Raw genomic sequence first — 53700 nt, forward strand, 5'->3', positions numbered from 1 at the left:
GCCGCCGGCGTCGGCGCCGAACAGCTCGTGGAGGCGGCCCGATGAGCGCCCTGCAACTCCTCTTCGCCCTGCTCCTGGTCCTCGCCAACGGGTTCTTCGTCGGCGCGGAGTTCGCCCTCGTCTCGGTGCGCCGCAGCCAGATCGAACCGCTCGTGTCCGAGGGCTCGGCCCGCGCCAAGCAGGTCATGCACGGGCTGGAGCACCTGCCGCAGATGATGGCGGCGGCCCAGTTCGGCATCACCGTCTGCTCGTTGACGCTGGGCGCGGTGGCGGAGCCGACCGTGGCCCACCTGCTGGAGCCGGTCTTCCACGCGGCCCGGGTGCCGGACGCGCTGGTGCACCCCCTGGGCTATGCGATCGCCCTCGCGGTCGTGGTCGCCCTGCACCTGGTCATCGGCGAGATGGTGCCGAAGAACCTGGCGATGGCCGCCCCGGAGCGGACCGCGCTGTGGTTCAGCCCGGGCCTGGTCGCCTTCGCGCGGCTGTGCCGGCCGGTGACGGCGGCACTGGACTGGTGCGCGCGCATGGTGCTCAAGCTCGTCCGGGTCGAACCCAGGGAGGAGGTCGAGTCCGTCTTCACCAGCGAGCAGCTCAACCGCCTGGTGGAGGACTCGGGCCAGGCGGGCCTGCTGGAGCCGGGCGCGCAGGAGCGCCTGGAGGACGCGCTGGAGCTGGGCAGCCGTCCGGTCACGGACGTGGTGCTGGGCCGGTCCTCGCTGGTGACGGTCGGCCCGTCGGTCACCCCGCGCGAGATCGAGGAGCTGACGGTCCGGACGGGCTACTCGCGCTTCCCGGTCTGCGCGCCCGGCCCGCTCGGGGCCTTCATGGGGTACGTCCACGTGAAGGACGTCCTGGACCTGGACGAGGCGGAACGGGCGGTGCCGCAGCAGGTGTGGCGTCCGCTGCCGACGCTGCGGGCCGAACTCCCGCTGGACGACGCGCTGTCCGTGATGCGCCGGGCGGCGACGCACCTGGCGCAGGTGGCGGACGCCTCGGGGCGGGTGCTGGGGCTGGTGGCGCTGGAGGACGTGCTGGAGAAGCTGGTGGGGGAGGTGCGGGACCCGGCGCACCGGGAGGCCCCGGCGCCGCCCCTGGTCCCGCGGCCGACGGACCTGGTGGAGGCGCGGGTGCCGGAGACGATGGCGGGGTAGGGCCACCGGCCGGGGGGCGGGGCTACAGCCCGCCCCCCGGCGGTTCCGCCGTGCGGGGGCCGCGGCCCGACAGGACCTCTCCGTAGGCCTGCATCAGGTCGGGGAGGCGCAGGGTCGACAAGTCGTCACGGGTCGGCGTCGCCGCGTACCCCGACAGCCGCAGGTCCCGGTACGCACAGCTCTTCTCGTACAGCGTCCGCAGGAACCGCCCGTTGCCCAGCTCGTCGATCCACCCCTGGGCCACGACGTGCCCGGCGATGCTCCGCAGCTCCTCCAGCGCCTCCTCGTCCCACACGTCCCCGTTGTCCCCGGCCAGCACCTCCCCGATGCTGGTCAGCTCCGGCGGCCGGTAGCTCGGGAAGTCGACCCGGGTGGTGAAGCGGGACGACAGGCCGGGGTTGGCGGCCAGCAGCCGGTCCATGCCCTCCGGATACCCGGCGAGGATGACGACCAGGTGGTCCCGGTTGTCCTCGGCCCGCTTCAGCAGCACCTGAAGCGCCTCGTCCCCGTACGCGTCGCCCTTGCTGTAACCGGAGTTGGCCAGGCTGTACGCCTCGTCCACGAAGAGCACGCCCCCCATCGCCGAGTCGATGAGCTCGTTCGCCTTCACGGCCGTCTGCCCGAGGAACTCCCCGACCAGATCGGCCCGTTGCGCCTCCACCAGGTGGTCCCCGCCGAGCAGCCCGAGCGCGTAGAAGACCCGCCCCAGAATCCGGGCCACGGTCGTCTTCCCGGTGCCCGAGGGGCCGGAGAAGACAAAGTGACGTTTCGGCGGCTGCACCGGCAGGCCCTGCCCGGCCCGCAGCCGCGCCATCTCGAGCTGCGCCGACAGCGCCCGCACCTGCCGCTTCACCGGCTCCATGCCGACCATCCGGTCCAGCTCGCCGAGCGCCTGCTCCAGGAGCGCCGGATCGGACGGCCCGGCGGGGAAGGGCGGCAGCCCGGTGGGCCGGGGCGGTCCGGCCTTCTCCCGTACGCCACCGCGCGGACCCGGCGGCACCGCGCCCCCGAACGGCAGGTTCCCGTCACCGCCCAGGCGCAGTTCCCCGCCCCCCTCCAGGATGTCCAGCTCGCCCTGCGACTCCGCGGACTCCTGGCTGCTCAGCGATACGGTCGCCAGCCCGGCCGCCGACTCGTCGCAGCCGTCCAGGCCGTCGCCCTCGGAGATCGCCGCGAGGCGCGCCGCGGTGTCCATGAACGCCGGGTCCACCCTGTGCACCGCCCGGTACAGCGGCAGCGCGGCCGCCGAACGCCCGGTGCCCTCGTGGGCCCGCGCCAGCCAGTAGCGCAGCTCCTTGCGCTGCGGCTGCTCGCTGCGGCAGCGCATCAGCGAGGCGGACAGCAGCGGCTCCGCCTGCCCGAACATCTCCAGCCGCACGCGCGCCATCCCGCCGAAGAGCCCCGACTCGATGCCCAGCAGCGGATCGTCCACCAGCGGGTCGGTGTGCCGGACCAACTGCTCCCAGTCCTTGACCAGATACGCCCGGCAGGCGTGCAGGAAGCGCACCTGGTGGTCGGTGTCCACGGGCGGCAGCCCCGCCAGCGCCCGGTCCAGCTCCGGCACGTGGCGTCCGTCGAGCCAGTGCGAGGCGTGCGCGAGCAGCAGGTCGCGCGGGCTCTCCAGCACCGGCTGCACCCACCAGCCCAGCCAGTACCAGGAGTTGAGCGTCCTGCGGTGCCGAGTGCGCTGCTCGCCGAACCGCTCCCGGTGGCGGTGCATGCGCAACAGCGCCGTCGTCGTGTCGATGCGCAGGGCGTGCAGGCCGAGCCAGCCGTCCGCCATGCCTGGATCCAGTCGTACCGCCGCCCGGAATTCCTCCTCCGCCTGCGGGTACGCCCCCATGGTGTAGGCGTCCACGCCGCGCAGCCAGGCGAGGTCGGCCGGGGCGGGTGTGCCCTGCGAGCCGAAGTCCATCACGTCCCCCACAGACCGTGCCCCCCGTGATGTGCGCCGGACGTGTGCCAGTGACCCATTGTCGTTGGCATATGCCCGAACCGCTGTGTCCCGGACGGGAATTGACCGCACCGAAGGGCATCGTACCTGGGCAGGGGGCACCTGAATAAGGGTGGCGCGAGGGGTGCGAAGACCGTGACCCTGGGTGAGCGAACCGGCTCCGGGAACACCCGAGTCGGGGGAGAGAGGGCAGAACGAAGCCCCCGATCACGGGGGAACAACCGGGGGCTTCGTGTCTGCGGGCGGCTCCGTAAAGCCGCACATTGAGAACGTAAGACCTGTACGGCCCCCGGGTCAAGCGGAGTTGGGGCACTCGCGGGGGCGGTTTTCCGGCCGTTCCGCAGGGCCCGGATGGGCTGTCACGGAGAGTGATGGAACGGTTCGCTCACGCGGTCGCGGGGGACCCCTCGCGCCACTCGTACCCCTCCCGTGTCTGACGTATCAGAGTGTCGGCGAACGGACGCGAGGGGTCCGCCGAGAAATGCCGCGTCTCGGCGCGCGTCCATCCGTCCCAGAAGGCGGACTGTGCCGTTCCGTCCCGTTCGCGCCCGCGCGCCCAGGAGCGCCCGGCGTCCAGATCCATCCACAGGAGGTGCGCCAGGTGCGGGCGCAGTTCCCTGCGCCCCGCGCCCACGCCCTCCAGGACGACGACGGGCGCGGGCGGGAGCTCGTACCGCTCGGGCCCGAAGCGCCGGAGCGTCCAGTCGTACGGCGCGAACCGCGCGTGCGCGCCCCGCGCGAGGGGCGTGAGGACCTGCGACCGCAGCCGTTCCGTCCAGTCGAACAGGGCGTCGTGGCTGGCCAGATCGTCCAGGTGCAGGACGGGAGCGCCGCCGAGCGCGTCGGCCAGACGCCCGGCGAAGGTGCTCTTGCCGGAACCCGCGTGCCCGTCCACGGCGACCAGCCGGACCGGACCGAGGGACGGGGGAAGGGCGCTCAGCCGGGCGGCGAGCGGGGCGATGCTGTTCACCCTGGCCACCCTACGAGTGCCGCCCTCCGCGCGCCGCCACAGGCCACGGGGAGGGCGGTCGCAGTATGGGGGGCGGCCCGTTGGTCCGGAGGGCGCGGCGGGCCGGCCGTGCGGTCCCGGGCGGCCGTACGCGTTCGCGCCCGGAGCACTGCTCGGGGCGGCACGTGCCCGTGCCCGGCCGCGTGGCCGTACCTGTCCGCATCCCGCGTCCGTGCTCGTATCCGCATCCGCACCCGTCCGTCCGACCGGGAGTCCTCGCCCATGACCACACCCGTACCGCGCCCCGAACCCTCCCCGCCGCCGGGACCCGGCGGCGCCTCGCGCCGGGCCGTGCTCGCCGCGGCCCTCGCGGCCGCCGCCACCCCGGCACTGGCCGCTCCCGCCCCGGCGGCCGCACCCCCCGCCGGCGCTTCCGCCGCCCCACCCCCGGGCACCATGAACAGTGTGGACAACCGCTTCTGGACCACCCGCGAGGACTGGCGCTCCGGCACCGGCCCCGGCACCCGCGTCGCGCGGGGCCCCCGTCCCGGGCTGACGATCCGTACGCCGGACGGCGTCACCGCCCACCGCGACCCGCACACCGGACGCACCGACTCCTACGAGTACGCGGTGTGGACCTCGCCGCTGCACCGCGGCCCGGTCCCCGCCACCGAGATCGTCCCCTCCTGGAACGCCGACACCCCGCCCGGCACCTGGCTCGCCGTCGAACTGTGCGGCGCGTACCAGGACGGCTCCCGCACGCCCTGGTACGTCATGGGCCACTGGGCGTCCGGCGAGGGCGAGATCCGGCGCACCTCCGTGGACGGGCAGGGCGACGGGCGCAGCAGCGTCTCCACGGACACCGTGGTGGTCACCGACCCGGCCTCCGGGACCCGGCTGACCGGCCACCGGCTCCGGGTCGTCCTGTACCGGCTGCCCGGCACGGGTGCGACGCCCACCCTGTGGCGGGTCGGCGCGATGTCCTCCGCGCTGCCGGACCGGTTCACGGTGCCGGCGTCGGCGCCCGGGCACGCGGGGGAGCTGGCGGTGCCGTGCCACTCGCAGGAGATCCACGCCGGGCGGTACCCGGAGTACGACAACGGGGGAGAGGCCTGGTGCAGCCCCACCTCCTCCACGATGGTCCTGGAGTACTGGGGGCGGGGCCCCAGCACCGACGACCTGGCCTGGGTGGACCCCGCGTACGCCGACCCCCAGGTGTGCCACGCGGCCCGGTACACCTACGACCACCAGTACCGGGGCTGCGGGAACTGGCCCTTCAACGCCGCGTACGCCGCCTCGTACCGGGACATGAACGCCGTCGTCACCCGGCTGGGATCGTTGAACGACCTGGAGGGGCTGATCCGTGCGGGCATCCCGGTGATCACGTCGCAGTCCTTCCTGGCCACGGAGCTCACCGGCGCCGGTTACGGCACCGCGGGGCACCTGATGGCCGTCGTCGGCTTCACCGGCGCCGGTGACGTGGTCGCCCACGACCCGGCGGCCCCCACGAACGACGCCGTGCGCCGTGTCTACCGCAGGCGCGAGTTCGAGAACGTCTGGCTGCGCACCCGGCGGCACGGCGCGGACGGCAAGGTGGCGTCCGCCACAGGGGGCATCTGTTACCTGTACTGGCCACGGGAGGCGACCGCCGCCCAGCGCAGGGCACTTGAGGCGGTCGGCATCCGCTGAAGCCGCCCCGCCGGCCCCGGGGCGGTGACCTACGTCATCTGTTGCGGGGCCGGTCGGGCTGGCACTGTGGACGGGCGAGGACTCCCTCGCGCATCTGCCCTTTCTCCCGCACTGCGAGTTCCCGATGACTGCAGCCTCTGCCGCCCTCTTCTCCCGTCTGCACACCCGTACCGGCGGTCCCGACGACCTCGACGGACCGAAGCTGCTGGAGCACGTGCTCGGCTGGGTCCTGGTCCTGGTGGTGGCGATGTTCGTCACGGGTGCGGGCCTGCTCTGACCCCGCGGGCCCGCCGGCCGGACGACACGGTCGCGTAACGCCCCGTCGCCCTGCCCGGCCTGCGGCTTTTCGACCCGTGACGGAACGGGGGCGATCCGGCATACTCAGCCGCCACAGTCCCGGACAGTCCGCTTCCGTAACCCGGAGCGGTGCTTCAGGCTGGGACGTGAGTCACCTCGGCGGCGCCGCCACACCCTGCGCGTGCGCCCGCTGCCGCGCCCGACACAGGGCCCGAGATGCAAGGAGAGCGCCGCCATGGCCGATCGCGCCCCGCAGCCGGTGGAACGACAGCTGCCCACCGAGGAGTCCCGCGACCTGCTCGCGCTCGTACGCGACATGATCCAGCGGGAGATCGCCCCGCAGGCGGCCGACGAGGAGGAGGCCGGGCACTTCCCGCGCGAGGTGTTCGCGCTGCTCTCCGAGGCCGGGCTGCTCGGTCTGCCGTACGACTCCGAGCACGGCGGCGGCGACCAGCCGTACGAGGTCTACCTCCAGGTCCTCGAAGAGCTCGCGGCGGCCCGCCTGACCGTCGGCCTCGGCGTCAGCGTGCACAGCCTCGCCTGTCACGGGCTCGCCGGGTACGGCACCAAGGAGCAGCAGGCCGCCCACCTGCCCGCCATGCTCGGCGGCGGACTGCTCGGCGCGTACTGCCTCTCCGAGCCCGCCTCGGGCTCCGACGCGGCCTCCCTGCGCACCCGGGCGGTCCGCGACGGCGACGACTGGGTGATCACCGGCACCAAGGCGTGGATCACGCACGGCGGCGTGGCGGACTTCTACACCGTTCTCGCCCGCACGGGCGGCGAGGGGCCGCGCGGCATCACCGCCTTCCTGGTGCCCGGTGACGCACCGGGCCTGTCGGCGGCCGCCCCCGAGAAGAAGATGGGCATGAAGGGCTCGCCCACCGCCCAGCTCCACTTCGACGGCGTACGGGTCCCCGACGCGCGCCGCATCGGCGACGAGGGCCAGGGCTTCGCCATCGCCCTGTCCGCGCTCGACTCCGGCCGCCTCGGCATCGCCGCCTGCGCGATCGGCGTGGCCCAGGCGGCCCTGTCCGAGGCGCTCTCCTACGCCACGGGGCGCGAGCAGTTCGGCCGCCCGATCGCGGACTTCCAGGGGCTGCGCTTCATGCTGGCCGACATGGCCACCCAGATCGAGGCCGGCCGCGCGCTGTACCTGGCCGCCGCCCGGCTGCGCGACGCGGGCCGCCCGTTCTCCCGCGAGGCGGCGATGGCGAAGCTCTTCTGCACGGACACGGCGATGAGGGTCGCCACGGACGCGGTGCAGGTCCTCGGCGGCTACGGCTACACGGTGGACTTCCCGGTCGAGCGGTACATGCGCGAGGCGAAGGTCCTCCAGATCGTCGAGGGCACGAACCAGATCCAGCGCATGGTCATCGCGCGGCACTTGGTGGGCCCCGAGTCCCGCTGACCGGCCCCGGGGCCGTCTTGCGGAAGCGGCCGCCGAAGGGTTGCCCACCCGGTTCCCCGCGCTCCTGAAAGGGGCGCGGGGAACCGCGCGAGCAACCACAACGCACCCGCACGCGCACCCCGGCCCCGCAGGGCCACGGGAAGAGGCGGGCAGGGGAGAAGCCCGCCCCGCCGCCGGGTGCCGGCAGCCCACTCCCCAGCCAGCTACCCCGCCCCGCGCCCAAGCGGCCCGCCCCCCGACTCTGGCCACCCGCACGCCTCCTGACGTACCGTCAGAGCCCGCCGGAGGGGAGCCCCGGACCCGGACCCACCCCGGCACGCCCCCACCCGCCAGGAGGACCCCGTGCCCCAGGACCGCCCGATCCCCCTCGACGAGTACCCCGTCCACCAGGCCCCCCTCTCGATGAAGCACGTCGTGACCGGCGACCGCAACGCCTACGACCGCTGCATCTTCCACCTCGTCGACCACACCGGCCACGCCCTCCTCGTCGCCGGCCTCGGCGTCTATCCCAACACCGGTGTCATCGACGCCTACGCCACCCTCCGCCTCGGCGACACCCTGTACGCCGTCCGCGCCTCCGACGCCCTCGGCGACGACCGGATGAACATGTCCGTCGGGCCGCTGCGCATCACCGTCGACGAGCCGCTGCGCCGCTTCACGCTGAGCTGCGCCCCGGACCCCGCCGACCCCGACTCCCTCGCGTACGAGATCAGTTGGACCGCCGAGTTCCCGGCCGTCTGGGAGCCCCACCACGTCCAGTACCGCGGCGACCGCCTCCTGCTGGAGGGCCGCCGCTTCGTCCAGGCGGGCGGCTGCACCGGTGAGATCCGCGTCGGCGGCGAGCGCCTCCGCCTCGATCCCGCCCACTGGACCGGCACCCGCGACCGGAGCTGGGGCGTGCGGCCCATCCCGGGGGAGGACGGCGGCCGTGCCGCCGAGGAGCACCGCCCGGAAGGGTTCCACTGGCTCTGGATACCCGCCCGCTTCGACGACCGGTTCGTCATGGTCGTCGTCCAGGAGGACGCCGACGGCCACCGCACCCTCAACGAGGCGCTCCTCGTGCGCCGGGAAGGGCCCGACGTCCAGCTCGGCTGGCCGCACACCGACATCGCCTACCGCTCCGGCACCCGCCACCCCGAGCGCGCCGTCGTCCACCTCACCGATCCCTCCCGCAAACCCCTCGAACTCGGCGTCGAGGTCCTCACCTCCTCCCCGCTCGCCGTCGGCGCCGGCTACCCGCCCGCCGACGACTGGCAGCACGGCACCTGGCAGGGCCGCGGCTGGACCGACCGGCGCTCCTACGACCTCGCCGACCCCGCCGCCCACCCCATGGCCGCGTACGGCGTGACCGACCACGCCGCCCGCTTCACCCTCGACGGGCGGACCGGCCACGGCATCTTCGAGCACGGCACCTTCGGCCGGCACGACCCCAGCGGCTTCACCGGATACGACTCCACCGCGCCCTGACCCCCGCCGCCGGCCCCGCGAGACCCCGTGAGCACCCGCGAGCAGAGGAGTACGGACGATGGCGACCGCACCACGGCCCCGCACCACCACCCGCGACCCCGGGGAACTCGGCCGGCGGCTCACCGCCTGGCTGGCCCGCCGCCTCCCGGGAGCACGTGTCACCGGCGTCCGCGTGCCCGGCTCCAACGGCATGTCCAGCGAGACCCTGCTCTTCGACCTCGACCACCCCGACGCCCCCGTCACCGGCTGCGCGCTGCGACTGGCCGCCGACCCGGCCGCGTACACCGTCTTCCCCGTGTACGACATGGCCCGCCAGCACCGCGTCATGAGCCTGGTCGGCACGCACACCGACCTTCCGGTGCCGCACGTGCTGTGGCTGGAGGAGGACCCGGCCCCGCTCGGCGCGCCCTTCTTCGTCATGGCCCGCGCCGAGGGCCGCGTGCCGCCGGACGTCATGCCTTACACGTACGAGGGGAACTGGCTGCACGCGGCGAGCGACGAGGAGCGCGCCGCGCTGGAGGCGGCGAGCATCGGGGTCATCGCGCGGTTGCACGAGCAATTCCCGGCGGAGCAGGCCGAGTTCCTGCTCCCCGCGGTCGAAGGGAGCCCGCTGCGACGGCATGTGACGGCCCAGCGGACCTACTACGAGTGGGTCGTCGACGGGCTGCCCCGCTCCCCCCTCGTCGAGGAGGCCTTCCGGTGGCTGGAGGACCACTGGCCGGACGAGGAGGGGGAGCCCGTGCTGTGCTGGGGGGACGCCCGCATCGGGAACATCGTCTACGACGGGTTCGAGCCCGCCGCCGTGCTCGACTGGGAGATGGCGGCCCACGGGCCCCGCGAGCTCGACCTCGGGTGGACGGTCTACCTGCACCGCTTCTTCCAGGACCTGACCGTCTCCTTCGGGCAGGCCGGGCTGCCGGACTTCCTGCGCCGCGACGCGATCGAGGAGCGGTACGCGCGCCTCACCGGGCACACCCCGCGGCACATGGAGTTCCACACCCTCTACGCCGCCCTGCGGCACGCCGTGGTGATGCTGCGCATCGCCCACCGGCAGGTGCACTTCGGCGAGGCCCGGGTCCCCGAGGACCCGGACGCGCTCATCCTGCACCGGGCGTCCCTGGACGCGATGGTGCGCGGGACGTACTGGAGGGACGCGGGGTACGCGGGGTGATCAAGCGGCGTGCTGGCGCGGCACCTTCAACGGGCGCGACCCCGGGCCGCCCACGTGGCTGAAGGGCTGCGTGCGCCAGTCGAGGCCCTGGGGGAGGGTGAGCAGCAGGGCGGTGTCCTGCTCCAGCGCCTCCAGGGACTCGTCCGCCGGCTTCGCGTCGGCGGCGGGACGCCCTGTACCGGAGCAGGCGGTCAGGCCGAACGGGTTCCAGGGGGTGGGGCACTTGGCGTGCTCCGGGAGGACGTCCTCGTCGGCGAGCAGCGCGATGGGCTGCGCGCAGTCGGGGCAGATCACCCGGTACATCTCGAAGGTGTCGTACGAATCCGCGTCCGCGTCGGCCCCTTCGGCGTCGTCGAAGGGCAGCGCTGTGAGGTCGGCGGGCTCCGCCGCGGTACGTCCGGTGCGCTTCAGGCTCTGCATGGAGACACTCCCCCTAGAGGTGGGCCGAACAAGCCGCTGCGGCCTCGACCACACGAAGCACTTCCCTGCGCGCCTGCGTGATAACCCCACAAAGAAGAAGGACACGGGGGGAAGGGTGTGGGCTTCGTCACACGACCGTCATGTGCCCGTCGCAGGTGCCCTCGGCGCGTCCCCGCGCGTGCCGTTCCGCGCCCCCCTGCCGAAGTCCGCCGTTCCACCAGGCAAGACGCCGGCCGCTCAGGTGCCACACCGGCCCCGGGCCCTGTAGGTTCTGCGTCCATGGAGGAGTTGGATCGTCAGATCGTGGACCTGCTCGTCAAGGACGGGCGGATGAGCTACACCGACCTGGGCAAGGCCACCGGCCTGTCCACCTCGGCGGTGCACCAGCGCGTCCGCAGGCTGGAGCAGCGCGGAGTGATCCGCGGCTACGCGGCGGTCGTCGACCCCGAGGCGGTCGGGCTGCCGCTCACCGCGTTCATCTCGGTGGCGCCCTTCGACCCCAGCGCCCCGGACGACATCGCCGAACGGCTCGCCGGAGTGCACGAGATCGAGGCCTGCCACAGCGTCGCGGGCGACGAGAACTACATCCTCAAGGTGCGCGTCGCCACCCCGCTGGAGCTGGAGCACCTGCTCACCCGCATCCGCACCCTCGCCGGGGTCTCCACCCGTACCACCGTCGTCCTCTCCACCCCGTACGAGGCGCGCCCGCCCCGCGTCTGACCCCACCCGTGTCACGGGCGGCGCGGGCCCTGCGCGAGACTGGTCCCCATGACCGAGCGCACCGCCCCCTCGTCCCCCGTCGCCCCCCGTGACCGCACCGTGCTGCTGCGCGGCGGCGAGGTCCACAGCCCCGCGGACCCCTTCGCCACCGCGATGGTCGTCGAGCGCGGGCACGTCGCCTGGGTGGGCTCGGAAGGGGCCGCCGACGCCTTCGCCGACGGCGTCGACGAGGTGCTCGACCTCGAAGGCGCACTCGTCACCCCGGCGTTCACCGACGCACACGTGCACACGACGGCCACCGGTCTCGCCCTCACCGGCCTCGACCTGTCCGCCGCCCGCACCCTCGACGAGGCACTCGCTCTCGTACGGTCGTACGCCGCCGGACGCCCGGCCGGCGAGGTCCTGGTGGGCGGCGGCTGGGACGCCTCCCGCTGGCCCGAACGCCGCCACCCCGCGCGCGCCGAACTCGACGCGGCGGCCGGGGGCCGCCCGCTCTACCTGCCGCGCATCGACGTCCACTCGGCCGTCGTCTCCACCGCCCTGCTCGACCTCGTCCCCGGCATCACCGGCCTGACCGGCCACCACCCGGACGGGCCGCTCACCGCGGCCGCCCACCACGCGGTGCGCGCCGCCGCCCACGGGGCGATCAGCCCCGCCCAGCGCGCCGAAGCCCAGCGCGCCGCCCTCGCGCACGCCGCCTCGCTCGGCATCGGCACCGTCCACGAGTGCGCGGGCCCCGAGATCTCCGACGAGGCGGACCTCGTCGGGCTGCTGAAGACGGCCGCCGAGAGGCCGGGCCCCCGCGTCATCGGCTACTGGGCCGAACAGGTCGCGAACGCGAAGGACGCCCGGCGGGTCCGCGAACTCGGCGCCGTCGGCGCGGCCGGAGACCTCTTCGTCGACGGCTCGCTGGGCTCCCACACCGCCTGCCTGCACCAGCCCTACGCCGACGCCCCGCACACCGGCACCGCCCACCTCGACGCCGCCGCGATCGCCGCCCACGTCGCGGCCTGCACCGAGGAGGGCCTCCAGGCGGGCTTCCACGCCATCGGGGACGCCGCGATCGGCGCCGTCGTCGACGGAGTGCGCGCCGCCGCCGAGAAGGTCGGCCTCGCCCGGGTGCGGGCCGCCCGCCACCGCGTCGAGCACGCCGAGGCGATGACCCCCGCCACCATCGCCGCCTTCGCCGAACTCGGCCTCACCGCGTCCGTCCAGCCCGCCTTCGACGCGCTCTGGGGCGGCGAGGCGGGCATGTACGCCCAGCGCCTGGGCGTCGAGCGGGCCCGCACCCTCAACCCGTACGCGGCCCTGCTCAGGGCCGGAGTGCCGCTCGCCTTCGGCTCCGACAGCCCGGTCACCCCGCTCGACCCCTGGGGCACCGTCCGCGCCGCCGCCTTCCACCGCACCCCCGAGCACCGGGTGTCCGTGCGCGCCGCCTTCACCGCCCACACCCGGGGCGGCTGGCGGGCCGTCGGCCGGGACGACGCGGGCGTCCTGGTGCCCGGCGCACCCGCCGACTACGCGATCTGGCGAACCGGCGCGCTCGTCGTGCAGGCCCCCGACGACCGGGTCGCCCGCTGGTCCACCGACCCCCGCTCCGGCACGCCCGGCCTGCCGGACCTGTCGCCGGGCGTCCCGCTGCCGGTCTGCCTGCGCACCGTCGTTTCCGGCGAGACCGTGTACGTACGGCCGAACGCATGACGAAAGCGGGGCGCGTACCGCCGATCGGTGCGGCCCGCCCCGCGCCCCGGTTCTTTCCGCCGTCGGCATTGACCTGCTGATTCGAAGAATCGCCGCAGGTGGCACAGGTGTTGACAGGAAGCGGCCACCGGCGGGTAGGTTCGGCCGGGTCCACCACGAAGAACGTCCGGCCGGAAAACCTCCACGCAGTCGTCGAACGCCGCTGGGTCATGGACGGGTCGCCCCGACGGCGCCCGGCCGGGAGCCAGGTTCAGCGCCCGCGCCTCGGGGGCGAGGGAAGGTTTCTCCGGTCGACGGTGCGACCCGGGTAGGGCCCCGGCGTTCAGTAGACAACGGCGAGGATGTCCGCAGCCGGCGGGCACCTGGCCGGCCCGAAGGACGCCGGGCCCCCATCCGCAGCACCCGCCCGGCCCGTACCGGCCGGTCCACCGGCCTCTTTCCCGTACCCGCTCGCTATGGTGGGTCCTTCGGTGCACGCACATTAAAAGGGGAAGCAGTGAACGACGGCGGTCAGAAGCGTTACGGCCCGCTCGGCAGTGCTTTGGTGATCATCCCGACCTACAACGAGGCCGAGAACATCAAGCCGATCGTCGCGCGGGTCCGGGAGTCCGTTCCCGAAGCGCACGTCCTCGTCGCCGACGACAACAGCCCCGACGGCACCGGAAAGCTCGCCGACGAGCTCGCCGCGGCCGACGACCAGGTGCACGTCCTGCACCGCAGGGGCAAGGAGGGCCTCGGCGCCGCCTACATGGCCGGGTTCCGCTGGGGCATCGACAACGGCTACGGCGTGCTGGTCGAGATGGACGCCGACGGCTCCCACCAGCCCGAGGAACTGCCCCGCCTGCTCACCGCTCTCAAGGGCGCCGACCTGGTGCTCGGCTCCCGCTGGGTGCCCGGCGGGCGGATCGTGAACTGGCCCAAGTCCCGCGAGTTCATCTCCCGCGGCGGCAGCCTCTACTCCCGGATGCTGCTGGGCGTGCCGATCCGCGACGTCACCGGCGGGTTCCGGGCCTTCCGCGCCGAGACCCTCGAAGGCCTCGGCCTCGACGAGGTGGCCTCGCAGGGCTACTGCTTCCAGGTCGACCTGGCGCGCCGCGCCGTCGAGTCCGGCTTCCACGTGGTCGAGGTGCCGATCACGTTCGTGGAGCGGGAGGTCGGCGAGTCCAAGATGAGCAACGACATCCTCATCGAGGCGCTGTGGCGGGTCACCGCCTGGGGCGTCGGCACGCGCGCCAACAAGCTGCTCGGCCGCAAGCCCCTGTAGGGCCCCCGCGCGGGGGCCCTCGCCCCTTAGCGCCTCAGCGGGGACTCACGCCTCCTTTACGCCGATCAGGCGGCCCGCCAGGCACACTGGGGGCATGACGACCGGCACTCCGCCCCCGACCGCGACCACCACCCCGCGCAAGCGCTCCCGCGCCCGCACCCTCGTGCCTCTCGGCATCGCCGTCTGGCTGGTGCTGGAGATCTGGCTGCTGACCCTCGTGGCCGGCTGGGCGGGCGGTCTCACCGTCCTGCTGCTGCTGGTGGGGGCGGTCGTGCTGGGCGGCGCCGTGATCAAGCGGGCCGGCCGCCGCGCCTTCACCAACCTCAGCGAGACGATCCAGCGCCAGCAGCAGTCCGGCGGCGCCCACGACCCGGCCGCCGACGGGCAGGGCAAGAAGGGCTCCGGCAACGGCTTCGTGATGCTCGGCGGCCTGCTGCTGATCCTCCCCGGCCTGATCTCCGACGTGCTGGGACTGCTGGTCCTGGTGCCGCCGGTGCGCAGGGCGCTCGGCCGGTACACGGAGAAGTCCCTCCAGAAGCGCATGGACGCCGTGCGGCAGCCCGGAAGTCTCGGCGACATGTTCCAGCAGGCGCGGATGCACCGCCCCGACGGCAAGGTCGTCCAGGGCGAGGTCGTCCGCGACGACTCCCCGGCGCGGCAGCCCCAGCCGCCGCGCCGCGAGGACGGCCCCCGGGCCCCGCTGACGCCCTGAGCCCGACCGCCCCGAGCCCGACGCGCACCGCGAACGCAGAAAAACGCAGAAAGCCGAGGGGCCCGGCACACCGTGCGGTGTGCCGGGCCCCTCGGCCTGTGCGGGGTGAATCTCCCGTGCCCTTCGTCCGGTGACGGACGTCAGGCGGACTTGCGGCTGTCCCGCGGATGCACCGCGATGTTCATGGCGCCGGAACGCAGTACCGCGAGCCTTTCGGCCAGGACCTCTTCGAGTTCCTCGCGGGTGCGCCGCTCCATGAGCATGTCCCAGTGCGTTCGCGCGGGCTTGCCCTTCTTCTCCTCCGGCCCATCGCCGTCCACCAGGAGTGCCTGGGTCCCGCAGACCTTGCACTCCCACTCCGGCGGAATTTCCGCTTCCACGGAGAAGGGCATCTCAAAGCGATGTCCCTTCTCACATGCGTACTCCACCGCCTGGCGCGGGGCCAGATCGATGCCGCGGTCCGTCTCGTAGCTGGTCACCACGAGCCGCGTACCGCGGAGAGCTCGCTCACTCATGAATCGTGCCTCCCGGGCTTGTCGCCCACAGGACAGTGTGTGTCGCTGTCGTCGTCATCCGGTCAACGTCCGGTCGGCGGTAAAGATTCCCGTTGCGGGTCAGTGCGTCGCCCGTCGTGCCGCCCCTTGTTGTACCCACCAGTGACCGCTTTGTCACATCTGACAGCAGATGTCACCCAGTCTTTTTCCTGCAGAGGTTCGCAGTAACGGTCCGCCTGGCAGGCCAAAGGCGTACACTACCGGCCTTTTACTTCAAGGTCTAAATTCTTTCCGGAACGGGGTTTCCCGCCGCCGCGACCGCCTGCCTCACGGGTACCCGCGCCAGCAGAAGGAATCCCACCGCGAAGAACACCACCAGGGACAGGATCGCGTCCCGGTAGCTGCCCGTGAGCTGAAAGACCAGGCCGAACACCAGGGGCCCCAGCCAGCTTGTCCCGCGGTCGCTGGTCTCGTACGCGGCGAAGTACTCCGCCTCCTTGCCGCGCGGCACCAGGTGCGAGAACAGCGACCGGGACAGGGCCTGGCTGCCGCCGAGCACCAGTCCGATGGCGCCCGCCAGGACGAAGAACCAGACGGGCTCCCCGGCGGGCAGGAAGTACCCCACGCCGATCGTCGCCGTCCACGCGACGAGGGAGCCGAGAATCGTCCGCTTGGCTCCGTGGCTCCGTGGCGCCGGGCCAGCCGCCCCGTCCCCAGCGCGCCGAGGACGGCGAGCACCTGGACCAGCAGGATGGCGGTGATCAGCGTCGTCTGGCTGAGCCCGAGCTCCTGCGAGCCGTAGACGGACGCCTGCGAGATCACCGTCTGCACGCCGTCGTTGTAGACCAGGTACGCCAGCAGGAAGGACAGCGTCAGCGGATGGCGGCGCATGTCCTTCAGCGTGGCGACCAGTTGACGCCACCCCTGCCCCACGGTGAGTCCGCCGCCGTCGGCGGCCACGGCGCGGTCCCGCAGCCGCCGCAGCGGCACGAGGGCGAACGCGCCCCACCAGACCCCCGCGGAGGCGAGACAGATCCGTACCGCCGTCGTCTCGTCCACCCCGAAACGGTCGTGGCCGGTGTACAGCACCAGATTCAGTACGAGGACCAGCGCGCCGGAGGTGTACCCGAAGGCCCACCCCCGCGAGGAGACCCGGTCGCGCTCGTGCGGCTCGGCGATCTGCGGCAGATAGGCGTTGTAGAGCGCCATCGACACCGACAGCGCGGCGTTCGCGACGATCAGCAGCACCGCGCCCAGCGCGTACCGGTCGCCCTCCAGGAAGAACATGCCCGCCGTCGCGCCGGCCCCGAGGTAGGCGGCGACGGCGAGCAGCGGCTTCTTGCGGCCCGTGCGGTCGGCGACCGCCCCCACGAACGGCATCACCACGACGGCCAGGATCACCGAGGCAGACACCGCGTACGCGAACAGGGAACCCGCCCGCACCGGGACGCCCAGGGGATGGACGAAGCCCTCGGCGTCGGCGGCGGCCTCGGCGACCGAGGTCAGATAGGGGCCGAGGAAGACGGAGACGACGCTCGTCGAGTAGACCGAGCACGCGAAGTCGTAGAAGTACCAGCCGCGTTGTTCGCGCTTGCGCTCCGCGTGCGGGGCGGCGGGCCGATCCGTTGGTTCCGTCCCCACGCGCGTTCCCCGTCCTCACCCCGTGCCGACGCGCGTACGGGCGTCGGGTGCGGGTCAGGCCCAGGCCCCCCGCTCGGTCAGCACCGATCGCAGCGCAGCGATCCGGTCCGTCATGATGCCATCCACGCCGAGATCCACAAGGGCTCGCATCCTGGCCGGATCGTTGACGGTCCAGACGTGCACCTGGAGGCCCAGGGAGTGCGCGGTCGTGACGAACCGGCGGTCCACCACCCGCACCCCGTTCTGCGTCTCGGGCACCTGCGCGCACACCGCGCCGCGCCGCAGCGGCACCGGTACGCCCAGCGAGCGCAGCCGCAGCGCGAGGACGCCGCGCACGCCGTACGAGGTCGCCAGGCGCGGACCCGCGAGCCGCTGCGCCCTGGCCACCCGGGCCTCGCTGAAGGAGCCGACGCAGATCCGGTCCCAGGCACCGGTGCGGCGCACGAGGCCCAGGAGCGGCAGCAGGGCGGACTCGGCCTTGGCGTCGACGTTCCAGCGGGCGTCCGGGAACTCCCCCAGGAGCTCCTCGAACAGGGGCAGCGGCTCGGTGCCCGCCACCCGCGCCTCGCGCACCCGGCTCCAGGGCAGCTCCGCGATCCTGCCCCGGGCGTCGGTGACGCGGTCCAGGGTCGGGTCGTGGAAGGCCACCAGCCTGCCGTCGGCGGTGGCGTGGACGTCCGTCTCGAAGTACCGGTAGCCCTCATCGGCGGCCCGGCGGAAGGCCGCCGCGGTGTTCTCCAGGCCGTCGGCGGCGCCCCCGCGGTGGGCGAAGGGGAGCACCGGCCCCGGATGGTCGAGGTAGCCGTGCCGCAGCGCGCCGTTCACGTCGTTCACCCGGGCAGTATCGCCCGGGGCTCCTGCGGGGCCGCGGCCGGCCGCGGGGCCCGGTGCTCCGGTACGGCGAACAGGCGCAGGAAGTACTGTGCGAGCGGCCCGATGGCCAGGGCGTACACGACGGTGCCCACGCCGATGGTGCCGCCGAGCAGGAACCCGGTGCCGACGACCGCGACCTCGATCGCCGTGCGCACCAGGCGCAGGGACCCGCCGGTCACCCGGTGCAGGCCCGTCATCAGGCCGTCGCGCGGTCCCGGGCCGAAGCGCGCGGCGATGTAGAGGCCGGTGGCGACGCCGTTGAGGACGATCCCGCCGAGCATCAGCGCGACGCGCCCGCCCAGGGAGGGCACCTGCGGCACCAGTGCGAGCGTGCCGTCCATGGCGATGCCGACGACCACGACGTTGGAGACCGTGCCGAGGCCCGGACGCTGCCGCATCGGTATCCACAGCAGCAGGACCACCGCCCCGACGACGATCGAGACCACCCCGATGGTCAGCCCCGTGCGCTCCGACAGGCCCTGGTGCAGCACGCCCCAGGGCTCCAGGCCCAGGCCCCCGCGCACCAGCACCGCCGAGCTCACTCCGTACAGCGCCAGGCCGACGTACAGCTGGGTCAGCCGCCGGGGAAGACGGGTGGTGGCCGACCGCGGTGAACCGGACATGGATGCGCCCCCTGGGCTGGTGGTGGTGGACCGATGCATGACACTGTGTGGCCTGTAAGGACAGGCCCTCCAGGGCCAATCCGGGGAAGGTGGACTGATTTCGTGGCGCAGTGGACTTCGGCGGTGGGGGCGGCCCAGCTCGCCCGCCAGCTCAACTCGCAGTCCCGTCCCTCCGGCCCCGGCGTGCGCAAGCCGCCCGCCTACCGGGCCCTCGCCGACGGGGTGCGGCTCCTGGTCCTGGAGGGCCGGGTCCCGGTCGCCGCCCGGCTGCCCGCCGAGCGCGAGCTCGCGGTGGCCCTCGCGGTGAGCCGTACCACCGTCGCCGCCGCCTACGAGGCGCTGCGCGCGGAGGGCTTCCTGGAGTCCCGCAGGGGCGCGGGGAGCTGGACGGCCGTCCCGGCGGGCAATCCGCTGCCCGCGCGCGGCCTGGAGCCCCTGCCGCCGGAGTCGCTCGGCTCCGTCATCGACCTCGGCACGGCCGCCCTGCCCGCACCCGAGCCCTGGCTCACCCGCGCCGTGCAGGGCGCGCTGGAGGAGCTCCCGCCGTACGCGCACACGCACGGCGACTACCCGGCCGGACTGCCCGCCCTGCGCCAGATGCTCGCCGACCGCTACACCGCCCGCGGCATCCCCACCATGCCCGAGCAGATCATGGTCACCACCGGTGCGATGGGCGCCATGGACGCCATCTGCCACCTCTTCGCCGGACGCGGCGAGCGCATCGCCGTCGAGTCGCCCTCGTACGCCAACATCCTCCAGCTCATGCGCGAGGCGGGCGCCCGCCTGGTGCCCGTCGCCATGGCCGAGGGGCTCACCGGGTGGGACCTGACGCGCTGGCGGCAGGTGCTGCGCGACGCCGCGCCCCGCCTCGCGTACGTCGTCGCCGACTTCCACAACCCCACGGGCGCCCTCGCCGACGAGGAGCAGCGTCGCGCCCTGGTGGAGGCGGCCCGCTCGGCGGGCACCGTCCTGGTCGCCGACGAGACCATGACCGAACTCCACCTCGACGACGCGTACGCCATGCCGCGCCCGGTGTGCTCCTTCGACCCGGCGGGCTCCACCGTGCTCACCGTGGGCTCCGCCAGCAAGGCGTTCTGGGCGGGCATGCGCATCGGCTGGGTGCGCGCCGCCCCCGAGGTGATCCGCAGCCTGGTCGCCGCCCGCGCGTACGCCGACCTGGGGACCCCGGTGCTGGAACAGCTCGCGATCAACTGGCTGATGGGCACCGGCGGCTGGGAGCAGGCGGTCTCGGTGCGCCGCGCCCAGGCCAGGGAGAACCGGGACGCCCTGGTGGCGGCCGTGCGCCGCGAGCTGCCGGACTGGGAGTACCACGTGCCCGACGGCGGCCTCACGCTCTGGGTGCGCACCGGCGGGCTCTCCGGGTCGCGGATCGCGGCCGTGGGGGAGCGGGTCGGCGTACGGGTGCCCTCGGGGCCCCGGTTCGGCGTCGACGGGGCCTTCGAGGGGTACGTACGGCTGCCGTTCACGGTGGGCGGCCCGGTGGCGGAGGAGGCCGCCGTCCGCCTGGCCGCGGCGGCGCGCCTGGTGGAGTCCGGGGCGAGTTCGGGGTCCGAGACGCCGCGCACCTCGGTGGCGTGATCCGGCACACGGCAGTGCCCCGCGCACCCCAGGAGGCGCGCGGGGCACTGCCGTCGGGTCCGTCAGCCCTCGGCCGGCACCGGATCGGCGCCGCGGACGTCGTCGACGGGCACGGCGCGTTCGGGCAGCAGCTCCAGCACCGCCTGCCGGTGCGCCTCGCTGGTGGTGTCGTCGTACGGGTCCGGGGTGGCCGGCACCTGGAGGCGCAGCACCTGACCGGAGCCCAGCCGGGCGTAGCCGCGCCCGGCCGGGACGTCGGGGGTGGGCGTGGTGTGCGGGGGAGCGCCCAGGACGCCCTCGATCTCGGCGGGGACGGCGGGACCGAGGACCACGCGGGCGCGGGTGTGCGCGCGCACCGGGTCGCTGAGCGAGTCCAGGGTGTCGAACTGCTCGGCCACCACCACGGTGACGTTCGCCGCCCGGCCGTGCCGCAGCGGCACCTGGAGGAGCTGCTGCGGGTCCGGGCGGCCGTCGGCGGCGGCCAGGTGCGCGAAGACCCCGGGGCGGTCCAGGAGGATCCACAGCGGACGCCGGGTGTCGTCGGGGGCGGGCAGGCCCGCCTGCCGGGCCCGGTTCGCGCAGGTCAGCCGGCGCTCGGTCTCGGCGGCGGCCCACTCCAGCGCGGCCAGCGCGCCGGCCAGCCCGCACTCGACGGCCAGCACCCCTTCGCGCCCGGCCAGGCAGGCGTACTCGCCGGTGCCGCTGCCCTCCGCGATCAGCACGTCGCCGTCCTCCAGCGCCTGGAGGGCGATGGAACGCACCAGGGTGGTGGTGCCGGCGCCGGGCTGGCCGACGACCAGCAGGTGCGGCTCCGTGGAACGCGGACCCGTCCGCCAGATTACCGGGGTGGCGTCGTGGCACGCGTCGCCGCCCTGTACGGGGACGGTGCGGGGCACCGCGCCGGTGTCCGTGAAGCCGAGGACGGTCTCGCCGGGAGCGGTGACGAAGCGCTGGGCGGCGATCGTGGTGGGGAGCGCGTCCAGCACCGTCATGACGAGCTGGTTGCCCTCCTCGTCCCAGTCGAAGCGGTACTCGCGGCCGCGCCCCGACTTGGCGCCGAGCAGGTGCTCGATGCGGGCCCGGGAGGCGGCCTCGCCGTCGGGGAAGTAGGCGGGGTACCGGATCAGCAGCCGGGACGGGCGGCCCCCCTCGTCGAACGCGTATTCACTGAAGGCCCCGTCCCAGTCGCCGCCGTGCGCGAAGAGCGGGTCGGGGTCGTCGGGGACGGAGAAGTACGGCACCAGCGCCTCGTAGAGGGACCGCAGGCGCTCGATCTGCTCGGGGGCGGGGCCGGTCTGCGCGGGGACGCGTTCGCGCCCCTTCCAGGCGGCCGCGGCCATCACCGTGATCAGGGCGAGCAGCGGCCCGTACGGGATGAGCGCGACCACCAGCACGACGGTGCCCGCCAGGAACAGCGCGGGACCACGCCTGTCCTTCGGGGTCGCCGACCAGCGGGCACGGCCCGCCGCGGCGAGCCTGCGCACGCCGCGGCTGATCGTGATGAGCGGATGGAGCACGTCCGTGGCGCTGTCGGCGGCAGTGCGCGCCAGCTCGCGGCTGCGGGCCACCGAGACACTGCTGCTGCTCAGAATGCGGGGGAGGGGACGCCGGGCCACGTCGGACTCCTGGGGTGGGAAGAGTGGGTGGACGCGGGGTCAGAACTTGATCCCGCCCAAGAGGCTGGCGAGGCTCGCCCCTCCGGCCCTGATGCTCGGGGCGATCGCGGTGCCCGCGAGGTAGAACCCGAAGAGGGCGCAGACCAGGGCGTGCGACGCCTTCAGTCCGTCCTTGCGGAAGAACAGGAAGACGATGATGCCGAGCAGCACGACGCCCGAAATGGACAGGATCATGAGGATTCTCCTGAGTGGTGGGGACGGTCACCATGAGTTGTTCCAGGCTCACAGGAAGTATCCATACCGCAAATCGTGCAATCGGGTTATTTTTCGTCTTTTTCACTGGACCGGCCGAGCCTGCCGGCCTCGCAGTGATCTTTGCCGCCCGGAGCCCGGGTCATGTCGCGACGGGAGCAGTACCCTGTCGATTCACTCGTACGGCTCTCCTGCCGTGCGCCCAGGTCACCGCATGTGAAAGGCAGGCAGTCCGCGATGAGCGAAGCTGTGGACCCCGAGGTCGTCGAGCTGGCGGGCAAGATCTTCGACCTCGCGCGGCAGGGCGGCACCGAGGAGCTCGCCGCCTGCGTCGACGCGGGTGTCTCGCCCGACCTCACCAACGAGAACGGCCAGACGCTGGTGATGCTCGCCGCCTACCACGGGCACGCGGAGACGGTGCGGGCCCTCCTGGCGCGCGGCGCCGACGCGAACCGGGCCAACGACCGGGGCCAGACACCGCTCGCCGGGGCCGTCTTCAAGGGCGAGGAGGCCGTGGTGCGGGTACTCGTCGAGGGCGGCGCCGACCCGGCCGCGGGGACGCCCTCCGCGGTCGACACCGCCCGGATGTTCGAGAAGAAGGACCTGCTGGAGCTGTTCGGCGCCCAGTGAGGCGTTCCTGGTGGGGAGTCCCGGGGGGCGTCGTAAATGTGGTCGCGGTGGAGAAATCGCTGGGTCATCATGACGACGGATTCACAAACACCAGGTGCGGGCATCAGTCGCCGCATTACGGATATGTGGAACGGGCCCACTCGGGGCCACCGATCGAGAGGCAGAGGAAGATGGTCTACATCAAGCGGAAGACTGTGACGGGCGGCCGGGCATGTTGGCGCACCGCGTAGGAACGGCACGTTTCCCCGGTTGCGTCGACAGCTTGATGTGAGGCCTTTTCCCATGTTCGAACCAGTCATAGCGCCGAGCGGCACCTTGCTCGGCCTCCTGCAAAGGGGCAGGGGTGACGGCACGCTGCACGCGCTCGCCGCACCCCGCCCGGAAGCCCTCGCGGCCCTCAACCACTGCGTGCTCAACGACCCGCGCCACGACTGGCAGGTCGAGAACCGCTCGCTCTACTACGCCCGTCTCTACCTGGACCTCGACGGCGGCCTGGAGGAGATCGAGCGCCACCTCTTCGACGTCGAGGACGCCCTCGACACCGAGGAGAACCGCACCGGGCTCGCCCTCGCCGTCCTCGGGCACCTCGCCTCGTACGGCAGGGACGACGCGCTGATGCTGCTGCGCGCGTACGCCAGGACCGGCGCCAACTGGACCTGGGCCCTGGACGAGCTCGCGCTGCGCGACGACGACGGCGGGCTGCGCTCGCTGGCGGGACCCGTGCTGTCCCGGTTCGCCGCCACGCCGGAGGGCGACGCCGCACTGGCGGCCGCCGTCCGGGACGCCTTCGAGCCCCGGCCCTGGCGGCTGTGGGCCGAGGATCCGCGGGAGTCCGTCGGCGGCCGGGTGCGCGCGGCACGGGAACAGGGCTCCTTCGACCGATGGCAGCGGCAGATGCGACCCGCCGGGCCCCGCCCGGGGTGGAGCGTCGAGGCCGTCTTCGAGTGGGCCCAGCAGGGTCTGGAGCGCGGTTCCGTCCTGCACGTGCCGGCCGCGCGGTGCCTGACGGCGGTCGCCGGCCCCGACGATCGTTCAACAATCCTCCGGGTGGCACGTGAAGGCGCCGACGGTGCGCGCTGTGCGGCCCTGCACTACCTGGCCGAGTCACGGGACCCGGCCGTTCTCGACCTGATCGAGGCGGCGGCCGACAGCCCGTCACCGGCCGTCGCCGAGGCCGCCGTCGCCGCCTTCGAGCGGATGTGCGGCTCCGAGGCGGTGGACCGGGCCCGCGGCTGGGTGCACCGGCCGGACGCCCTGGGAGCCTGCGCCGCCGGCGTGCTCTCCTGCCGGGGCGGGGCGCAGGACGCGCCCCTGGTCCTCGGCGCGCTGCGCGAGTCCGTCCGGGCCGACGGCCCCGACGCCTCCCTGTTGTGGACCCTGGTCGACGGCGCCGGACGGCTCGGCATCTGTGCCGCGGCCCCCGTACTGCGCCACATCTACCGGGAGACCGCCTCCTCCCACTTGCGGCAGCGCGCGGCAGGCGCCCTGGCCGCCACCGATCCGTCCTTCGCCTCCGGCTTCGCCGTCGAGTGCCTGTGGGACTGCGAGGAGACGACGCGGGAGGTCGCGGCGCGGCACGCCGAGACCGGCGACGCGCGCGTGGCCGACCGCCTGCGGCGGCTGGCCGCCGACCCGGCCGAGGAGGCCGAGGTGCAGACCGCCGTACGCAGCCGGATGGGGCCGGACGCGACGGCCGTGTGAGCGCGGGGGCGGCGGTCCCGGAGGGCATCCGGGACCGCCGCCCCCTTTTCCCTGCGTCGGGGAGCCTCCTGGGCGTACGTACGGGAAGCCTCCTGGGAGCTCGGCACCTGTGTCGGTACGGCTGCCGTCTCAGGCCACCCGGTACTGCTCGTCGCGGGCGTCCGTGACGAACATCCGCCCCGGCGCGTGCGTCAGCGCGAACGGCGGCCGGGACGCCGCCACCACGGCCTGCAACGTCACCCCGCACGCCCAGAACACCGGAATGTCCCCCGGCTCCGCCACCACCGCGTCCCCGAAGTCGGGCCGGGACAGGTCGGCGATGCCCAGCCCGCCCGGCTCCCCGCAGTGCACCGGGCTGCCGTGCACCGAGGGCAGCAGGGCGCTCTCGGAGATGGCCGCGCCGAGCAGCTCGGGCGGCACCGGCCGCATCGACACCACCATCGGCCCGCGCAACCGCCCCGCCGGACGGCAGGGCCGCCGGGTCGTGTACATCGGCACGGTGCGCCCCTGCTCGACATGGCGCATCGGCACGCCCGCGGCCACCAGCGCCGTCTCGAAGGTGAAGCTGCACCCGACCAGGAACGTCACCAGGTCCTCGCGCCAGTGCCGGACGACGTCGCCCGGCTCCTCGACCGGTTCGCCGTGCCGCCAGACCCGGTAACCCGGCAGGTCCGTACGCAGGTCCGCGCCCGGTGCCAGCGGTGTCGTCCACGCCCCGGCGTCGGTGACGTCCAGCACCGGGCACGGCTTCGGGTTGCGCTGGCAGAACAGCAGTACGTCGTACGCCCAGTCCGCCGGCACCGCCAGCAGGTTGGCCTGCACGTACCCGGGCGCCCAGCCCGCCGTCGTGCCCCTGGCACCCGCCCGGCACCGCTCCCGGGCCTCGCGCGGCGCCCGCGCCGTCGCCACGTCCGTCACGGTCACACCAGCTCCCTGCCGCGCGTCTCCGGCAGCCCGAGGAGTGCCACCACGGCCAGGCCGTAGCCGACCGCGCCGAACACCAGCGCCCCGCCGACACCCCAACTGCCCGACAGGAACCCCACCATGGTCGGGAAGAACGCCCCCACGGCACGGCCCGTGTTGTACGTGAACCCCTGGCCCGTGCCGCGCACCGCCGTCGGGTACAGCTCGCTCAGGAAGGAGCCGAAGCCGCTGAAGATGGCCGACATGCAGAACCCCAGCGGAAAACCGAGCACCAGGACCAGGCCGTTCGCACCCGCGGGGATGTTCGTGTACGCCAGGATGCAGATCGCCGAGAGCACCGCGAACAGGGCGATGTTCTTCTTCCGGCCCAGCACGTCGGTGAGGTACCCGCCGCACAGGTAGCCGACGAACGCGCCGGAGATCAGGAATGTCAGGTAGCCGCCCGTGCCGACCACGGTCAGCCCGCGCTCCGTCTTGAGGTACGTCGGGACCCACGTCGCCAGCGTGTAGTAGCCGCCCTGCACTCCGGTCGACAGCAGCACGGCGAACAGGGTGGTGCCCAGCAGGTCCCGCCGGAAGATGGCGGCGAAGGACCCCCTGTGGCCGCTCTCGCGCCGCTGCGCCGCCGCCTGGGGGGCGTCGCTCACATTGCGGCGTACGTACACCAGCAGCAGCGCCGGCAGCGCGCCCGTCCAGAACAGCACCCGCCAGGCGGTGTCCTGGTCGAGGAACTGGAACACCAGCGTGGAGACGACGACGGCGAGCGCCCAGCCCGCCGCCCACGCGCTCTGCACCGCGCCGAGGGTGCGCCCGCGGTTCTTGGCGGTGGCGTACTCGGCGACCAGGATCGCGCCGACCGCCCACTCGCCGCCGAAGCCGAGGCCCTGGAGGGCCCGGAAGACCAGCAGCGTCTCGTAGTCGGGCGCGAAGCCGCACGCCACGGTGAACACCGCGTAGGTGGCCACCGTGATCATCAGGGCCCGCACCCGGCCGATGCGGTCGGCGACGATGCCCGCGATCGCGCCGCCCACCGCCGAGACCACCAGGGTCACCGTGGTCAGCAGGCCCGTCTGCCCGTTGTCCAGGGCGAAGTACGCGGAGATCGCGAACATGCCCAGGGGGAGGGTGAAGAAGTCGTAGGAGTCCAGGGCGTATCCGCCGAACGCCCCGCCGAAGGCCCGCCGCCCCTTCGGCCCCAGCGCGCGGAGCCAGCCGAACGCGCCGCCGTCCTCGGGGAGTTCGCCCTGCTGCTTGTGTGCCTGTGTCGTACTCATCTGCGCCTCGCTCGTCAGGGGAGGGGAGAGCCGTTCAGGGGTCGTGCACCGTCACGGACCGGGTACGTCCACGGACGCTTCCCTTCACGGGCCGTGCACTTCACGGTCCGTGTGCTCCCACGGACCGTGCGCTTTCGTCAACGTAGGGGATTGTTGAACGATCCGACAAGGCTTCTGTTCGTACATTCTTCGTTCCTACGAAGTCTTCTACGATGGAGGAGCCCACCGGAACACGCCGGTGCGGCAGGGGAGTTGGGGGCACTGTCGTGACGACGGACACCGGAGTGGGCAGCCTGGCGGACGACCGCCCGCTGCTGGGCCGCACCAGCACGGCGGAACGCGTCGCCGACGTCCTGCGCACCCGTATCGCCGAGGGGTACTTCCCGCCCGGGGAACGGCTCTCCGAGGACAGCATCGGCAAGGCGCTCGGCGTCTCCCGCAACACCCTGCGCGAGGCCTTCCGGCTGCTCACCCACGAGCGCCTGCTCGTCCACGAACTCAACCGGGGCGTCTTCGTCCGCGTGCTCGCCGTGGCGGACGTCGAGGACATCTACCGCACCCGCCGGCTGGTGGAGTGCGCCGTCGTGCGGGGACTGGGCGAGCCGCCCTACGCCGTCGGCGCCCTCGACGCCGCCGTCACCGAGGGCGAGCGGGCCGCCGCGACCGGTGACTGGAAGCGCGTCTCGACCGCCAACATCCACTTCCACCGCGAACTCGTCGCCCTCGCGGGCAGCCCCCGCACCGACGAGCTCATGCGCGGCGTCCTGGCCGAACTGCGCCTCGCCTTCCACGTCGTGTCCGACCCGCACGGCCTGCACCAGCCCTACCTGGTGCGCAACCGCATGATCGTCGGGGCGCTGGAGCTCGGCGACCGCGCCCGCGCGGAGAAGCTTCTCGCGCGCTACCTGGACGACTCGCGGGCCAACCTCGTGGAGGTGTACACCCGCCACATCGAGAGCGGCGACTGGACGGTCTGAACGGCGCGCCCGGTCCGGGGGCCGTCCCCCTCGAACCGGCGGCGCGAGCGGTCCCATCTGGGCCGTTTCGACCGTTGTCAGTGCGAGGACCTAATCTGTGCCACGTGACTTCGCCTGCCTCGACGGATACCACCACGGAATTCGCCGCACCCCAGCTCAGCGCGGGGCCGCGCCCCGCCCCGGGCCCGGCCGCCGACGAAGGGCTCGCGCGGCGGCTGCGCGCGCTCGCGTGCACCGCGCCGCTGCACGACCTCGACGTGCGCAAGGCCAACCTGGCGGGCGAGTACACGGTCTACGCGATGGCCGAGGTGGCCCTCGCCGCGATCGACCTGATCACGCTCAACATGGACTTCGACACCGGCGCCGACCACGAGCAGATCCTCTCCCGGCTGCTGCCCCGCGTCGCCGCCCAGGCGCCCCGCCGCCCCGCCGCCGAGCACGAGCGCGTCGCCCGCTGGGTGCTGGAGAACCTGATCAACGTCGGCAGCGTCGACCGGGGTTTCCGCGCCGTCTACGGCACCTTCTCCGCCGACGGCGTCTACACCCGCCGCGACTACGACTTCAAACTCGTCGAGGAGGTCGCCGGATACGGCGGCGGAGTCTTCCTGCGCACCACCGACGAAGCCGTCAACGTCCTGGTCGGCGCCCTCGACACGGACGTCACCAGCGCCCAGATCGCCGCCGAGGTCAAGCTGGAGGTCCTGATCAACCGGGGCCGCCTCGCCGACGCCCAGCTCGCCGCCGAACAGGCCCGCTACCGCACGGTCCAGTACGCCGAGACGCTGCGCCGCACCCTGGAGGCCACCCGGCGCAACGTCCGCGCGGTCGACTGGCTCAACGCCGTACCGGACATGATCGCCGAGGCCCTCGACCACGTCGCCGACCGCTACCGCCACGAGAACGCGATCCTCACCAACATCCGCAAGGCCCGCGACGAGTCCGAGGAGCCCGAGCAGAAGCGCCGCGCCGCCGAACTCGTCGACATCGTCAAGGACTGCATCCGCCGCCACACCCAGCTCCAGTCCCGCCTGCTGGAGGCCGGACCGCTGTTCCGCGCCGAGCAGGACCGGCAGGCCTTCGCCCCCCTCTCCGCGCACTCCGGCCTCGACCTGTACGGCCAACTGGTCGCCCCGGCACTGCCGTTGCCCCTGGAGCACGCGATACGCGTCACGGACGCCTTCTTCGCGCACGGGGCCGGGTTCCGCACGCCCACCTCGGTGCGCGTCGGCGACCTCGTCGACATACTTCTCACCCCGCCCGTGGAGCGCGAGCACCTCGGTGCGGAGATGCCCGAGCCCGACCTCGTCGCCACCCCGGACGACAGCCGCTTCAGCGAGGAGCAGCTCGCCGACGCGACGGCCCTGCTCGACCTGCCGCACGACGCGCCCCGCCGCCTCTCGGGCCTCCTGGCCGAGGCCCGCCGCGCGGGCGGCCACGACCTGGCCTACCTGGTCGCCCTGCTCGCGGTGCACGCCGCCAGCCCGCCCGTCGGCACGGCCTACCGCCAGGGCGAGGAGCGCCTGCTCTTCGCCGTCGACGACGGCACCCGGCTCGACGACCCCGACTTCGGCGGCGCCGACCTGATCGTGGGCACGGCCCTCCTCGACTCGGCCGGCATGGCCACCGCCCGCGCGGAGGCGTCATGACCCCCCGCAGCTCCCTAAGCCTCGTCAGCTCCCCGAGTCCCCGCAGCTCCCCGCGCTTCCCCCGTCCCCCCGGGCGGCGGGGCCGCCCCCCGGGGGCGAGGGAGGCACCCCCTGCTCGAGCGAAGCCGAGAGCTTGGGGGAGGGCGGGCAAGGGGGCGGAGCCGCGCCGTCGCGTGCGGGCCGAGACCCCCACCCCCCGGCCCACCCCCATTCCGGCCGCGCGCCACGCCGCCCTCCGCGCCACCGCGGCCGCACGCCACGCCACCGCTCAGCCCGTCCCCGCCATCCCCGCCGCCCCGCACCCCCACCCCGTACCCCCCAAGGAGCCCAGGCCGTGAACGACCCCCACGCAGAGCACCCCCCCGCGTGGAGCGCCGACCCCGTCGACACGGCCCCCGCTCCCGCCCCGGCCCCCCTCACCCCCGCCGACGCCGCCGACGCCGCCCGCCTCGTCTCCTTCGGCCTCCAGCCCAAGCTGCTCCCCGCCCGGGACGCCGAGTACGCCGACCTCCTGCGCCGCTACCGCGAGGAAGCCCCCTTCGCCCGCCTCGCCGACGCCGTCGCCACCGGCCTCGGCCTCGTCGTCCTCGAAGTCTCCACCCGCGCCGGCATGGCCGTCTCCGCCGACGAGGACTCCGTCTTCGCCGTCCGCATGGGCGACTACGCCCGCCGCGCCTCCGCCGAGTCCGCCGACCGCTTCCTGCACGGCCTCGCCCACCTCGCCGTGGCGGCCATGGCCTTCCCGCGCCCCGAGGACCTCGCCGACGACGGCTACGTCGGCCGCCTCACCGTCAACGGCGTCGACGCCTTCGTCCGCCAGGCCTGCCGCCGCCTCGAAGAGCGCGCCGAGGAGGCGGGGGAGAACACCGACCCCACCACCGACGCCCCCGGCCTGGAAGCCGCCTGGCGCGTCTACTCCCGCCGCAGCGCCACCGGCGCCACCAAGGACGCCCGCCGCCTCGCCGGCTCCACCACCGGCATCGTCGGCAAGGCCATGGCCTTCCTCACCGACTCCGGCTTCCTCCAGCGCACCGGCGACGACGCGGGCGGCTCCTACCGCACCACCGCCCGCTACCAGCTCCAGGTCCGCGACCTGGCGGGCAACGCCGCCCTGGCCGAACTCCTGGAACTGGGCATCGTCCCCGTCACCGACGGCACCGCCACCCTCGTGCCGCCCACCGACGCCGACGACCTCGGCCTCCCGGCCGACGCCGGCCTGCCCTTCCACGCGTAGCACCGCCGAGACGACCGAAGACAGACGCAGAAGAGACTGAGCCGCCATGTACGAGTTGTCCCGGGTCCGCCTGTACTCCATCGGCCCCGCCGGAGCGCGCTACGCCGACACCGTCCTCGACCTGCGCGGAGTCGGCGCACCCGTGCCGAATCCCGCGCCCACCCAGGCGGAGTTCTTCGAGGAGGAGCCCGTCGGCCCGCCGCGCCGCCCCGCGCCCGCGGGCGTGCTCTTCCTGGAGAACGGCGGCGGCAAGTCCGTCCTGCTCAAGCTGATCTTCTCGGTGATGCTCCCCGGCCACCGCAACACCCTCGGCGGCGCCAGCTCCGGCGTGCTGCGCAAGTTCCTGCTGGCCGACGACTGCGGGCACGTCGCCCTGGAGTGGCAGCACACCCTCACCGGCGAGTGCGTCGTCGTCGGCAAGGTCAGCGAGTGGCGCGGCCGTCAGGTCTCGGGCGACCCCCGGAAGTTCGCCGAGGCCTGGTACTCCTTCCGCCCCGGCCCCGGCCTCAGCCTGGACTCCCTCCCCGTCGCCGAGTCCACCGCCGTACGCCCTTCCGCCGAGGGCGCGTCCGGCGCGCAGGGCCGCCGCCGCACCATGAAGGGCTTCCGCGACGCGATCACCGAGGCGGGCAAGTCGTACCCCCACCTCGACGTCCACTGGGAGGAGATCCACGACCGCTGGAACGAGCACCTCACCGAGCTCGGCCTCGACCCCGAACTCTTCCGCTACCAGCGCGAGATGAACGCCGACGAGGGCGAGGCCGCCGGCCTCTTCGCGGTCAAGAAGGACTCCGACTTCACCGACCTCCTGCTGCGCGCCGTCACCGACACCCGCGACACCGACGGCCTCGCCGACCTCGTCCACGGCTTCGGCAACAAACTCGGCCGCCGCGCCGAACTGATGGCCGAACGCGACTTCACCGCCGGCTCCGTCGACCTGCTCGGCCGCATCGTCGAGGCCGCCGACACGCGCGCGCGTGCCCGCGACGTCCACAGCGCCGCCGAACGCCGCACCCGCACGCTGGCGCGCCGCCTCTCCGCCCGCGCCGCCGAGGAACGCGGCCGTACGGCGGAACTCGCGCAACAGGTGGCCGCCGCCGCGCACACCGTGACCGAGGCCGAGACGGCGCGCGGCCACGGCGCGCTCATCTCCGCCGAACTCGCCTACCGCCACGCCTCCCTGTCCCTCGCCGCCGCCGAGAAGAGCGCCGCCGCCCAGCGCAAGGAGCTCGCCGACGCGCGCACCCTGCACGCCGCCTGGCAGGCCGCCGAGGCGGTGCTGCGCCACCGCGCCGCCGCCGACCGGTCCGCCCGCGTCGCCGTCGCCATCCGCGACGCCGAGCGCGACGCGGCCCCGGCGCTCGCCGCCCGCGCCACCGCCGCCGTCGATCTCGTACGAGCGCTCCACAGCGCCGCCGAGGACGGCGAGCGCGTCGCCGCCGAGCAGGAGGAACGCTCCGCCGCCCTCCAGGAGGCCGGCGAGGCCGCGCACCGCGACGCCACCGTCGCCGCCACCGAGGCGCAGCGCGCCCGCAGCGAGATCGGCCACCTGCGCCAGCGCCTCGCGGAGGTCGAGCAGGAGACGAGCGAAGCGGTACGGGCCGGCTGGCTCGACGACAGCGCCCCCGACGCCGACCCGGCGCGCGCCGCCCTCGCGGCCTCCGACGCCGAGAAGAGCGCCGTCGCCGCCTGGGACACCGCGCGCGAGGCCGCCCGTACGACAGCGGACCGGGCCCGCGAGGCCGCCGCCGAGGACGCCCGCGCCGAACTCACCGCCGCCCGCGCCGCCGACGCCGCCCGGGCGGCCACGGCCGCGTACGAGGCGGAGCACCGGGCCGCCGCCTCCATCGCGGCCGAGGAGCGCCTCGCGGAGCTGCTCAGCCTGCCCGCCGCCGACTCCGGCGCCGCCTTCCCGCAGCCGCGCAGCGGCGACGGCGAGGCCAGTGACGCGGAGCACGGATCCTCCGGTGCGTCACCCGCGTCCCCCTCCTCGTCCGCGTCGCCCGACGCCGCCGCGCCCGGCGCCCGGCGCCCGGCCACCGCGACCGCGCCCCGCACCCGCCGCCCCGTCGCCGAAGGCCCCCTCACCGTCGAGGAGCTGGACCGCAACGCCGAGGAACTCCTCGCCCTCCTGGACCGGGGCGTCACCGCCGCCGAACGCCAGCTCTTCGAACTGCGCACCGCCGCCGCCGACGACTCCCGCATCCTCGGCGCGCTCGGTGACGGCGGCCTCCTGCCGCCCAGCCCCGACGTCCTGGCCACCGTCGAGTACCTCGGCGAGCACGGCATCCCGGCCCTGCCCGGCTGGCGCTACCTCGCCCAGGCCGTCGACCCCGCCGACCACGCGGCCGTCCTCGCCGCCCGCCCCGAACTCGTCGACGGCGTCGTCATCACCGACCCCGCCTCGCACGCCCGGGCCAGGGAAGCGCTCGTGGGCGCCGCCCTGCTGCCGCGTTCCGCCGTCGCCGTCGGCACGGCCTCCGCGCTGCTCGCGCCGGTGCCGGGCACCAGCGACTCCGCGGACCCGGGGGCGGTCTTCCTGGTACCGCCGAACCCGGCCATGCACGACGAGCACGCCGCCGACGAGGAGCGGCAGGCGCTGCGCGAGCGGGCCGCCGCCCGCGACGAGGAGATCCGCACCCTCGCCGCCCGCCTGACCGGCGACCGCACGCTGGCCGCCCGGCTCGGCTCCTGGCGCGAGGACTGCCCGCCCGGCATGCTCGCCGAGCTGAAGGAGGCTGCCGCCCGCGCCCGGGAGGCCGCCGACGCCGCCGACGCCGTCCTCGCGGAAGCCCGTACGGTACGGGCCGAGGCCGACGAGGCGGCCGCCGACGCCGCCCGCGTACGGGAGGAACGCCAGGAGGCCGCCCAGCGCGCCCGCCGGGCCGCCGACGTCCTGGCCGGTCTCGCCCACCGGCTGCGCGAACGCGCCGGATGGCAGGCCAAGCTGCGCGAACTCGCCGACGAGGCCGCCGAGTCGGAGGCCCGCGCCGCCACCTGCCTGGAGCGCGCCAAGGCCGCCGACGAGGACCGCCGCACCGCCCAGCGCACCGCCGACGACGCCCACCGCACCTCCCGCACCCTGCGCGCCGAGCGCGCCGAGATCGCGGGCGCCCCCGAGACGCTCCCGGAGCCCGACCCGGACGCCCCGCGCGCGGCACTGCCCGCACTGCGCGAGGCCTACCGGGCCGCGTCCCAGCTCTACGAGAAGGTCGGCGTCGGCGCGGACCTGCGCGCCGAACAGGCCCGCGCGGAGAGCGACGAGAGCGCCGCCCTCGCCGAACTCAACCGCCTCAGCAACAAGGTCCGCACCCGGGCCGGCCAGCTCCTGGAGAGCAACGACGGCGCCGACGGCCCGTCCCGCCAGGCCGCCGTCGCCCGCGCCGAGTCCCTGGTCCAGACCCTGGAGAGCCGGGCGTCCACCGCCAGCGAGCAGCTCGGCCGGCTGCGCGGCGAGGCCGAACGGCTGGCCCCCGAGGACGGCGCGTCGCACACCGGGCTGCCCGCGGACCTGGTGCCCTCCGACGCCGAGCACGCGCAGGCCCTGCTGCGCACCGCCACCGCCGAACTCGCCTCCCGCACCGCCGCGCTGGAGACCGCCCGCGCGGCGCACGGCGAACTGCTGCACGCGCACCGCGCCGCCGAGGACGCGGCCGGCGGCTTCGACGAGACGGCGGCCCTCCTGCGCGACCTGCTGCGCGACCACCACCAGGACGAGGAGGGCCAGGAGGACCCCGAGCCCTACCCCGGCACCCTGGAGGAGGCCCGGCACTCCGCCGCCGAGGCGCGCCGCTCCCTGCGCGGCTGCACGGGCGACCTGTCGACCGCCGAGGCCGCCGTCCGCGAGGCGAGCGACGTCCTCGTACGACACGCCAACGCCAGCCGGTACGAGCAGGTGCGCACCCCCGCCCGCCAGCAGATCAGGGAGCTGCCCGCGGCCGCCCTGCCCGAGCACGCGGCGGCGTGGGAGGCGGCCTTCGCGCCCCGACTGCGCGTCCTCACCGACGAGTTGGCCCAGTTGGAGCGCAACCGCGACAGCATCGTGGACCGGCTGCGCGGGCTGGTGGAATCCGCGCTGGCCACCCTGCGCTCGGCACAGCGGCTCTCGCAGTTGCCCGAGGGCCTGGGGGAGTGGTCGGGGCAGGAGTTCCTTCGCATCCGCTTCGAGGAGCCCGATCAGGCCACGCTCGTGGAGCGGCTCGGCGAGGTCGTCGACGAGGCGACCCGGGCGGCGGTGAAGAAGAACTCCGACATGCGACGCGACGGAATGTCGCTGCTGCTGCGCGGTGTCCAGGCGGCGCTGGAGCCCAAGGGCATCGCGGTGGAGATCCTGAAGCCGGACGCGGTGCTGCGCGCCGAGCGGGTGCCGGTCGGGCAGATGGGCGACGTCTTCTCCGGCGGCCAGTTGCTCACCGCCGCCATCGCCCTGTACTGCACGATGGCCGCGCTGCGCAGCAATGACCGGGGGCGCGACAAGCACCGGCACGCCGGCACGCTCTTCCTCGACAACCCGATCGGGCGCGCCAACGCCACGTACCTGCTGGAACTCCAGCGGGCCGTCTCCGACGCGCTCGGCGTGCAGCTCCTCTACACGACCGGCCTGTTCGACACGACGGCGCTCGCGGAGTTCCCGCTGGTCATCCGGCTGCGCAACGACGCGGACCTCAGGGCGGGCCTGAAGTACATCAGCGTCGAGGAGCACCTGCGGCCGGGGCTGCCGCAGCAGAGCACCGAGGGCGAGACCATCCACGGCGAGATCACGGCGACCCGGATGTTCCGCCGCACCCCGGCGGAGGAGCCGCAGGCAGAGTAGCCGGCGGGCCGGGGAAGCGGCGGCCCGCGCCGCTTCCCCGGCCCACCGGACCCCACCCGCGCCCGCCGCTCACCCACCGGCCGGCGGGCCCGTACCGGCAGCGGCCCCTCGGCCCGGTCCGAACGCGAGCCGGGCGCCCCTCACGCCTCCGACAGCCGCCCCGAGCCGCGGTGTCCGCGCGGACCCCGGCTCCGTATGCGCTCGTCCTTGCGTGCCGCGCGCCGTGCGTCGCGCCGCTCCCGCCGCAACTGCCGCGCCGTGCTGCTCGGCACGGACACCACCCCCATGCGCTGGTTCCACACCTGCCGGGTGATCCACACGTCCAGCACCCCCCAGGTCGCCGCCACCGTGCTCGCCACGGTGCTCAGCACCATCGGGAACGCCAGCCAGGACCCCGCCAGCGTGCTCAGGAAGGCGATCATCGCCTGTGTCAGCGTCAGCGCCACGATGATCACCGCGCGTACCGCCGACGTCCGCACCGGGTCCGGCAACCGCCACCGCACCGCGGGCTCCTCGACCCACAACGGCCGTGGCCCTTCCTGCTCCTCCCGCCCCTCGTCCGCCGCACCGGGACGTTCCTGCGTGTTCATGACCGCATACTCCCCACCGTTCAACTCAGGCCCGGAATCCGTGCCTTCAGGAGTGCCTGCCCGGCTTGTGGTGCCTCACGCAGCCACCTCCTGCTCCCGTTCGTCTCCCCGTACACAAGGACGAGCATGCGACCCGAAAGATTCCCGCACACAGGACACGGAACGAACACATCCGGCCATCCCGAGAAGTCCGGAGCAGCGCCTTCCGCCCGGTGTCCTGTGCCACTGGCACGGTATTCAACTCCCGTATTGCCTGGACAAGTCATGATCCCGAGAGGGCCGGGCGGCTGAAAATCGACCGGACGAGTCTTCGAGTTGCCCATGGTGCAGTAGTAGGCTCACGCCGTTTGTTGACGCTGCGCGTTGACGAAGGCAGGGAACGGGCCGCCGCGGAGCGCCCGAACGAGACGGAACACCACCCCGCCGCGCGGGGTTGAGCTGGGGGAGGCCATGCGCTTTCGCGGAAAGTCCATCCGCCGGAAGATCGTGGCGTTGCTGCTGGTGCCGCTCGTCTCCCTCACCGCCCTCTGGGGCTTCGCCACCGTCCTCACCGGACGCGAGGCGAGCGAACTCCTCGAAGTCTCCTACGTCGTGGAGAAGATCGGCTCGCCCGTCGAGGACGCCGTCCAGGTCCTCCAGGCGGAGCGCCGCCAGACCCTCGTCTACCTCGCCGACGAACGCGGCTCCGAGGCGCTCACCGACCTCAGCGCCAAGCGCCGGGCCACCGACACCGCCCTCGCGACCCTGCGCAGGAGCGCCAAGAACCCGGCCATCGTGGGCGAGCTGAACGAACAGTCGGCGAACCGCCTGACCGCCGTCCTCGCCGCGTTCGACACCCTCCCGCCGCTGCGCCGCCTGGTCCAGAACAGCGCGGTCAGCCGCAAGGACGCCCTCACCCGCTACAACATGCTCGTCGACCCCTGCCACACCTTCCTCGCGAACCTGCACGTGGTGCGCGACGTGGAGATGGACAAGCAGGGCCGCGCCCTGGTCGGCGCCACCCGGGCCCGGGAACTCGTCGCCCGCGAGGACGCCCTGATCGCCTCCGCCCTGGTCGCCGGACAGATCACCGCCGACGAGATACGCACCCTCACCGGACTGATCGCGGGCCGCGACATCCTCTACAACACCAGCCTGGAACAGCTCCCCGCGTTCGAGCGCGAGGCCTACGACACCCTGTGGAACGGCCCCGACACCGCCCCCCTGCGCGCCGCCGAGAAGGAACTCCTCGAACAGGGCGCCACCAGGCGGCCCACCGCCGTCAGCGAGCAGACCTGGAAGGACGCCGCCCCGCCCGTCCTGATCAGCCTCGCCCGCCGGGGCACCGAGGCCGGCGACAACTACCAGGACCGCGTCGAACCGGTGGCGTTCAATGTGCTCCTCAAGGCGGGCGCCGCGGGCGTCCTGGGCTTCCTCGCCCTGATCGTCTCCGTCGTGGTCTCCGTCCGCATCGGCCGCTCCCTGGTCCGTGACCTGAACCGGCTCCGCAAGGACGCGCACGAGGCCTCGGGCGTCCGCCTGCCCGCCGTGATGCGCCGCCTCGCGGCGGGCGAGACCGTCGACGTGGAGACCGAGGCGCCGCGCCGGAGTTACGAGAAGGACGAGATGGGCCAGGTCGGCCAGGCCCTCAACACCCTGCAACGGGCCGCCGTCGAGTCCGCGGTGCGCCAGGCCGAGCTGCGCCGCGGCGTCTCCGAGGTCTTCGTCAACCTCGCCCGCCGCAACCAGGTCCTGCTGCACCGGCAGTTGACCCTCCTGGACGCCATGGAGCGCCGCACCGAGGACACCGACGAGCTCGCCGACCTCTTCCGCCTCGACCACCTCACCACCCGCATGCGCCGCCACGCCGAGGGCCTGGTGATCCTCTCCGGTGCCGCCCCGTCCCGGCAGTGGCGCAAGCCCGTCCAGCTGATGGACGTCGTACGGGCGGCCGTCGCCGAGGTCGAGGACTACGAGCGCATCGAGGTCAGGCGGCTGCCGCGGATCGGCGTCGGCGGGCCGGCCGTCGCCGACCTCACGCACCTCATCGCCGAACTCCTGGAGAACGCCACGGTGTTCTCGCCCCCGCACACCGCCGTGCAGGTGCTCGGCGAGCGCGTCGCCAACGGCTTCACCCTGGAGATCCACGACCGGGGGCTGGGCATGGCCACCGACGTCCTCCTGGACGCCAACCTCCGGCTCGCCGAGACGCCCGAGTTCGAGCTCTCCGACACCGACCGCCTCGGCCTCTTCGTGGTCAGCCGCCTCGCCCAGCGGCAGAACGTCCGGGTCTCCCTCCAGCAGTCCCCGTACGGAGGCACCACCGCCGTCGTGTTCATCCCGGCGACCCTCCTGACCGAGGCCCCCGACACGGAGGGCGCCGGCTTCGGCATCGAGCACACCCCCGACCAGGACCGCCACACCCCCGAGCGGGACCGCCACCCCCTCGGCCGGGACCGCCGCACCTCCGACCGCGACCGCGCGGACGAGTCCGCGGGCTCGGGCCGCCGCCAGAACCTCACCGCCGTCGGCCGCACCCCCGCGCCCCGCCCCCGGCTCGACGGCCCCGTCGAACTGGAGGCCCCGCTCGGCAGCCTGGGCCTGGAACCCGCACCCGCCTTCGGCGCCACCGCGCCCGGCGGCCTCCTCGGCGACCTGGACGACACCGAGAGCGAACGCGGCGGCGTCTTCCGCTCCCGCGGCCTGGACAAGCCCCGCCGGGGCCAGGACAAGCCGCGCGGCCGGGGTCCCGCCGACCCGCCCCGGCGCGGCCCCCAGAGCACCGCCCGCCCCCGGATCGCGGACGCGTCCCGCGTGCAGCACCAGCAGGCCCCCGAGCCCGGCCGGGACGGCGCCGAATCGGTCCGCCCGGACGCGCCCGTACCGCTGCCCCGCCGCAAGCCCTCCCTGGTCGCCGAGCACGGCCGCCGGATCGGCCCGCGCACCGAGCAGCCCGCCGCTCCCGCGAGCCCCGAGGAGGCGCCGGCCCCCGGCGCCCTCCCGCGCCGCGTCCGGCAGGCCAGCCTCGCCCCACAGCTCAAGAAGGAGGGGGAGGCGTCCCGCACCGCCGAGGCCCCCCGCCCGGCCGCCGACCCGGAGCCCGAGCGCGACGCCGAGGAAGTGCGCAGCCGGATGGCCTCCCTCCAGCGGGGCTGGCAGCGCGGCCGCCGCGAGAACGAGGCCGAGCCCGCCGCCACCGGACGAGCCGCGACCGTGCCGGCGCCCGACACCGCGCGGGCCGACCGGACCGGGGCGCCCCAGGGCACGCCGGCCGTCGACCGCACCGGGACGACGCCCGGACTCACGCCGGCCGACCGCGCCGGGACCGCGCCCGGCCGCACACCAGCCGACCAGGCCGAGACGGCACCAGGAACGACAGCAGAGGGAGACGGTCGATGACCGCACCGAACGCCGCAGCACACAACGCCTCGGGCCGGGGTTCCGGCGAGCTCAACTGGCTCCTGGACGACCTCGTCGACCGGGTCCGGGCCATCCGCAAGGCCCTGGTCCTGTCCAGCGACGGACTGCCGACCGGCGCCTCCCAGTCCCTGACCAGGGAGGACGGCGAGCACCTCGCCGCCGTCGCCTCCGGCTTCCACAGCCTCGCCAAGGGCGTCGGCAGCCACTTCGAGGCCGGCCGGGTCCGCCAGACCGTCGTCGAGCTGGAGGACGCCTTCCTCTTCGTCACCGCCGCGGGCGACGGCAGTTGCCTCGCCGTCCTGGCCGACGCCGACTCCGACGTGGGCCAGGTCGCGTACGAGATGACGCTCATGGTCAAGCGGGTCGGCGTCCACCTGGGGACCGCCCCCCGGACCGGCCTGCCGGTCAACGGGTGAGCGGAGCCGGGATGAACGATGCAAGCACCCCCAGGAGCGCACGCGCCGACCGGCCCGCCCGCACCGCACGGGACGCAGGCCTCCCCAGGAGCCAGGAGCGCGAGGCCGCCGCCCGCGGACGTCCGGCCCCCGGCGCACGCCGGCCGGACGCGCACTTCTTCGACGCCGACGCGGGGCCCGTCGTACGCCCGTACGCCATGACCCGCGGCCGCACCACCAGCGCGACCCGGCACCGGCTCGACCTGATCGCGGTCGTCATCCCGGAACCCGCGGCCGAGGACCCGGGCGGCGACCACACGCTCGCCCCCGAGCACGTCGAGATCGTGCGGCTGTGCGAGGACAGTCCGCAGTCCATCGCGGAACTGGCCGCCACGCTCGACCTGCCGGTGGGTGTCGTACGCGTCCTGGTGGGCGACCTGGTCGAGGAGCGACTCGTCCACGTCACCAGGCCGGTGGAACCCGCGGAACTGCCGGACGAGAGCCTGCTGCGCGAAGTCATCGACGGGCTGCGCGCGCTCTGAGCACTCGGCGCAGGACACTCCGGACCACCGCAAGCAGGCCACTCCGCACCACAGCAAGATCGGGAGAAAACCCAGACATGGTTTTCGGGCGTTCCAGCCGCAAGCAGCGGCCCGTGGAGCCGGTGACGCTCAAGATTCTCGTCGCCGGCGGCTTCGGGGTGGGCAAGACCACCCTGGTCGGCGCGGTCAGCGAGATCCGCCCCCTGCGCACCGAGGAGACCCTCAGCGAGGCCGGCCGGCCCGTCGACGACACCTATGGCGTGGAGTCCAAGACGACCACCACCGTCGCCATGGACTTCGGCCGCATCACCCTGCGCGAGGACCTCGTGCTGTACCTCTTCGGCACGCCGGGGCAGGACCGCTTCTGGTTCCTGTGGGACGAGCTGGCGCAGGGCGCCCTCGGCGCGGTGGTCCTCGCCGACACCCGCCGCCTCGCGGACTGCTTCGCCGCGGTGGACTACTTCGAGCGCCGCGGGATTCCGTTCACGGTCGCGGTCAACTGCTTCGAGGGCGCGCCCCGGCATCCCGCCGAGTCCGTCGCCGCCGCCCTCGATCTCGACCCCGACGTGCCCGTGATGCTGTGCGACGCCCGTGACCGGGAGTCGGTCAAGGACGTGCTGATCGGCGTCGTGGAGCACGCCCTGGAGGTCTCCGCGAGCCGCCGCCGCGCCACCGCCACCTCGTGACACCGCAGGTCACAGGGGCGTGTGAACTCCGTTCCCGACGGGAACGCGAAGCGGTCCGCACCCCCGCCGACTGGGGTGCGGACCGCGGCCGTCGGCCCCGCCCGCGCGATGCGGTCGAGCGACGGCGTCCACGGTACGACGCGCCGCCCGGTCGATCGTAGTGCCGGTTACTCCTGTCCGTCCTGCTGCCAGCCGAAGCTGCGTTCCACCGCCTTGCGCCAATTCCGGTACTCGCTCTCGCGCTCCGGCGCCGTCATGCGCGGCGTCCACTCCGCGTCGCGTCGCCAGTGCGCCTTCAGCTCGTCCAGGTCCGACCACACCCCGGTCGCCAGTCCGGCCGCGTAGGCGGCGCCCAGGCACGTCGTCTCGGACACCTTCGGCCGGACCACCGGCACGTCCAGCACGTCCGCCTGATGCTGCATCAGGAGGTTGTTGCCGGTCATCCCGCCGTCGGCCTTCAGCGTCGTGATCCGCACCCCCGAGTCCTGGTACATGGCGTCCACGACCTCCCGGGTCTGCCAGCTCGTCGCCTCCAGGACCGCCCGCGCCAGATGGGCCCTGGTGACGTACCGGGTCAGCCCGGTGACCACTCCGCGCGCGTCGGCCCGCCAGTAGGGCGCGTACAGACCGGAGAACGCCGGCACGATGTACGCCCCGCCGTTGTCCGGCACGCTCGCGGCGAGCGGCTCGATCTCCTCCGCGCCGCGGATGATGCCGAGCTGGTCGCGGAACCACTGCACCAGGGCGCCCGTGACGGCGATCGAGCCCTCCAGGCAGTAGACGGGGGCCTCGCTCCCGAGCCGGTAGCCCAGGGTGGTGAGCAGCCCGTTCCTGGAGGGCACCGGTCGGCCGCCGGTGTTCAGGAGCAGGAAGCTGCCCGTTCCGTACGTGTTCTTGGCCGTCCCCGTGTCGTAACAGGCCTGCCCGAAGACCGCCGCCTGCTGGTCGCCCAGCGCCGAGGCGACCGGAACGCCCGCGAGCGGGCCCACGGCCGTGCCGTACACCTCGGCGGACGACCTGATCTCGGGCAGCACGGCTTCGGGGACCCGCATCGCGGAGAGGATCTCCGGGTCCCACTGGAGGGTCTCCAGGTTCATCAGCATCGTGCGGCTCGCGTTGGTGACGTCGGTGACGTGAACGCCGCCCCGGGTGCCGCCGGTGAGGTTCCAGATCAGCCAGGAGTCGATCGTGCCGAAGGCTATTTCACCGCGCTCGGCCCGGTGGCGCAGTCCGGGTACGTGGTCGAGCAGCCAGGCGGCCTTGGGGCCGGAGAAGTAACTCGCCAGCGGCAGGCCCGTCCGGTCGCGGAACCGGTCCTGCCCGTCGGTGCCGCCGAGTTCGGTGCACAGGGCGGAGGTGCGGGTGTCCTGCCAGACGATCGCGTTGTGCACCGGCTTGCCGGTCGCCCGGTCCCAGAGCACCGTCGTCTCGCGCTGGTTGGTGATGCCGAGCGCGCTGAGCCGGTCGGCGCGCAGCCCCGCCCCGGCGAGCGCCCCCGCGACCACCGCCTGCACCTTCGACCAGATCTCGGCGGCGTCGTGCTCCACCCAGCCCGGCTTGGGGAAGATCTGACGGTGTTCGCGCTGGTCGACGGCGACGATCGCGCCGCCGTGGTCGAAGATGATGCAGCGGCTGGACGTGGTGCCCTGGTCGATCGCCGCGACGAACTTCTCGCTGCTGTCGGTCATGAGGTCCCCTCGCTGATTTCGGTTGTCCGGAGCCGGCCCGGAACACCAGGTGGCGGACGAGCCCGCCGGGTGCGCCGCCGGCCGGCGGGCCCGCGATCGGCACTCAGGGGTGACCCCGGTCCGACGTGCCCTTGTCCGGGTCCGGCGGGATCGCGCGCACGAGCCGCGGACCGAGATCGCGCCGGCCGGCACCCCGAACCCCCAGCCGAACGCGATGACGATCCAGCCCGAGGCCCGGGCCGCGGAGAACCTCCCAGTTGCTCTAACCGTCCATGAGCGGCGGCTCCCAGGCGTCGCCCGGGGCGGCCCCCGGTCCGTGAGGGTTTCAGGGCGCGTACCCGGCGGCCGAGTCCCCGGGCCACGGGCAGGAGTTCCCGTTCCCCCACCAGGGCACCGCGACGAGCCTGCTGCCGGGCCGGTCGGGGCCGCCGGCGGGGGAGGGCGCGGCGCGGCGGAACACCGCACGCGTCGGCGCCGGTGGTGCGGTGACACCGACTGACACCGGGAAGTGTTCACCGGCCGTGTGGGAGCGTCAAGGAGCCGAACAGCAAAGGGAGTTCACCGATTCAGCGGTTCTCGGCGAGCCACTTCCGCGCGGTCTCGGCGAGCTCCGCGTCGCGTCCCGTGAGCATCGTCCGGATCATCTGCACGTCGCCGCGCAGCGACCAGGCGGGGTGGCCGAAGGTCGCCGGGTTGTTCTTCTCGATCAGGAAGTGGGCGGGCCAGGCCGCCCCGTACCCGATCAGCGGAAGCGCGAGCGCGTACCGCCCGCGCCCGCGCGCCAGACCGTACGCGCTGACGGCAAGCCCGGTGAGGGTGCCGGTCAGATGCACCCAGCGGGTGGCGGCGCGGGAGTGCATGGCCACGTAGTAGGGCCAGAACTCCTCGTACGAGTCGAAGACGCGCTCTGTGGTCTGCTGCATGACGGCACCGTATGCCGATCCGGGATCGCGGGGAACCGGTGGCGGATACCGAGAACCGGAGACCGCGATTCGGCGTCCGGTAGGAGAGAGAGCGGGTTGCCGGGGCCGACGGGGGTGGTCCTGGCAGCCCGTTCTCGTGCTGTCGGCTCTCGTGCTGTCAGCGCTCGGCCAGGGACCGCTTCGAGACCGGGAAGTCGAAGTACGTGCCGGGGAAGAGCTCCGGCTTGTGCGTGAAGTGCCACCACTCCTCGGGCAGGTTGGTGAAGCCCTGCGCGGCGAGAGTCCTCTTCAGCAGTTGCCGGTTGGCCTTCTGCACGGCGGAGACGCGCGGGTCGTCCGTGTGCGACAGGGTGTCGAAGCAGTCGTAACCGGTGCCCATGTCGACGGAGTTGTCCGGGAAACGTTCCTTCTGGGGAGCGAAACAGGGCACGAGCCGCTCCCCGGGCGTGTACGGCCGAGTGGGCCGGGCCGGCAGCTCCACGATCGTCAGATCGACCGTGCTGCCCCGGCTGTGCCCGGACTTCTCGGCGATGTAACCGTCCGCGAAGAGCCTCGACTTGTCGACCCTCGGATAGAACTCCCGCTTCATCCTGGTGTCGTCCAGGTCCTTCGCCCACCGTACGAAGTGGTCCACGGCGCGCTGCGGGCGGTAGCAGTCGTACACCTTGAGGCTCAGCCCCTGGCGCAGCAGCCTCCGCTGTGCCGTACGCAGTGCTTCCGCGGCGGGCCGGGTGAGCAGGCAGACGGGCTGCCGGTAGCCGGTGACCGGCTCCCCCAGGAAGGTGTGGGCGGTGGCGTACCGCATGTCCTGGAGGATCGTCGGGTCGACGGACCGCAGCGACACGAAGGCCCTTGGCGCCGTGGGCTCCGGCCGGGCGGGGGAGGGGGCGGCGGCCACCGTGAGCAGCGCGAGTGCGCCCGCGCCGAGGCCGCACAGGACAGAACCGAGTCGTCGTCTCATGCGCCCCGTCTACCACCGGGGGTCTGCCGGGGGAACCCCATGACGTCCTACAGTCGCCCCGTGAATCACGCCCACTGCACCCACTGCGGCACCCGGTACACGGACACGTCCACCTGGCCGCGGACCTGTGCCGCCTGCGGCGAGACGGCCTACCGCAACCCGCTGCCGGTGGCGGTCGCCCTCCTTCCCGTACGTTCCGAGGCGGGCACCGGCCTCGTCGTCATCACCCGCACCATCGACCCGGGACGCGGCGGGGTGGCTCTCCCCGGCGGGTTCATCGACCACGGTGAGGACTGGCGCGCGGCGGTGGTCCGCGAACTCCGCGAGGAGACCGGCATCCCGGCCCGCGCCTCGGACGTCCGGCTGGCCGACGCCCTCAGCTCCACCACCGGCCACCTCCTCCTCTTCGGCCTCCTCCCCACCCGCGACCTCACGGAACTCCCGCCCCCCGCCCCGACCCCGGAAACCACCGGCTGGCACGTCCTCCCCGCGCCGGCCCCCCTGGCCTTCCCCCTCCACACCCAAGCCACCCGCGCCTTCTTCTCCGGCCACTACACCCCCCGCCCCTGACCCCCAACACCGCCCTTGCCGCCTCCTCGGGGCGACAGGGCCGCCCCGAGGAGGCGACCCCTCCCGCTCCCGGCCCACCGGGAGCCGCTGCCCCTGCCCAAGCCCCTGTACGGGCCGCGCCCCCGCCCACCCTGGTGCGGAAGTCGATCACATGGCATCGTCCCCCCGGAGTCCCCGCCCACCGCCGACCCGCATCCCACACCCCCAGCCCTCCACCCCACCAGCGCACACCCGCAGAACCCCCCGGGAGCCACCCATGACCTCAGCGACCCCCACCGCCTCCCCGTCCGAGCCCCCCTCCGAGGAACCCCTCTGGCAGCCGGGCCCCGACCGCATCGCCGAGGCGGCGGTCACCCGCTTCCAGGCCTGGGTCGCCGAGCACCACGGAGCCCCCGCCGACGGCGGCTACGACGCCCTCCACCGCTGGTCGGTCACCGAACTCGACACGTTCTGGAAAGCCGTCGCGGCCTGGTTCGACATCCGCTTCGCCACCCCGTACGAGACGGTCCTCGCCGACCGCACCATGCCCGGCGCCCAGTGGTTCCCCGGCGCCACCCTCAACTACGCCGAGCACGCCCTGCGCACCGCCGAGGACCCCGCCCGCGCCGACCGGCCCGCCCTGCTGCACGTCGACGAGACCCAGCACCCCCACCCCGTCACCTGGGCCGAACTCCGCCGCCAGGTCGGGTCCCTGGCAGCCGAACTCCGCGCCCTCGGCGTCCGCCCCGGCGACCGCGTCAGCGGCTACCTCCCCAACATCCCCCAAGCCGTCACCGCCCTCCTCGCCACCGCGGCCGTCGGCGCCGTCTGGACCTCCTGCGCCCCCGACTTCGGCGCCCGCAGCGTCCTGGACCGCTTCCAGCAGGTGGAGCCCGTCGTCCTGTTCGCCGTCGACGGCTACCGCTACGGCGGCAAGACCCACGACCGCGCCGAGACCGTCGCCGAACTCCGCCGCGAACTGCCCACCCTCCGCGCGGTCGTCCACATCCCCCTGCTCGGCACCCCCGCCCCCTCCGGCACCCTCGACTGGTCCTCCCTCACTGAGGGGGACGACGAACCGGTCTTCGAGCACGTTCCCTTCGACCACCCCCTGTGGGTCCTCTACTCGTCCGGCACCACCGGACTCCCCAAGGCGATCGTCCAGTCCCAGGGCGGCATCCTGCTCGAACACTTCAAGCAGCTCGGCCTGCACTGCGACCTCGGCCCCGAGGACCGCTTCTTCTGGTACACCTCCACCGGCTGGATGATGTGGAACTTCCTCGTCTCCGGCCTGCTCACGGGCACCACGGTCGTCCTGTACGACGGCAGCCCCGGCTTCCCGGACACCGGCGCCCAATGGGCGATCGCGGAGAAGACGGCCGCCACCCTCTTCGGCACCTCCGCCGCCTATGTGATGGCCTGCCGCAAGGCCGGCGTCCGTCCCGCCGCGGACCACGACCTCTCCCGCGTCACGTGCGTCGCCACGACCGGCTCCCCGCTCCCGCCCGACGGCTTCCGCTGGCTCCACGACGAGTTCGCGTCCGCCGGCCACGACCTCTGGATCGCCTCCGTCAGCGGCGGCACCGACGTCTGCAGTTGCTTCGCCGGGGCGGTCCCCACCCTCCCCGTCCGCATCGGCGAACTCCAGGCCGCCTGCCTGGGCACCGACCTCCAGGCCTGGGACCCCCAGGGCAAGCCCCTCACCGGCGAGGTCGGCGAACTCGTCGTCACCAACCCCATGCCGTCCATGCCGATCCACTTCTGGAACGACCCCGACGGCACCCGCTACCACGACAGCTACTTCGACACCTACCCCGGCGTCTGGCGCCACGGCGACTGGATCACCATCACCGACCACCACTCGGTGATCATCCACGGCCGCTCCGACTCCACCCTCAACCGAGGGGGCGTCCGCATGGGTTCCGCCGACATCTACGAAGCCGTCGAACGCCTCCCGGAGATCCGCGAGTCCCTCGTCATCGGACTGGAAGAGCCCGACGGCGGCTACTGGATGCCTCTCTTCGTCCACCTCGCCGAAGGCGCCACCCTGGACGACGACCTCCTCACCCGCATCAAGACCACCATCCGCACCTCCCTCTCCCCCCGCCACGTCCCCGACGAGGTCATCGAGGTGCCCGCCATCCCGCACACCCTCACCGGCAAGCGCATCGAGGTCCCCGTCAAACGGCTCCTCGGCGGCACCCCCCTCGCCCAGGCCGTCAACCCCGGCTCGGTCGACAACATCGGCCTCCTCCCCTTCTACGAGGACCTCGCCCGCACCCGCCACCGCTGACCGAGCCCACCGGCACCCCCGCCACTGCTCCGAACCAGCCCCCCCTGGACCTCTGACACGACCCGATCCGGAACCTCCGGCCCCCGATACGGCCCGGCCCGGAGCCCTCGGCCCCGACACGATCCGGCCCGGAACCCCTCGGCTCACCCCCCGTACGTGGCCTCGGACTCGCCCAGCACCTCCGCGAAGTCCGAGGCCAGCCGTACGGTGTCCGCCACGTCCAGCCCCGCCGTCGTGACCCGCACCCCCGGCCCCGCCGCGATCCGGAACCGGGCGCCCGCCGCCACCCACCACCCGTGCGACCGCAGTCCGTTCACCACCGCCGACTCGTCCCGCACCGGCACCCACACACCCAGCCCGCTGTGCCCCTGAGCAGCGATGCCCCGCCGCCCCAACTGCCCCACCAGCTCCTCGCGCCTCTTCGTGTACGTCTCCTCGGCCCGCCGCACCAGTGCCCGCGTCCCGGCATCCCCCATCAGCCTCAGCACGGTCTCCTGCAACACGTGACTCACCCATCCCGAGGTGAGCAGCATCCGGCCGTCGTGCCGCGCCAGCGTCTTCGCGTCGCAGGCCAGCGCGGCCCACCGCAGGTCGATCCCCAAATGCTTGGACACCGTACGGACATGGGCCCACCGGGGAAGCCCCCCGGACGCCAGCGAGTGCAACGGCACCCCGGAGACGTCCGCGTTGTGGTCGTCCTCCACCACCAGCACGTCCGGGAAGTCCCGCAGCACCGCCAGCAGTTCCCCCCGCCGCTCGGCCGAGAAGCACCCGCTCCCCGGGCTCTGCGCCCGAGGACTGCACACCACCGCCCGCGCCCCGGCCCGCAACGCCGCCCGCAACGGCTCCGCCCGCATCCCCCCGGCGTCCACCGCCACGGGCACCATGCGCAGCCCCAGCGCGGGCACCAGGTCCAGCAGGTGATGGAACCCCGGGTCCTCCACCGCCACCGCGTCCCCCGGCCGCAACTCCGTCGACAGCAGCCGCGATACACAGTCCAGTGCCCCGTGCGCGAACGTCACGTGCTCGTCCGGCACCCCGTCCCGCGCACACCACTCCCGCGCCACCGCCTCCAGCTCCGCCAGCCGGGGCGACGCCCGGTGCGACCCGCCGACCGGCTCCACCCGGGCAGGCGGCCGCAGCACCGGCAGGAACGCCGGATCCGGATGGCCGCCCGCCAGGTCCCGCACCCCCGCGGGCACCCGGGGCGGACGTCGCGACCCCACCGCCGGCGCCTGCGCCACCACGGTCCCGCCGCGCCCCCGCGTCACGACGATGCCGCGCCCGCGCAGCTCCTTGTACGCCGTCGCCACCGTCCCGGGGCTGACCCCCAGCTCCTCGGCGAGCCGCCGCACCGGAGGCAGCGCGTCCCCCGGCGCCAACCCGCCCTCCGCCACGCCCCGTTCCACGGACGCGGAAATCCCCTTGGCGGACGTACCACTGATCGAATATTGTGCTGCCACGTAACACACTATGTACCAATACAAAATTGAACGCAAGGGGGAACGGTGCCACAGAAGAGCCGCACCGCTTGGCAGGACCGCATCCCGGGAGGCCGCGACGGACGCCGTCTGCTCGCCGTCTCCCTCGTCGACAAGACGGGATCCGGCCTCTGGGCGGGCACCGCCGCCCTCTACTTCACCTACGTCGCGGGCCTCTCGGTCGCCCAGGTCGGCCTCCTGCTCGCGATATCCGCCGGCGTCGGCATCGCGGGCGCACCCTTGGCGGGCCGCCTGGCGGACCGTTTCCTCGTCACCCACGTCCTCGTCGTCACCCAACTCCTGCGCGGCGCCGGCTCCGCCGCCCTCCTCCTCACCGACGACTTCGCTCTCCTCGTGACGTTCGCCGCCGCCACCAGCCTCGGCGACCGCGCCACCAGCGTCCTCACCAAGCTCTTCGCCGCCCGCGTCTCCGGCCCCCACCGCGTCCGCTTCCAGGCCGTCAACCGCACAGTCGTCAACATCGGCTTCGCCGTCGGAGGCCTCGCCGCCGCGGGCGCCCTGGCCATCGGCAGCACCACCGCCTACCAGGCCCTGGTGGTCGGCAACGCGCTCTCCAGCCTGCTCGCCGCCGCGATCGTCACCCGCTGCACCGAACCGGCCCGCCCCTCCGCCGCCGTCACCGGCCCGGACCCCGGCACATCAGCGGCCGGCCCCCGCTCCACCCCCTGGCGCGACCGCACCTACCTCCTCTACACCGCCACCGAAGCCGTCCTCTTCCTCGACGACGTGATCTTCTCCGTCGGCCTCCCGCTCTGGATCGTCCACGCCACCGACGCCCCGCACGGCCTCGCCCCGCTGCTCCTGGTCCTCAACAACGTGCTGGTCGTCGCCTTCCAGGTGCCCATGGCCAGGCTCGCCCCGACCACGCGGGCCGCCCGCCGGCTCCTCCTCCCGCTCGCCGGAGCCTTCGTCGTCGGCACCGTGGCCCTCGCCGCCTCCGCCTCCGCCGGAACCTGGACCGCGGTGGCCGCCCTGATCGTCGCCGCCACCGCCCTCACCTGCGCCGAGATGCTGCACGCCACCCTGTCCTGGGAACTCTCCGTGGTCCTGGCGGCCGACGACGCCCAGGGCGCCTACCTCGGCGTCCACGGACTGGCCGTATCCGTCCAGCGCAGCGCCGGCCCCCTCGTCGTCTCCGCCGTCATCGCCGCAGGTCCGCTCGGGTGGCTCGGCCTGGGAGCCGTCCTCACCGCCACCGCGCTCGCCCAGCACCGGCTGACCCGCGACCACCTTCCCCGGCCGACGCTGTCAGTGCCCCCGGTTACTGTGAGTGAGCAGTGATCGACCGCACTGAGGGGGAGCAATGGAGCACGCCAAGAACCAGACCCGCACGAACAGCACGACCCGGCACACCCGGTCCACCCGCCGCGCACTGCGCCGCGAAGTCCCCAGCACGGTGGGCCTGTTGGCCGACCGCGAGGACTTCGACGCCATGCGGGCCTACCGCACCTTCACCTTCGACAGCCACGGGACCTACCTCCAGCAGGTCGACGACCTCCTCAAGACCCTGTCCGCCGAGGGCCTCCACACCAGCGTCGCCCTCTTCGACCCCGAGGAATTCGCCGAGTTCTGCACGTCGACGGGCCTCGACCCCGACCGCCCGGAGTCCCGCGCCCGCTTCACCGCGCAGGTCGCAGCCCGCGGCGCCTGCGTCCCGTACACGGGCGAACCGGTCGACCGCATCATCCCGGTGCTGGTGGACACAGCGGTCCGCCGGGCCACCTGGGACTGCGCGACCCTCCTCCTGACCGGCCTGGGCGACTGCGCGAGCTGCGGCGAGGACATCGGCAAGGAGGCCTTCGAGCGTTCGTCCCACCTCCTGGTCGCCCTGCTCAAGGGCGCCGGCCACGGCACCCACCACCTCGTGTGCAGCGTCCCCGCCGAGGGCGAGCAACTGCTCTCCGTCCTGCACGCGGAGGCCGGGACGGACGGCATCCCCGAACTCAGCGAGGACGAGGGAGCCGAGTTCGTGACCGTCCTCGCCGCGGGCATCGCGCTCGAAAGCCCCGGGGGAGTGGTCCTGCGCACCACCCGCGACGGCCGGCCGGACAGGGTCTACGGCTGGAGACTGGACCGCGGCGGCCTGCGCGCCCTCACCGAGGCCGAAGTCTTCAACGCCTACTGCACGGACGCCGAGACGGGCGAACCGGTCTCCCCGGAATCCGGCGTCGACTACTGCGCGGGCTACCCCCTGGAGGAGGACCCAGGCCACCACCACTGACGAAAAAACCCGTGGGGCCACCGGCTCCCACCGGCGGCCCCACGGGCCTCACCTCATCGCTGCGACTGTCGGGTCACTCCCCGGACAGCACCGCCTGCGCGGCCACCCGGGCCTCCTCGGCGGTGTCCACGGCACGCGCCGCGGCAGCCGCCCGCTCACACTGCGCCAGCGTGTACTTCGCCAGCGTCGCGCGCACGTACGGAATGGCCTTCGCGCCCATGGACAGGGAGGTGACACCCAGGCCGGTCAGCACACAGGCCAGCAGCGGGTCGGCCGCGGCCTCACCGCACACACCGCAGCTCTTGCCCTCGGCCTTGGCGGCATCGGCCGAAGCCGCCACCAGGTCCAGCAGCGCCGGCTGCCACGGGTCCTGCAGCCGCGACACGGCACCGACCTGACGGTCCGCCGCGAAGGTGTACTGCGCGAGGTCATTCGTCCCCAACGACAGGAACTCGACCTCCTGCAGGATCGAACGCGCCCGCAGCGCGGCGGACGGGATCTCCACCATCGCGCCGAACTTCGCCTGCAGCCCGGCCTCCCGGCACGCGTCCGCGAACGCCTTGGCGTCCGTACGGTCCGCGACCATCGGCGCCATGACCTCCAGGTACACGGGCAGGCCCTCGGCAGCCTTGGCCAGAGCCGTCAGCTGAGTCCGCAGCACCTCGGGGTGGTCCAGCAGCGACCGCAGCCCACGCACACCGAGCGCCGGGTTCGGCTCCTCGGCCGGCGTCAGGAACTCCAGCGGCTTGTCCGCACCGGCATCGAGCACACGCACCACGACACGGCCCTCGGGGAAGGCCTCCAGCACCTTGCGGTACGCCTCGACCTGCGACTCCTCCGACGGCGCCCGCTTGCTGTCGTCCAGGAACAGGAACTCGGTACGGAACAGGCCGACGCCCTCGGCGCCCGCCTCCACGGCCGCCTCGACGTCCGCCGGCCCGCCGATGTTGGCGAGCAGCGGCACCTTGTGCCCGTCGGACGTCGCACCGGGCCCGGTCGACGCGGCCAGCGCGGCCCTCCGCTCAGCGGCCGCGGCCTCCAGCTCGGCGCGCTTCTCGGCGCTCGGCTCGACGAAAACGTCGCCCGTGCTGCCGTCGACGGCGACGACCGTGCCCTCGACGAGCTCACCGGCACCGGGCAGCGCGACCACCGCAGGCACACCCAGCGCCCGCGCGAGGATCGCGCTGTGGCTGGTCGGCCCGCCCTCTTCGGTCACGAACCCGAGCACCAGCGCCGGGTCGAGCAGCGCCGTGTCGGCGGGCGCGAGGTCCCGCGCGATGAGCACGTACGGCTCGTCGCTGTCCGGCACACCCGGCATCGGGACGCCCAGCAGACGGGCGACGATACGATTCCGCACGTCGTCCAGGTCGGCCACCCGGCCGGCCAGGTACTCGCCCGCACCGGCGAGCAGCGCCCGGTAGGCGGCGAACGCGTCGTACACACCGCGCTCGGCGGTGCTGCCGACGGCGATCCGACGGTCCACGTCGGCCATCAGCTCGGGGTCCTGAGCCATCAGGGCCTGTGCCTCCAGCACGGCCTGCGCCTCGCCGCCCGCCAGATTGCCACGCGCCATCAGGTCGGCCGCCACAGCTTCCACGGCCTGCCGAGCACGCCCCTGCTCGCGCTCGGCGTCCTCCGCCGGAATCTGCTTGGCCGGCGGCTCCAGGACCGCCGTACCCATGTGCCGAACTTCGCCGATCGCCACACCGTGGCTCACGCCGACGCCTCGCAGCGTTGTCTCCATTTCACCGTCTCCGCTAGTTGCGACGGAACCTGCCGCCGCGGTGGATGTACTGCCCGCCGTCGTCACGGACGGCGCCAGACGTTCTACTTCCAGGTGAAGAGGGCGTCGCCGGACTTCACGTCGCCGCTCTCCTGAACGTCCGCGAGGGCGTCCGCGGTGGCTTCGAGCGCCACGACGGGGCAGACGGGCGACTTGCCGGCGGCCTCGACGGCGGCCGGGTTCCACCGCACGACCTCCTGGCCGCGGCTCACGGTGTCGCCCTTGTTCACGAGGAGCTCGAAGCCCTCGCCGTTGAGCTGCACCGTGTCGATGCCGAGGTGGGTCAGCACACCGTGGCCCTCGGAGTCGACGACGACGAAGGCGTGCGGGTGCAGGGAGACGACGACACCGTCCACGGGGGACACGGCCGCGGCGGGCTCGCGCACGGGGTCGATGGCAGTGCCGGGGCCGACCATCGCTCCCGAGAACACGGGGTCGGGGACTGCGGCGAGTCCGATGGCTCGGCCTTCAAGAGGGGACGTCACGCTGGTCATGGGGGCCTCCCAGGGGCGGAGTTGTGCGGCGCCGTCACTACCTGTCCTGGACGGCATACCTGCTTCAGCAGGGTAAGTCATAAGAAGTCCCGGTTCCGCACGAGAGGTGCCACTTGGCAGACTTAGAGGTGCAACGGAAACGATTTGCCTCAAGAACCGGCGCCATGTACTGTCGTACTCCTGCCTGACCCCAACACGTACTCACACTTCCTGTGAACCGTGTGTCGGCAGCGCCTCTAGAACGCAGATCTTATCCCGGATCCTTCTTTCCGCATGCCGCGGAACGGATGGTCAGGACGACGGAAAAGCGCTGATAGAGTCGGAGCCGCCGGAAAGGGAAAACGCGAAAGCGAAGGACCTGGAAAGCATCGAGCGGAAACCGAGGAAATCGGCACTGGAAACAGTCTGGTAGAGTCGGAGACGCAAGAACAACAGAAACACCGAACGAAAACGTCCGGAGGAAAGCCCGCAGGG

General features: G+C 73.6%; 44 protein-coding genes and 1 pseudogene (1 of these 45 running past the window's edge). 26 read left to right on the plus strand and 19 right to left on the minus strand.

Annotated features, from left to right (window positions below):
- Positions 1 to 45, plus strand: the 3' end of a protein-coding gene (locus ACZ56L_RS26090; protein WP_471066637.1) for a hemolysin family protein. Its footprint begins 1314 nt before the window's first position; the window shows 45 of its 1359 coding nt (coding positions 1315-1359); its start codon lies off the left edge, out of view; its stop codon occupies positions 43 to 45.
- Positions 42 to 1151 carry a hemolysin family protein gene (locus tag ACZ56L_RS26095; protein ID WP_401760668.1) on the plus strand — a complete coding sequence of 370 codons (1110 nt, stop codon included), beginning with the start codon at positions 42 to 44 and terminating at the stop codon, positions 1149 to 1151. Before ACZ56L_RS26090 ends, ACZ56L_RS26095 begins: the two co-directional genes overlap by 4 nt.
- A gap of 22 nt (positions 1152 to 1173) precedes the next feature.
- Here ACZ56L_RS26095 and ACZ56L_RS26100 read toward each other — a convergent pair whose 3' ends face one another.
- Together ACZ56L_RS26100 and ACZ56L_RS26105 are read right to left on the minus strand one after the other, a co-directional pair.
- The gene (locus tag ACZ56L_RS26100) at positions 1174 to 3066 is read right to left on the minus strand and encodes an AAA family ATPase (RefSeq protein WP_471066715.1); all 1893 of its coding nucleotides are present in this window, start codon (positions 3064 to 3066) and stop codon (positions 1174 to 1176) included.
- A gap of 424 nt (positions 3067 to 3490) precedes the next feature.
- Positions 3491 to 4075 carry a uridine kinase family protein gene (locus ACZ56L_RS26105; RefSeq protein WP_345225055.1) on the minus strand — a complete coding sequence of 195 codons (585 nt, stop codon included), beginning with the start codon at positions 4073 to 4075 and terminating at the stop codon, positions 3491 to 3493.
- Between the two features lie 261 nt (positions 4076 to 4336).
- Between ACZ56L_RS26105 and ACZ56L_RS26110 the strand changes: the two genes are divergently transcribed.
- The 5 genes from ACZ56L_RS26110 to ACZ56L_RS26130 all read left to right on the plus strand — a co-directional run bounded on the left by ACZ56L_RS26110 (position 4337) and on the right by ACZ56L_RS26130 (position 10086).
- Positions 4337 to 5743 (plus strand): peptidase C39 family protein, encoded by a 1407-nt coding sequence (locus ACZ56L_RS26110; protein WP_471066639.1) that lies wholly within the window; start codon positions 4337 to 4339, stop codon positions 5741 to 5743.
- Positions 5744 to 5867: 124 nt separating this feature from the next.
- Complete coding sequence (locus ACZ56L_RS26115) at positions 5868 to 6020, plus strand: SCO1431 family membrane protein (protein WP_345225059.1); 153 nt, start codon at positions 5868 to 5870, stop codon at positions 6018 to 6020.
- Positions 6021 to 6275: 255 nt separating this feature from the next.
- Positions 6276 to 7448, plus strand: coding sequence for an acyl-CoA dehydrogenase family protein (locus ACZ56L_RS26120; RefSeq protein ID WP_471066641.1), 1173 nt, complete (start codon positions 6276 to 6278; stop codon positions 7446 to 7448).
- Positions 7449 to 7790: 342 nt separating this feature from the next.
- Positions 7791 to 8915 (plus strand): Rv3169 family protein, encoded by a 1125-nt coding sequence (locus ACZ56L_RS26125; RefSeq protein WP_471066643.1) that lies wholly within the window; start codon positions 7791 to 7793, stop codon positions 8913 to 8915.
- Between the two features lie 58 nt (positions 8916 to 8973).
- Positions 8974 to 10086 (plus strand): phosphotransferase family protein, encoded by a 1113-nt coding sequence (locus tag ACZ56L_RS26130; protein ID WP_471066645.1) that lies wholly within the window; start codon positions 8974 to 8976, stop codon positions 10084 to 10086.
- Here the strand turns inward: ACZ56L_RS26130 and ACZ56L_RS26135 are convergent, their stop codons facing one another.
- Positions 10087 to 10506 carry a hypothetical protein gene (locus ACZ56L_RS26135; protein WP_471066647.1) on the minus strand — a complete coding sequence of 140 codons (420 nt, stop codon included), beginning with the start codon at positions 10504 to 10506 and terminating at the stop codon, positions 10087 to 10089.
- Between the two features lie 279 nt (positions 10507 to 10785).
- Here ACZ56L_RS26135 and ACZ56L_RS26140 point away from each other — a divergent pair, with 279 nt between their 5' ends.
- The 4 genes from ACZ56L_RS26140 to fxsA all read left to right on the plus strand — a co-directional run bounded on the left by ACZ56L_RS26140 (position 10786) and on the right by fxsA (position 14903).
- Positions 10786 to 11226, plus strand: coding sequence for an Lrp/AsnC family transcriptional regulator (locus ACZ56L_RS26140; protein WP_345225070.1), 441 nt, complete (start codon positions 10786 to 10788; stop codon positions 11224 to 11226).
- Positions 11227 to 11274: 48 nt separating this feature from the next.
- A complete protein-coding gene (locus ACZ56L_RS26145; protein WP_471066649.1) occupies positions 11275 to 12927 on the plus strand; it encodes an amidohydrolase in 1653 nt (550 codons plus the stop codon).
- Positions 12928 to 13423: 496 nt separating this feature from the next.
- Positions 13424 to 14191 (plus strand): polyprenol monophosphomannose synthase, encoded by a 768-nt coding sequence (locus ACZ56L_RS26150; RefSeq protein ID WP_471066651.1) that lies wholly within the window; start codon positions 13424 to 13426, stop codon positions 14189 to 14191.
- A gap of 94 nt (positions 14192 to 14285) precedes the next feature.
- Positions 14286 to 14903, plus strand: a complete 618-nt coding sequence (gene fxsA, locus ACZ56L_RS26155; protein ID WP_345225077.1) for an FxsA family membrane protein — start codon at positions 14286 to 14288, stop codon at positions 14901 to 14903.
- 140 nt (positions 14904 to 15043) lie between these two features.
- Here fxsA and ACZ56L_RS26160 read toward each other — a convergent pair whose 3' ends face one another.
- From ACZ56L_RS26160 to yczE, 4 genes and pseudogenes are all read right to left on the minus strand, one after another.
- Positions 15044 to 15418, minus strand: coding sequence for an RNA polymerase-binding protein RbpA (locus ACZ56L_RS26160; protein WP_142215978.1), 375 nt, complete (start codon positions 15416 to 15418; stop codon positions 15044 to 15046).
- A gap of 259 nt (positions 15419 to 15677) precedes the next feature.
- Positions 15678 to 17038 (minus strand): annotated as a pseudogene (locus ACZ56L_RS26165) (MFS transporter).
- Between the two features lie 54 nt (positions 17039 to 17092).
- Positions 17093 to 17863 carry a glycerophosphodiester phosphodiesterase gene (locus tag ACZ56L_RS26170; protein ID WP_471066717.1) on the minus strand — a complete coding sequence of 257 codons (771 nt, stop codon included), beginning with the start codon at positions 17861 to 17863 and terminating at the stop codon, positions 17093 to 17095.
- A gap of 5 nt (positions 17864 to 17868) precedes the next feature.
- Positions 17869 to 18534: a membrane protein YczE gene (gene yczE / locus ACZ56L_RS26175; protein WP_401760657.1), complete on the minus strand. Its 666-nt coding sequence runs from the start codon at positions 18532 to 18534 to the stop codon at positions 17869 to 17871.
- Positions 18535 to 18636: 102 nt separating this feature from the next.
- Here yczE and ACZ56L_RS26180 point away from each other — a divergent pair, with 102 nt between their 5' ends.
- On the plus strand, positions 18637 to 20133 hold the full coding sequence (locus tag ACZ56L_RS26180; protein WP_401760655.1) for an SCO1417 family PLP biosynthesis transcription factor: 1497 nt from the start codon (positions 18637 to 18639) through the stop codon (positions 20131 to 20133).
- 62 nt (positions 20134 to 20195) lie between these two features.
- Here ACZ56L_RS26180 and ACZ56L_RS26185 read toward each other — a convergent pair whose 3' ends face one another.
- Positions 20196 to 21749, minus strand: coding sequence for a hypothetical protein (locus ACZ56L_RS26185; protein WP_471066654.1), 1554 nt, complete (start codon positions 21747 to 21749; stop codon positions 20196 to 20198).
- Between the two features lie 39 nt (positions 21750 to 21788).
- On the minus strand, positions 21789 to 21983 hold the full coding sequence (locus tag ACZ56L_RS26190; RefSeq protein WP_345225089.1) for a hypothetical protein: 195 nt from the start codon (positions 21981 to 21983) through the stop codon (positions 21789 to 21791).
- 255 nt (positions 21984 to 22238) lie between these two features.
- Here ACZ56L_RS26190 and ACZ56L_RS26195 point away from each other — a divergent pair, with 255 nt between their 5' ends.
- Together ACZ56L_RS26195 and ACZ56L_RS26200 are read left to right on the plus strand one after the other, a co-directional pair.
- Positions 22239 to 22631, plus strand: coding sequence for an ankyrin repeat domain-containing protein (locus ACZ56L_RS26195; protein WP_345225091.1), 393 nt, complete (start codon positions 22239 to 22241; stop codon positions 22629 to 22631).
- Between the two features lie 282 nt (positions 22632 to 22913).
- Positions 22914 to 24332, plus strand: coding sequence for a HEAT repeat domain-containing protein (locus ACZ56L_RS26200; protein WP_471066656.1), 1419 nt, complete (start codon positions 22914 to 22916; stop codon positions 24330 to 24332).
- Between the two features lie 129 nt (positions 24333 to 24461).
- Here the strand turns inward: ACZ56L_RS26200 and ACZ56L_RS26205 are convergent, their stop codons facing one another.
- Positions 24462 to 25256 (minus strand): putative hydro-lyase, encoded by a 795-nt coding sequence (locus ACZ56L_RS26205; protein WP_401760651.1) that lies wholly within the window; start codon positions 25254 to 25256, stop codon positions 24462 to 24464.
- Positions 25253 to 26530 carry an MFS transporter gene (locus ACZ56L_RS26210; protein WP_468692978.1) on the minus strand — a complete coding sequence of 426 codons (1278 nt, stop codon included), beginning with the start codon at positions 26528 to 26530 and terminating at the stop codon, positions 25253 to 25255. The genes ACZ56L_RS26205 and ACZ56L_RS26210 overlap by 4 nt, the downstream gene beginning before the upstream one ends.
- 266 nt (positions 26531 to 26796) lie before the next feature.
- Here ACZ56L_RS26210 and ACZ56L_RS26215 point away from each other — a divergent pair, with 266 nt between their 5' ends.
- The 4 genes from ACZ56L_RS26215 (at position 26797) to ACZ56L_RS26230 (ending at position 35200) form a co-directional block, all read left to right on the plus strand.
- Positions 26797 to 27507, plus strand: coding sequence for a GntR family transcriptional regulator (locus ACZ56L_RS26215; protein ID WP_345225100.1), 711 nt, complete (start codon positions 26797 to 26799; stop codon positions 27505 to 27507).
- 104 nt (positions 27508 to 27611) lie between these two features.
- On the plus strand, positions 27612 to 29153 hold the full coding sequence (locus ACZ56L_RS26220; protein ID WP_345225102.1) for a hypothetical protein: 1542 nt from the start codon (positions 27612 to 27614) through the stop codon (positions 29151 to 29153).
- A gap of 334 nt (positions 29154 to 29487) precedes the next feature.
- Entirely contained in the window at positions 29488 to 30387 is a 900-nt protein-coding gene (locus ACZ56L_RS26225; RefSeq protein ID WP_380837889.1) for a hypothetical protein, read from the plus strand.
- Between the two features lie 46 nt (positions 30388 to 30433).
- Entirely contained in the window at positions 30434 to 35200 is a 4767-nt protein-coding gene (locus ACZ56L_RS26230) for a hypothetical protein (RefSeq protein WP_468692975.1), read from the plus strand.
- A 140-nt stretch (positions 35201 to 35340) separates the two neighbouring features.
- Here ACZ56L_RS26230 and ACZ56L_RS26235 read toward each other — a convergent pair whose 3' ends face one another.
- Entirely contained in the window at positions 35341 to 35790 is a 450-nt protein-coding gene (locus ACZ56L_RS26235) for a hypothetical protein (protein WP_468692972.1), read from the minus strand.
- 450 nt (positions 35791 to 36240) lie between these two features.
- Between ACZ56L_RS26235 and ACZ56L_RS26240 the strand changes: the two genes are divergently transcribed.
- From ACZ56L_RS26240 to ACZ56L_RS26255, 4 genes are all read left to right on the plus strand, one after another.
- Positions 36241 to 39168 (plus strand): sensor histidine kinase, encoded by a 2928-nt coding sequence (locus ACZ56L_RS26240; RefSeq protein ID WP_345225106.1) that lies wholly within the window; start codon positions 36241 to 36243, stop codon positions 39166 to 39168.
- Positions 39165 to 39605 (plus strand): roadblock/LC7 domain-containing protein, encoded by a 441-nt coding sequence (locus ACZ56L_RS26245; protein WP_345225108.1) that lies wholly within the window; start codon positions 39165 to 39167, stop codon positions 39603 to 39605. The genes ACZ56L_RS26240 and ACZ56L_RS26245 overlap by 4 nt, the downstream gene beginning before the upstream one ends.
- 11 nt (positions 39606 to 39616) lie before the next feature.
- Positions 39617 to 40126 (plus strand): DUF742 domain-containing protein, encoded by a 510-nt coding sequence (locus tag ACZ56L_RS26250; protein ID WP_345225110.1) that lies wholly within the window; start codon positions 39617 to 39619, stop codon positions 40124 to 40126.
- 77 nt (positions 40127 to 40203) lie between these two features.
- A complete protein-coding gene (locus tag ACZ56L_RS26255) occupies positions 40204 to 40812 on the plus strand; it encodes a GTP-binding protein (protein ID WP_471066660.1) in 609 nt (202 codons plus the stop codon).
- A 167-nt stretch (positions 40813 to 40979) separates the two neighbouring features.
- Here the strand turns inward: ACZ56L_RS26255 and glpK are convergent, their stop codons facing one another.
- The 3 genes from glpK to ACZ56L_RS26270 form a co-directional block, all read right to left on the minus strand.
- On the minus strand, positions 40980 to 42500 hold the full coding sequence (gene glpK / locus ACZ56L_RS26260; RefSeq protein WP_471066662.1) for a glycerol kinase GlpK: 1521 nt from the start codon (positions 42498 to 42500) through the stop codon (positions 40980 to 40982).
- 566 nt (positions 42501 to 43066) lie between these two features.
- Positions 43067 to 43423, minus strand: coding sequence for an Mpo1-like protein (locus ACZ56L_RS26265; RefSeq protein ID WP_471066664.1), 357 nt, complete (start codon positions 43421 to 43423; stop codon positions 43067 to 43069).
- Positions 43424 to 43580: 157 nt separating this feature from the next.
- Positions 43581 to 44384 carry a M15 family metallopeptidase gene (locus ACZ56L_RS26270; protein WP_471066666.1) on the minus strand — a complete coding sequence of 268 codons (804 nt, stop codon included), beginning with the start codon at positions 44382 to 44384 and terminating at the stop codon, positions 43581 to 43583.
- Positions 44385 to 44423: 39 nt separating this feature from the next.
- Here ACZ56L_RS26270 and ACZ56L_RS26275 point away from each other — a divergent pair, with 39 nt between their 5' ends.
- On the plus strand, positions 44424 to 44954 hold the full coding sequence (locus tag ACZ56L_RS26275; protein WP_471066668.1) for an NUDIX domain-containing protein: 531 nt from the start codon (positions 44424 to 44426) through the stop codon (positions 44952 to 44954).
- 256 nt (positions 44955 to 45210) lie between these two features.
- Positions 45211 to 47226 (plus strand): acetoacetate--CoA ligase, encoded by a 2016-nt coding sequence (locus tag ACZ56L_RS26280; protein ID WP_471066670.1) that lies wholly within the window; start codon positions 45211 to 45213, stop codon positions 47224 to 47226.
- A 143-nt stretch (positions 47227 to 47369) separates the two neighbouring features.
- On the opposite strand, the gene ACZ56L_RS26285 is transcribed toward ACZ56L_RS26280, so the two are convergent.
- On the minus strand, positions 47370 to 48689 hold the full coding sequence (locus ACZ56L_RS26285; protein ID WP_471066672.1) for an aminotransferase class I/II-fold pyridoxal phosphate-dependent enzyme: 1320 nt from the start codon (positions 48687 to 48689) through the stop codon (positions 47370 to 47372).
- 45 nt (positions 48690 to 48734) lie between these two features.
- Between ACZ56L_RS26285 and ACZ56L_RS26290 the strand changes: the two genes are divergently transcribed.
- Positions 48735 to 50009 (plus strand): MFS transporter, encoded by a 1275-nt coding sequence (locus ACZ56L_RS26290; protein ID WP_471066674.1) that lies wholly within the window; start codon positions 48735 to 48737, stop codon positions 50007 to 50009.
- A gap of 22 nt (positions 50010 to 50031) precedes the next feature.
- Complete coding sequence (locus tag ACZ56L_RS26295) at positions 50032 to 50949, plus strand: hypothetical protein (protein WP_471066676.1); 918 nt, start codon at positions 50032 to 50034, stop codon at positions 50947 to 50949.
- A 73-nt stretch (positions 50950 to 51022) separates the two neighbouring features.
- Here ACZ56L_RS26295 and ptsP read toward each other — a convergent pair whose 3' ends face one another.
- From ptsP to ACZ56L_RS26310, 3 genes are all read right to left on the minus strand, one after another.
- Positions 51023 to 52693 (minus strand): phosphoenolpyruvate--protein phosphotransferase, encoded by a 1671-nt coding sequence (gene ptsP / locus ACZ56L_RS26300; RefSeq protein ID WP_401766957.1) that lies wholly within the window; start codon positions 52691 to 52693, stop codon positions 51023 to 51025.
- Between the two features lie 83 nt (positions 52694 to 52776).
- A complete protein-coding gene (locus ACZ56L_RS26305) occupies positions 52777 to 53226 on the minus strand; it encodes a PTS sugar transporter subunit IIA (protein ID WP_345225127.1) in 450 nt (149 codons plus the stop codon).
- 291 nt (positions 53227 to 53517) lie between these two features.
- A partial coding sequence (locus tag ACZ56L_RS26310) for a hypothetical protein (protein WP_471066678.1) occupies positions 53518 to 53700 on the minus strand: 183 nt, incomplete at its 5' end.

Source organism: Streptomyces sp. NPDC039736 (assembly GCF_055596485.1).

Bases quoted from the DNA above. Each gene is read 5' to 3' on its own strand.
- ACZ56L_RS26305 (WP_345225127.1), bottom strand. From the start codon at position 53,226: ATGACCAGCGTGACGTCCCCTCTTGAAGGCCGAGCCATCGGACTCGCC.
- ACZ56L_RS26240 (WP_345225106.1), top strand. From the start codon at position 36,241: ATGCGCTTTCGCGGAAAGTCCATCCGCCGGAAGATCGTGGCGTTGCTG.
- ACZ56L_RS26280 (WP_471066670.1), top strand. From the start codon at position 45,211: ATGACCTCAGCGACCCCCACCGCCTCCCCGTCCGAGCCCCCCTCCGAG.
- ptsP (WP_401766957.1), bottom strand. From the start codon at position 52,693: ATGGAGACAACGCTGCGAGGCGTCGGCGTGAGCCACGGTGTGGCGATC.
- ACZ56L_RS26145 (WP_471066649.1), top strand. From the start codon at position 11,275: ATGACCGAGCGCACCGCCCCCTCGTCCCCCGTCGCCCCCCGTGACCGC.
- ACZ56L_RS26270 (WP_471066666.1), bottom strand. From the start codon at position 44,384: ATGAGACGACGACTCGGTTCTGTCCTGTGCGGCCTCGGCGCGGGCGCA.
- ACZ56L_RS26195 (WP_345225091.1), top strand. From the start codon at position 22,239: ATGAGCGAAGCTGTGGACCCCGAGGTCGTCGAGCTGGCGGGCAAGATC.
- yczE (WP_401760657.1), bottom strand. From the start codon at position 18,534: ATGTCCGGTTCACCGCGGTCGGCCACCACCCGTCTTCCCCGGCGGCTG.
- ACZ56L_RS26160 (WP_142215978.1), bottom strand. From the start codon at position 15,418: ATGAGTGAGCGAGCTCTCCGCGGTACGCGGCTCGTGGTGACCAGCTAC.
- ACZ56L_RS26245 (WP_345225108.1), top strand. From the start codon at position 39,165: ATGACCGCACCGAACGCCGCAGCACACAACGCCTCGGGCCGGGGTTCC.
- ACZ56L_RS26130 (WP_471066645.1), top strand. From the start codon at position 8,974: ATGGCGACCGCACCACGGCCCCGCACCACCACCCGCGACCCCGGGGAA.
- ACZ56L_RS26275 (WP_471066668.1), top strand. From the start codon at position 44,424: ATGACGTCCTACAGTCGCCCCGTGAATCACGCCCACTGCACCCACTGC.
- ACZ56L_RS26110 (WP_471066639.1), top strand. From the start codon at position 4,337: ATGACCACACCCGTACCGCGCCCCGAACCCTCCCCGCCGCCGGGACCC.
- ACZ56L_RS26095 (WP_401760668.1), top strand. From the start codon at position 42: ATGAGCGCCCTGCAACTCCTCTTCGCCCTGCTCCTGGTCCTCGCCAAC.
- ACZ56L_RS26140 (WP_345225070.1), top strand. From the start codon at position 10,786: ATGGAGGAGTTGGATCGTCAGATCGTGGACCTGCTCGTCAAGGACGGG.
- ACZ56L_RS26115 (WP_345225059.1), top strand. From the start codon at position 5,868: ATGACTGCAGCCTCTGCCGCCCTCTTCTCCCGTCTGCACACCCGTACC.
- ACZ56L_RS26200 (WP_471066656.1), top strand. From the start codon at position 22,914: ATGTTCGAACCAGTCATAGCGCCGAGCGGCACCTTGCTCGGCCTCCTG.
- ACZ56L_RS26250 (WP_345225110.1), top strand. From the start codon at position 39,617: ATGAACGATGCAAGCACCCCCAGGAGCGCACGCGCCGACCGGCCCGCC.
- ACZ56L_RS26210 (WP_468692978.1), bottom strand. From the start codon at position 26,530: ATGAGTACGACACAGGCACACAAGCAGCAGGGCGAACTCCCCGAGGAC.
- ACZ56L_RS26230 (WP_468692975.1), top strand. From the start codon at position 30,434: ATGTACGAGTTGTCCCGGGTCCGCCTGTACTCCATCGGCCCCGCCGGA.
- glpK (WP_471066662.1), bottom strand. From the start codon at position 42,500: ATGACCGACAGCAGCGAGAAGTTCGTCGCGGCGATCGACCAGGGCACC.
- ACZ56L_RS26235 (WP_468692972.1), bottom strand. From the start codon at position 35,790: ATGAACACGCAGGAACGTCCCGGTGCGGCGGACGAGGGGCGGGAGGAG.
- ACZ56L_RS26100 (WP_471066715.1), bottom strand. From the start codon at position 3,066: ATGGACTTCGGCTCGCAGGGCACACCCGCCCCGGCCGACCTCGCCTGG.
- ACZ56L_RS26255 (WP_471066660.1), top strand. From the start codon at position 40,204: ATGGTTTTCGGGCGTTCCAGCCGCAAGCAGCGGCCCGTGGAGCCGGTG.
- ACZ56L_RS26295 (WP_471066676.1), top strand. From the start codon at position 50,032: ATGGAGCACGCCAAGAACCAGACCCGCACGAACAGCACGACCCGGCAC.
- fxsA (WP_345225077.1), top strand. From the start codon at position 14,286: ATGACGACCGGCACTCCGCCCCCGACCGCGACCACCACCCCGCGCAAG.
- ACZ56L_RS26265 (WP_471066664.1), bottom strand. From the start codon at position 43,423: ATGCAGCAGACCACAGAGCGCGTCTTCGACTCGTACGAGGAGTTCTGG.
- ACZ56L_RS26135 (WP_471066647.1), bottom strand. From the start codon at position 10,506: ATGCAGAGCCTGAAGCGCACCGGACGTACCGCGGCGGAGCCCGCCGAC.
- ACZ56L_RS26120 (WP_471066641.1), top strand. From the start codon at position 6,276: ATGGCCGATCGCGCCCCGCAGCCGGTGGAACGACAGCTGCCCACCGAG.
- ACZ56L_RS26190 (WP_345225089.1), bottom strand. From the start codon at position 21,983: ATGATCCTGTCCATTTCGGGCGTCGTGCTGCTCGGCATCATCGTCTTC.